The organism is Deferrisoma sp., assembly GCF_054681715.1.
Window position 1 is genome coordinate 1 of sequence record NZ_BAAHFQ010000011.1, and the last position, 54311, is coordinate 54311.

44 protein-coding genes and 1 tRNA gene are annotated in these 54311 nt (G+C 71.9%); 16 read left to right on the plus strand and 29 right to left on the minus strand.

Translation table 11 applies throughout. From position 1 onward, the window contains the following. The 12 genes from ACY0I8_RS03085 to ACY0I8_RS03140 all read right to left on the minus strand — a co-directional run. A partial coding sequence (locus ACY0I8_RS03085; protein ID WP_461393536.1) for a CxxxxCH/CxxCH domain c-type cytochrome occupies window positions 1-3798 on the minus strand: 3798 nt, incomplete at its 3' end. A 110-nt stretch (window positions 3799-3908) separates the two neighbouring features. After that, entirely contained in the window at window positions 3909-5660 is a 1752-nt protein-coding gene (locus ACY0I8_RS03090; RefSeq protein ID WP_461393537.1) for a ligand-binding sensor domain-containing protein, read from the minus strand. Continuing rightward, window positions 5657-8083: a WD40/YVTN/BNR-like repeat-containing protein gene (locus ACY0I8_RS03095; protein WP_461393538.1), complete on the minus strand. Its 2427-nt coding sequence runs from the start codon at window positions 8081-8083 to the stop codon at window positions 5657-5659. Before ACY0I8_RS03095 ends, ACY0I8_RS03090 begins: the two co-directional genes overlap by 4 nt. A gap of 168 nt (window positions 8084-8251) precedes the next feature. Continuing rightward, a complete protein-coding gene (locus ACY0I8_RS03100) occupies window positions 8252-8998 on the minus strand; it encodes a cytochrome c3 family protein (RefSeq protein ID WP_461393539.1) in 747 nt (248 codons plus the stop codon). Between the two features lie 97 nt (window positions 8999-9095). Then, window positions 9096-13019: a hypothetical protein gene (locus ACY0I8_RS03105; protein WP_459942614.1), complete on the minus strand. Its 3924-nt coding sequence runs from the start codon at window positions 13017-13019 to the stop codon at window positions 9096-9098. Between the two features lie 19 nt (window positions 13020-13038). Continuing rightward, complete coding sequence (locus ACY0I8_RS03110; protein WP_461393540.1) at window positions 13039-13920, minus strand: ligand-binding sensor domain-containing protein; 882 nt, start codon at window positions 13918-13920, stop codon at window positions 13039-13041. A 566-nt stretch (window positions 13921-14486) separates the two neighbouring features. Beyond that, window positions 14487-15308 (minus strand): carboxypeptidase regulatory-like domain-containing protein, encoded by an 822-nt coding sequence (locus ACY0I8_RS03115; protein ID WP_459942612.1) that lies wholly within the window; start codon window positions 15306-15308, stop codon window positions 14487-14489. Window positions 15309-15334: 26 nt separating this feature from the next. Beyond that, window positions 15335-15835: a TlpA family protein disulfide reductase gene (locus ACY0I8_RS03120; protein ID WP_459942611.1), complete on the minus strand. Its 501-nt coding sequence runs from the start codon at window positions 15833-15835 to the stop codon at window positions 15335-15337. An 11-nt stretch (window positions 15836-15846) separates the two neighbouring features. After that, entirely contained in the window at window positions 15847-17448 is a 1602-nt protein-coding gene (locus tag ACY0I8_RS03125) for a cytochrome c3 family protein (protein WP_459942610.1), read from the minus strand. Between the two features lie 108 nt (window positions 17449-17556). Continuing rightward, window positions 17557-18219, minus strand: coding sequence for a hypothetical protein (locus tag ACY0I8_RS03130; protein ID WP_461393541.1), 663 nt, complete (start codon window positions 18217-18219; stop codon window positions 17557-17559). Between the two features lie 100 nt (window positions 18220-18319). Continuing rightward, window positions 18320-18868 (minus strand): hypothetical protein, encoded by a 549-nt coding sequence (locus ACY0I8_RS03135; RefSeq protein WP_461393542.1) that lies wholly within the window; start codon window positions 18866-18868, stop codon window positions 18320-18322. Beyond that, window positions 18865-19446, minus strand: coding sequence for an RNA polymerase sigma factor (locus tag ACY0I8_RS03140; RefSeq protein ID WP_461393543.1), 582 nt, complete (start codon window positions 19444-19446; stop codon window positions 18865-18867). The genes ACY0I8_RS03135 and ACY0I8_RS03140 overlap by 4 nt, the downstream gene beginning before the upstream one ends. A 307-nt stretch (window positions 19447-19753) precedes the next feature. On the opposite strand from ACY0I8_RS03140, the gene ACY0I8_RS03145 reads away from it, so the two are divergent. Together ACY0I8_RS03145 and ACY0I8_RS03150 are read left to right on the plus strand one after the other, a co-directional pair. Next, window positions 19754-20281 (plus strand): TlpA disulfide reductase family protein, encoded by a 528-nt coding sequence (locus ACY0I8_RS03145; protein ID WP_461393544.1) that lies wholly within the window; start codon window positions 19754-19756, stop codon window positions 20279-20281. Window positions 20282-20319: 38 nt separating this feature from the next. Beyond that, a complete protein-coding gene (locus tag ACY0I8_RS03150; protein WP_461393545.1) occupies window positions 20320-20883 on the plus strand; it encodes a TlpA family protein disulfide reductase in 564 nt (187 codons plus the stop codon). 66 nt (window positions 20884-20949) lie between these two features. Here ACY0I8_RS03150 and ACY0I8_RS03155 read toward each other — a convergent pair. Further along, window positions 20950-21025 (minus strand) — tRNA-Gly (locus ACY0I8_RS03155). 266 nt (window positions 21026-21291) lie between these two features. Next, on the minus strand, window positions 21292-22245 hold the full coding sequence (locus ACY0I8_RS03160) for a glycosyltransferase family 2 protein (protein ID WP_459942604.1): 954 nt from the start codon (window positions 22243-22245) through the stop codon (window positions 21292-21294). A gap of 85 nt (window positions 22246-22330) precedes the next feature. Between ACY0I8_RS03160 and ACY0I8_RS03165 the strand changes: the two genes are divergently transcribed. After that, window positions 22331-23314, plus strand: a complete 984-nt coding sequence (locus ACY0I8_RS03165; protein WP_459942603.1) for a response regulator — start codon at window positions 22331-22333, stop codon at window positions 23312-23314. Between the two features lie 31 nt (window positions 23315-23345). Here ACY0I8_RS03165 and ACY0I8_RS03170 read toward each other — a convergent pair whose 3' ends face one another. From ACY0I8_RS03170 to ACY0I8_RS03185, 4 genes are read right to left on the minus strand one after another with little or no spacing between them, the layout of a single operon-like run. Continuing rightward, entirely contained in the window at window positions 23346-24680 is a 1335-nt protein-coding gene (locus tag ACY0I8_RS03170) for a metallopeptidase TldD-related protein (RefSeq protein WP_461393546.1), read from the minus strand. Then, the gene (locus ACY0I8_RS03175) at window positions 24677-25141 is read right to left on the minus strand and encodes a GNAT family N-acetyltransferase (protein ID WP_459942601.1); all 465 of its coding nucleotides are present in this window, start codon (window positions 25139-25141) and stop codon (window positions 24677-24679) included. Before ACY0I8_RS03175 ends, ACY0I8_RS03170 begins: the two co-directional genes overlap by 4 nt. After that, window positions 25138-26814 carry a DNA repair protein RecN gene (gene recN, locus ACY0I8_RS03180; protein WP_461393547.1) on the minus strand — a complete coding sequence of 559 codons (1677 nt, stop codon included), beginning with the start codon at window positions 26812-26814 and terminating at the stop codon, window positions 25138-25140. The genes ACY0I8_RS03175 and recN overlap by 4 nt, the downstream gene beginning before the upstream one ends. Continuing rightward, window positions 26811-27656, minus strand: a complete 846-nt coding sequence (locus ACY0I8_RS03185) for an NAD(+)/NADH kinase (protein WP_461393548.1) — start codon at window positions 27654-27656, stop codon at window positions 26811-26813. The genes recN and ACY0I8_RS03185 overlap by 4 nt, the downstream gene beginning before the upstream one ends. A 583-nt stretch (window positions 27657-28239) precedes the next feature. Here ACY0I8_RS03185 and ACY0I8_RS03190 point away from each other — a divergent pair. Then, window positions 28240-29529: a replication-associated recombination protein A gene (locus tag ACY0I8_RS03190; RefSeq protein ID WP_461393549.1), complete on the plus strand. Its 1290-nt coding sequence runs from the start codon at window positions 28240-28242 to the stop codon at window positions 29527-29529. After that, window positions 29526-30020 carry a universal stress protein gene (locus tag ACY0I8_RS03195; RefSeq protein ID WP_461393550.1) on the plus strand — a complete coding sequence of 165 codons (495 nt, stop codon included), beginning with the start codon at window positions 29526-29528 and terminating at the stop codon, window positions 30018-30020. The genes ACY0I8_RS03190 and ACY0I8_RS03195 overlap by 4 nt, the downstream gene beginning before the upstream one ends. 3 nt (window positions 30021-30023) lie before the next feature. On the opposite strand, the gene csrA is transcribed toward ACY0I8_RS03195, so the two are convergent. Further along, window positions 30024-30257: a carbon storage regulator CsrA gene (gene csrA, locus ACY0I8_RS03200; protein ID WP_461393551.1), complete on the minus strand. Its 234-nt coding sequence runs from the start codon at window positions 30255-30257 to the stop codon at window positions 30024-30026. A gap of 136 nt (window positions 30258-30393) precedes the next feature. On the opposite strand from csrA, the gene ACY0I8_RS03205 reads away from it, so the two are divergent. Then, window positions 30394-31071, plus strand: coding sequence for a DUF6901 family protein (locus ACY0I8_RS03205; RefSeq protein ID WP_461393552.1), 678 nt, complete (start codon window positions 30394-30396; stop codon window positions 31069-31071). A gap of 136 nt (window positions 31072-31207) precedes the next feature. Then, window positions 31208-31756, plus strand: coding sequence for a YcbK family protein (locus ACY0I8_RS03210; protein WP_461393553.1), 549 nt, complete (start codon window positions 31208-31210; stop codon window positions 31754-31756). Between the two features lie 111 nt (window positions 31757-31867). Here the strand turns inward: ACY0I8_RS03210 and ACY0I8_RS03215 are convergent, their stop codons facing one another. From ACY0I8_RS03215 to ACY0I8_RS03245, 7 genes are all read right to left on the minus strand, one after another. Further along, window positions 31868-32209: a hypothetical protein gene (locus tag ACY0I8_RS03215; RefSeq protein ID WP_461393554.1), complete on the minus strand. Its 342-nt coding sequence runs from the start codon at window positions 32207-32209 to the stop codon at window positions 31868-31870. Beyond that, the gene (locus ACY0I8_RS03220) at window positions 32176-33636 is read right to left on the minus strand and encodes an Hsp70 family protein (RefSeq protein ID WP_461393555.1); all 1461 of its coding nucleotides are present in this window, start codon (window positions 33634-33636) and stop codon (window positions 32176-32178) included. Before ACY0I8_RS03220 ends, ACY0I8_RS03215 begins: the two co-directional genes overlap by 34 nt. A 425-nt stretch (window positions 33637-34061) precedes the next feature. Further along, a complete protein-coding gene (locus ACY0I8_RS03225) occupies window positions 34062-35813 on the minus strand; it encodes a HEAT repeat domain-containing protein (RefSeq protein ID WP_461393556.1) in 1752 nt (583 codons plus the stop codon). 10 nt (window positions 35814-35823) lie between these two features. Next, window positions 35824-36024, minus strand: a complete 201-nt coding sequence (locus ACY0I8_RS03230; protein ID WP_461393557.1) for a DUF2997 domain-containing protein — start codon at window positions 36022-36024, stop codon at window positions 35824-35826. Between the two features lie 283 nt (window positions 36025-36307). Then, complete coding sequence (locus ACY0I8_RS03235; RefSeq protein ID WP_461393558.1) at window positions 36308-36682, minus strand: DUF1257 domain-containing protein; 375 nt, start codon at window positions 36680-36682, stop codon at window positions 36308-36310. A 42-nt stretch (window positions 36683-36724) separates the two neighbouring features. Further along, a complete protein-coding gene (locus ACY0I8_RS03240; RefSeq protein ID WP_461393559.1) occupies window positions 36725-38212 on the minus strand; it encodes an AAA family ATPase in 1488 nt (495 codons plus the stop codon). A gap of 51 nt (window positions 38213-38263) precedes the next feature. Beyond that, a complete protein-coding gene (locus ACY0I8_RS03245) occupies window positions 38264-38695 on the minus strand; it encodes a PilZ domain-containing protein (protein WP_461393560.1) in 432 nt (143 codons plus the stop codon). A gap of 230 nt (window positions 38696-38925) precedes the next feature. Here ACY0I8_RS03245 and ACY0I8_RS03250 point away from each other — a divergent pair, with 230 nt between their 5' ends. From ACY0I8_RS03250 to ACY0I8_RS03270, 5 genes are all read left to right on the plus strand, one after another. Next, complete coding sequence (locus ACY0I8_RS03250; protein ID WP_461393561.1) at window positions 38926-40335, plus strand: HEAT repeat domain-containing protein; 1410 nt, start codon at window positions 38926-38928, stop codon at window positions 40333-40335. Further along, window positions 40317-40973: a lysostaphin resistance A-like protein gene (locus tag ACY0I8_RS03255; protein ID WP_461393562.1), complete on the plus strand. Its 657-nt coding sequence runs from the start codon at window positions 40317-40319 to the stop codon at window positions 40971-40973. Before ACY0I8_RS03250 ends, ACY0I8_RS03255 begins: the two co-directional genes overlap by 19 nt. Before the next feature lie 148 nt (window positions 40974-41121). Continuing rightward, on the plus strand, window positions 41122-42198 hold the full coding sequence (locus ACY0I8_RS03260) for an AI-2E family transporter (RefSeq protein ID WP_461393563.1): 1077 nt from the start codon (window positions 41122-41124) through the stop codon (window positions 42196-42198). Next, window positions 42198-42881, plus strand: coding sequence for a hypothetical protein (locus ACY0I8_RS03265; RefSeq protein ID WP_461393564.1), 684 nt, complete (start codon window positions 42198-42200; stop codon window positions 42879-42881). Before ACY0I8_RS03260 ends, ACY0I8_RS03265 begins: the two co-directional genes overlap by 1 nt. An 85-nt stretch (window positions 42882-42966) precedes the next feature. Next, the gene (locus tag ACY0I8_RS03270; protein WP_461393565.1) at window positions 42967-46353 is read left to right on the plus strand and encodes a hybrid sensor histidine kinase/response regulator; all 3387 of its coding nucleotides are present in this window, start codon (window positions 42967-42969) and stop codon (window positions 46351-46353) included. A gap of 48 nt (window positions 46354-46401) precedes the next feature. On the opposite strand, the gene ACY0I8_RS03275 is transcribed toward ACY0I8_RS03270, so the two are convergent. Both ACY0I8_RS03275 and ACY0I8_RS03280 read right to left on the minus strand, forming a co-directional pair. After that, window positions 46402-46962, minus strand: a complete 561-nt coding sequence (locus tag ACY0I8_RS03275) for a hypothetical protein (RefSeq protein WP_461393566.1) — start codon at window positions 46960-46962, stop codon at window positions 46402-46404. A 125-nt stretch (window positions 46963-47087) separates the two neighbouring features. Beyond that, complete coding sequence (locus ACY0I8_RS03280) at window positions 47088-47906, minus strand: alpha/beta fold hydrolase (RefSeq protein ID WP_461393567.1); 819 nt, start codon at window positions 47904-47906, stop codon at window positions 47088-47090. On the opposite strand from ACY0I8_RS03280, the gene ACY0I8_RS03285 reads away from it, so the two are divergent. The 3 genes from ACY0I8_RS03285 (at window position 47905) to ACY0I8_RS03295 (ending at window position 51788) form a co-directional block, all read left to right on the plus strand. Then, a complete protein-coding gene (locus ACY0I8_RS03285) occupies window positions 47905-48513 on the plus strand; it encodes a TlpA family protein disulfide reductase (protein WP_461393568.1) in 609 nt (202 codons plus the stop codon). The genes ACY0I8_RS03280 and ACY0I8_RS03285 overlap by 2 nt on opposite strands. Before the next feature lie 408 nt (window positions 48514-48921). Beyond that, window positions 48922-49983, plus strand: coding sequence for a type IV pilus twitching motility protein PilT (locus ACY0I8_RS03290; protein ID WP_461393569.1), 1062 nt, complete (start codon window positions 48922-48924; stop codon window positions 49981-49983). Further along, complete coding sequence (locus ACY0I8_RS03295; RefSeq protein WP_461393570.1) at window positions 49980-51788, plus strand: DUF4388 domain-containing protein; 1809 nt, start codon at window positions 49980-49982, stop codon at window positions 51786-51788. The genes ACY0I8_RS03290 and ACY0I8_RS03295 overlap by 4 nt, the downstream gene beginning before the upstream one ends. Before the next feature lie 287 nt (window positions 51789-52075). On the opposite strand, the gene ACY0I8_RS03300 is transcribed toward ACY0I8_RS03295, so the two are convergent. Then, complete coding sequence (locus ACY0I8_RS03300; protein ID WP_461393571.1) at window positions 52076-53725, minus strand: GspE/PulE family protein; 1650 nt, start codon at window positions 53723-53725, stop codon at window positions 52076-52078. 109 nt (window positions 53726-53834) lie between these two features. Here ACY0I8_RS03300 and ACY0I8_RS03305 point away from each other — a divergent pair, with 109 nt between their 5' ends. After that, complete coding sequence (locus ACY0I8_RS03305) at window positions 53835-54218, plus strand: response regulator (RefSeq protein WP_459942152.1); 384 nt, start codon at window positions 53835-53837, stop codon at window positions 54216-54218. Window positions 54219-54311 lie beyond the last annotated feature (93 nt).

Genomic DNA, 54311 nt, shown 5'->3' on the forward strand with positions numbered 1-54311 from the left:
CTTGCTCACCGTGCGGTGGATCATCGAGATGTTCCCCGTGCCCGAGGCCCGGTCGCCGTGGGGGTCGTGGCAGTCCCAGCAGAACGTGCCGCCCGTGCCCGCCGCGTGCTTCGCCCCGTAGTGGTTCTCGTCCACGTCGAGCGCCGAGTTCCGGAGGGTGTAGAGCCCGCCCCCGCCGTCCGGGTCGTAGCCCGCGTCGCCCGCCGCGTGGCACACGAGGCACACGTTGTTCCACCCGTACCCGAAGTCTGGGTCCGAGGCGGTTGCGCCGTCGCGGTTGGCCAGGCGGAAGTAGTTGGCCCCGCCGTGGGGCACGGTGTAGTCGTGGCAGTAGTTGCACCCTTCGGGATCGTCGCCCGGCCCCGAAAACGCGGCCGCCGGGTTTCCGGTGACGTCGTAGGTGCCCGAGGCCCGGCCGTGGCCCGAATCGGCCCACTCGGCCGTGGACACGGCCGCCGTGTTGGCGTTGCCGTAGGTGTAGTCGTCGTTGTCGCTCCCGGCGGTGTGGCACCCGGCGCAGGAGCGGTTGTTGTCGATGTTGGGGGCGAACTCGGCGTTGTGGGGGTGACACGAGGTGCACCGGAGCCCGCTGTTGTGCCCGTCGCCCGAACTCGAGGTGTAGTGGGCCGCCGCCGTGTGGCACACCTGGCAGACGCCGTTATAGGGCGCGGCGCTTTTTGCGTAGTCCGTGCCCGTGGCGTTGTTGGTGAACACGGGGGTCACCGTGGTGGAGGGGATCCCGTAGGCCCCGTCGGAGGTCTGGGTCACGTCCCGGTGCACCATGTAGATGTTCCCCCCGCCGCTCGTGCGGTCGCCGTGGGGGTCGTGGCAGTCCCAGCAGAACGTGCCCCCGTCCGTGGCCGCGTCGTGCTTGGTGCCGTAGTGGTTCGCGTCCACGTCTTTCCCGTTCTTGGCCGCGTACCCCGCGCCCGCCCCGTCCGGGTCGTACCCGTCCGTATCCAAGGTGGAGTGGCAGGTGAGGCAGACGTCGTTCCAGCCCCCGTCCTCGGTGGCCCCCCGGCCCAAGACGCCCTGGTTCACGAGCCGAAACGGGTTCGTGGCCGTGCCATGGGCCACGGAGAAGTCGTGGCAGTAGGCGCACCCCTCGGGGTCCGAGGCCGGTCCGGCGAACGCGGCCGCGGCGTTGCCGGAGACGTCGTAGGTCCCCGAGGCCTTGCCGTGGCCCGAGTAGTCCCACTCGGCCTGGCTCACCGTGGCCGTGGTGCCGTTCAGGTACGAGAAGTCGTCGGTGTCCGAGGTGGAGAAGTGGCAACTGTCGCAGGAAAGCGTCTGGCCCCAGGTGGCGCTCCCGCCGCCGTGGCACGAGATGCTCGCGCAACTCGTGGCCTGGGTGAGGTCGCCGAGGGTGGTCACCGTGAAGCTCACCCCCGCGCCCGTGTCGGGCGCGAGGTCGAAGCCCACGTCCACGTGCTGGGTGCGGTCGGTGATGGTGTTCCCCGTGGTGGTGGTGGGCTGGTGGCAGGCCTCGCACCCGTAGCTCGCGTGCTTGGCGTGGCTGTTTTTCTTGGTGCCCGCCTCGATCGGGGTGTCGTTGGCGTAGGAGGGCCCGAAGCCGTGGCAGGTGGAGCAGTTGGCCGCCCCGTTCCAGGCCACGGCCGTGAGCGCGGCCGTGTTCTGGCCCGTGAAGGGTTTGGTGCGGTCGAGCCCCTGGCTGTGGCAGTAGGTGGCGCTGCACGCTCCGTAGCCCGAGCCCACCGCGGCGTCGCCGGCGTAGCTGCTCGCCCCGTCGAGCCGGGCGTCGGCCGGGTCGAAGGCCACGTCGGCCTGGCCGTTCACGTGGGCCGGGTAGATCACGCTCGTCCCGTCGGCCGTGGTGGTAGCGTGGCAGGTGTTGCAGGGGAAGGCGTAGCCGCCCGCGCTTCCCGCGTGCACCGGGTGGGCGTTGGAGCCCGGGGGGGCCGCGGCCGTGGCGCCGTGGCAGGTGCCGCAGGCGGCTGTGCCGTTCCACTCGGGCGTGGTGTCGGTGCCCTGGCTCGCCGCCGGGAACAGCGTCGTGTCGTTCCCGTGGCAGTACAGCGCGTTACAGGTGCCGTAGGTCACGGTGTCGTTCGGCCGGCTCCCCTTGGCCAGGCTGTAGGTGCCGCTCGGGTTCGTGCCGTCGTAGGCGAGATCCAGGTCCACGTTGTTGCGGATGAGGCCCGGGTTCGTGGCCCAGGTGTTATCGAACTGGGTCTTGTCGCCGATGCCCGACTCGTTGTGACTCGTGCCCCCGGCACCCCCGAGCTGGCCGTGGCAGGCCTCGCAGGCGAACCCCGCCACGTCCACGTGCTTTTGGTGTGCGTTGGTGGCCGGAGGAAACCCGTGACATCCGTCGCACGAGGCCGCCCCGAAGGTTTTGCCCTGCCGGCCCGCCTGCAGGTGGGTGGTGTGGCACCCCGGCCCGGTGGAGCAGGTGGCGTCCCCCAGGGTGCCGCCCCGGTGGTCGGTCTGGAGGTTCGTGGTGAGCGCCGTGTGGCAGGCCACGTTGTCGCACACCCCGGTGGTCACCGCCGGGCTTCCCGAGCCCGGGTTGAACCAGTCGCCGTCGTAGGTGTCGCCCGCCCCGTCGGGCGGCGGCGGGCCGATGAGCGCCGGGTCCCCCGGGAGCCGCACCTCCTCCCCCTGGATGCTCCGGCGGATCATGGTGTCGTTCTGGAAGGTCGCGTCCGCCGCGGTGGTGCCGTGGGGGTCGTGGCAGTCGAGGCACCCGGCCCGGCGCGGGTCGGTAGGCGCGCTGTGGTTCGCGTGGCCCCGGTGGCAGCTCTTGCAGTTGGAGTTCAGGTACGTGCCCGAAAACGTGGAGGTGGCAGAGGTGTCCTCGGCCAGCTTGAGCCGCGGGGCCGGGTCGAACAGGTTGTCGCCGTTCGCATCGTGCCGCAGTTCGTGGCACGCGGCGCAGCCCCCGCCCACGATCCGGCCGTGGCCGTAGGCGTAGAAATTGTCGGTGAGCCCCCCGTTTTCGTCCTGGGTGTGGCACACGTCGCACTCGTCGAGCGCGACCGCCTTGCCGGTGGCCGGCTGGCCGTTGGAGCCCGAGGTGTTGGGAAGCGCGAGCAGCGCCTCGCCGTCCAAGCTCCCGTGGGAGGCGTGACACTTGGTGCAGTAGATCTGGCCCGTGGCGTCGGCATCGGCGCTCCCCGAGGTCACAGGCGCGTCGTTCAGGGTGAGTTTTGCGTTGGAGGCCGAGTGGCGCGGCGGCGCCGTGTACCCGTTCAACGCCCCCCCGTCCCCGTCGTGGCAGTTGGCGTTCTGGCAGGTCTTCACCGAGATCTCGGCGTCCGAGGTGTCAAGGGGCGAGCCCACCAGCGTCTGCTCCACCGGAAGGATCGCCTGGGAGGCGTCCACCCCGTGGATGTTGGGGTTCGCCGGGTTCGTGAGGTCGAACCCGGCCACGGTGTGGCAGTCGAGGCAGTCGAAGGCCGTGGCGTCCTGGGTGAGCTTGCTCTTCTGGACGTCGACCGGGTGCTTCGACAGGGCGGACGAGGAGAAATGGTCGTCCACCCCCTTCATGCGGTCCCGGGGAAGCCCGTCGGGGTTCTGGGCCGACCGGAACGCCTCGTGGCAGAAGAGGCACCGGATCGAGGGGTCGCCCGAGGTGATCCCCAGGTCGAAGGTCTTCTGGCTCTGCTTGATCAGGTGGGTGCCCGGCACGATCTTCGAGGCGCTCACCGCGTGGCACTCGTAGCACTTCCACCCCGGCGGGTAGTGGGTGGCCCGGGCGGGCGGGGCCCCGACGAGCGCCGCCACGGCGGCGGCCCACACGGCCGCGATCCAGCGCCTACGTGCGCGAACTCCCATGGGTCCGGCTCCCCTTCTCATCGCGATCCCTCACCAATGCCGTGGCGCCCGCCGCGCCGTGACCGGATACCGATCGAACCGGTCGGGGTTACGGGCGCCCCATTCGCGCCTCAGGGCGTCACGACGCCCCGTCCGTCGGTGCCCACCCAAGCCCCGACCCCCTCGGCCCAAAGGGCCGTGACCCGGGCCCCCTCCCACACCCGCTCGCCCCCGCCGGCCCGCCATCGCCACAGGCCCCAGTTGGTTCCCAACCAGATCTGATCGGCACCAAACGCCCAGGCCGTGAACTGCTCCCCCGGGCCGAGCTCGATCCGCGGCGGCTCGTCGGCCCCCGCCCAGGCCCCGAGGCCGAAGGGCTCCAGGCTCCAGAGCCCCCCCGCCGGCCGGGCCGCCAGGGCAACGGCCCCGGAGGGCCCCACCCGCCCCCAGGTCTCCCCCCGGTCGGCCGAGCGGTAGAGGCTTTCGCCGCCGGCGGCCCAGACCGCGCCCCCGGCCGCGGCCACGGCCCACCGGCCGGCCGGCGGGAGCCCCGCGGCCACGTGCTCCCAGGGCCCGTCGGCGCCCCGGCGCACCACCCCGCCCTCGGTGCCGGCGTAGAGGAACGCGCCGTCCGTGGCCAGGGAGAAGATGGTGTTCGCCGTGCCGAGGCCCTGGGACACGTCGTCCCAGCGGCTCTCCCCCGGATTCCACCGGAACACCCCGCGGCCCCCGGTGCCGGCGTAAAGGCCGCCGAAGGCCTCGAGGAACGCCGTGACCGCCGCGCCGGGAAGGCCCGCGTCGGCCGGCCCCCAGGTGGCCCCGCCGTCGGCCGAGCGGAAGGCGCCGTTCCCGTCGCCGGCCCAGAGGGTACCGTCCGCGGAGCGCCAAAGGGCGAGCACGGTCGTCGCGTCCATGCCCCCGGCGAGGGGCTCGGGGCTTAGATCGCCGCCGAGGCGCCACACGCCGTCGTGGGCGAGGCCCGCGAGCCACCCCTCCCCGTCCCGCAGCAGGACCCGGACCTCGGCCTCCTTCCACAGCCCCGTGGCCCGGGGACGGGGGGCGCCCGAGACGACGAGCCCCTCTCCGGCGAACGCGGCCGCCCATCCGCCGTCCGGGGCGACGGCCGCCGCGGTTACGAGGCCGAAGACCCCCTTGCGGGCGCGGCTCCAGGTGGCGCCCCCGTCCCGGCTCTCCCACAGACCCTCCCCCCGGGTGGCCAGGAGCACGGGGCCCGGGTTCCCCGGCTCCGCGGCGAGGCCCGACACCCGAAGCCGCGGGGGAAGCCCCCCCACCTCGGTCCAGCCCCCTTCGCCCCAGGCGAAGAGCCCCCCGCCGTCGGTACCGGCGAGAAGCGGCCGGTCCCCCTCGGGCGGCAGCAGCGCGGTCACGTGGTAGGCCGGCGGGGGGCGGCCCTCCAGCCCCCGGTCCAGGCGGACCCAGGTGCGGCCCGCGTCGTCGCTCCGGAACGCCCCCTGGCCGGCCGAGCCCAGGTACACCCGGCCGTCCGGGCCTGCCGCCAGGCACAGCACCTCGCGCACCGGGGTGCCGGTGGCCGAGGCGAGCCCCGAGCGCACCGGCTCCCACGACGCCCCGCTGTCGGCGCTGCGCCACAGGCCGTTTCGGTGCTCGGCCGCAAGCAGCGCCTCGCCAACCGCGGCAAGGGCCGTGACCTGGCGCACACCCCAGGCGTCGACGCGGCGCCACCGGTTGCCCTCGAACCGGAAGAGGCCCCGCTCGGTGCCGGCCCAGGCCGGGCCGCCGCCGGGCCCGGCCACGAGCGCCGTGACCGACCCGCCGAAGGGCCCCTCGGCCAGGGCACCCACCGGCGCCACGGCGGCCGCCGCCAGACACCAAAGCAGCACGACCGCGCCAAACCGCCTCATTCGGCCCCTCCGAGGACCGTAAGGAAGCACCCGCCGCCTCCCCCTCCGCCCCCACCGGACGAGGCGCCCCCGCCCGACGAGGGAGGCGGTTCGGTCCCGCCCCCCGGCGGCTCGGTGGATTGCGCCTCCACCGTGAAACGGACCTCGACCCTCGCCCGGTTCCCGGCCTCGTCCCGGGCCTCCACCTCCAGGATGTGGGACCCCGCGGCCGGACTTCCCAGTTCCAGGGGAACCGTCCGGAGCGTCCAGGCGTCGGGGAACGCCCCGCCGTCCAGCCGGTACCGGTACTCCACCACGTCGTCGCCCGAAACCGTGACCGTCACCGGCTGCCCCGCGGCCACGGTGTCCGTCAGGCCCGAAAGCTCGGGGGACGGCGGCGTCACGTCGGGCCGCTCGGCCAGCACCCGGTAGGTGGGCGACTCCTCGCCCGCCGAGCGGAACCGGACGAACACCAGAAGCCCGCCGTCCCCCGGGGGCAGCGAAACCGTCAACGCCCCCGACGCGTCGTCCCAGGTGAACGTCTCGCCGTCGAGGCTCCACCCCGCCTCCCCGGCGTCGGTGAGAAATTCGATCGTCGCCGCGTCCCCCGCCACGGCCACCCCGGTGATCCGGCCCGTGACGACCGCATCTTCCCCCAGGTCCAGATACACGAGCCCCCGGGTTCCGGCCCCGGCCACCAGGCGCCCTGTGCCGGGCTCGAAGGCCAGGGCCGACACGAAGGGCAGCCGCCCGGATTCGGCTACCAGCCCCTCCTCGGGAAGACGTTGCCAGGCGTTTCCCCTGTCTTCGGGGATCCACACGCCCTCGCCCTGGAACGCCACCGCCACCCGGGCCGGGCCCGGCCGGTCGTCCACGGCCAAGGCCGACACGGCCGCCTCGGGCAGGCTTCCCGGTTTGAAGCGGTTGCCCCCCGCGTTCCGGAGGATCCAGAGCCCCCCGTCCGTCCCCACGAACACCGGCGCGTCCGGATCCCGGGGGGCCGCGGCGATCGCCGTGGCCGGGGCATTCAACCGGGCCGCCTCGACCCAGCTGCCGCCCCCGTCGTCGCTGCGATGGACCAGGCCCTCGCCGGCCTGTTGGCCAGGGGCGGCCGCGTACACCGTGGCGGGCGGCGCCAGGGTGAGCTGCCAGGGCCTCTGGGCGGCGCCCGGGGGCGCGGCCGCGGGCCGTTCCCAGAGGGCCCCGGCCGTGTCGCTCGCCCGCACGGTCTCGAGGAATCCGGCCAGGAGCCGGTCCGGCCGGCCCGGGACCGGGAGGACGGGTCCCGGGTTCTGGGCCACCGAGGGCCCCAGCCCGCCGTTTCGAACCTCCCAGGTCCCGCCCCCGTCCCGCGAGCGGTACAGGCCGAACCCGGGAAGCGAGGCCCAGAGTTCGGCTCCGCGGTACCCCACCCACGCCACCGAGGGAGCTGGAAGGCCCGGGGCCCTGGACCACGCCCCGTCCTCCGGGTTCCAAACCAGCACCCCGCCCCATCCCTCGCCGGTCTCGCCGCCACCCGCCGCAAGCCGGCCCGAACCGTCGGGCGCGAAGGCCAAGGTGCCGGCCGCGAACGCCGCCATGCCGTCCGAGGCCCAAGCGGGCGCCCCGCCGAACTCCCGCCGGTACGCCCCTGCCTTGGCCGCCCCGATCCAGTCCCCGTCGGCGGTCGCCGCGAGGCTCAGGGGAACCCAGCCCTCCTCGGGTTTCGCCACCGAGGTGAAACCCGTTTCGTTCGTTTCCAGGAGCACGCCGGCCGGGGCCCCGTTCACCCAGTAGAGGACCCGCCCGTTCCCGTCGGCGGCCACGAGTTCCACGCTTTCAAAGTCGAGCCCCGCCCCCCCCGAGGCGGCGTGGCGTTCCTCCCAGGCTCCGCCGCCGTCGAGGCTAACCCAGAGCTCGGCCCCCGAGGCCACGGCCACCACGTCTCCGGCCGCAGACACGTCGGACGCGGAAGCCACATCGGGCCCGGGCACCGAAACCGGTGCGTTCCCCCCCTCATCCCACCGGTAGAGCCCCGTGGCCGCGGCGATCCAGGCCGTGGCGCCGGAAGGGGCGATGCGGTTTACCGTGGCAATCGGGACCCCGTCGCTCCACGTGGCGCCCCCGTCCAGACTGCGCCGGAGCAGGTCCGTGCCCCCGCTCTCCCCGGCGGCCCAGACGGTGGCGCAGTCGGCCGAAGCGGCGACCCGCTTGACCGAACCGGCGAGCACCCGGTCCCAAGAGGCGCCTTCGTCCGGGCTCGCCCAAAGCCCCTGGCCCCCCAGGGCCGCCAGGATCATCTCCGGCGAATCGCCCCCGCACACGGCCAGGTCGTAGACGAGATCCCCCCGGAACCCCGCCGCCTCCCACCGGGCGTCCGCCGGGTCCCACCGGAACACCCCGCCCCCGGTGGCGGCCCAGGCCGTATCGGTGTCGGACGGATCCGCCAGGACCACCCGGTACACCGACCCTCCCCACGGCCCGCCGACGCCGGGCGGGTAGGGCTCCCAGCGGTCCGTCGCGGACCACGCCGGCCGCGCCGGGATCAGCGCCAGGCTGCATGCGGCCGCGAGCACCGCGGCCGGCCGGCGGACGAATCGGGAAACAGGGTGCGGCAAGACGGTCCTTTGCCCCTAGTGGCAGGCCTCGCACAGGGCGTTGTCGAAATCCCGAAGCCGGAGCAGGGCGTCACCCGACTCCCGGGCCACGAGGTCGGTGTTGAGGTCCTCCTCGGACCCCACGCCGGCCAGGTACCCGTAGTGGGGGTTGTGGCAGGTGGTGCAGGTGACCACGCCCGGCTCCACGACCTCCGCCCCGTCCACGGTCTCGGTCACGGTTTCGAGGGGCAGGCGCACCACGAGTTCCCTCGTCCCGTCGGGGAGCGTCCGGAACTCCAGCGTATCCACGGGGCCCTCGGGGCTGGGGGCATACGGGCCGTACACCTCCTGCCCCCCCGCCGGCCGTACGATCTTGTCGGGCACGCCGTCGGCGTCGGTGTCCTTCTTGTACGTGGGGTGGTGCTTGCCCGGCTCCCGCTGCTCCGCGTGGCAAGCGCCGCACAGTTCGTCCACGGGCCGGCCTTGGCCGCCGGCCACCAGAAACGCCTCCCCGCCCCCTTCCGGCCGGTGGCAACCCGTCACCGTGCCGTCCTCGCGCACCACGCCGGCGCAGGAGACCGAGGGGTGGCCCTCGATGGGCTTCGCCCCGAACAGCCGGGCCCAGAATCCCGGCGGCTCCGGAACTACCTTCGGCGCCTCGGCCGTGCCCCGACCGGCCGTGTGACACCGGCGGCAGTCGGCGCCGCTGCCGGGGTGCTCCCCGGCCCAGGCCGGGCCGGCGGCCAAGGCGACGGCGAGCAGCAAACCGAGAAGTTCCCGCATGCCTCTCCCTCTGTTGTCGGGCCACAAAAACGGGGCGGACCTCCCCGCCCCGAACCACGGTTTCCCGTCACGCGTCACTTGTCACTCGTCACCGCCCCTAATGGCACGCGTTGCACAACGTGTTGTCGGTGTCGCGCAGCCGCAGCATGTTGTTGTCGGGGATCTCGGTGTACGTGCCGCCCCCGCCCTGCCCCACGTCCACGGCCAGGTCGGTGCCGTGGGGCTGGTGGCAGGTGGTGCAGGCCAGGTTCTGCGGCTGCCCCGGGAAGATATCGTCGAGCCGTGGCAGGTCCACCTGGGTGGGGTTCCCGATGGCGGTGTACGACGTGTCGCTCCAGTACATGACGAACTCGTCCACGTCCCCCTCGCCCCCGGCCGGCACGTCGTAGTTCACCCCGGTGGGCTCGTTGTACGCCCGAGTGAACGAGACCCCCGAGGGGTGGTGCAGCGGGTTTCCGTTGGGAGCCGTATCGTTGTAGGCCGTGTGGCAGCGGGTGCACAGGCCGCTCACATCGTCGGCCGCCTGCAAGGTCTGGGTCCGCAGTCGGTGCAGGTTCGCGGCCTGCGCCGGGAAATGGGGCTGGGCGGCATCGTGGCACGCCGTGCAGTCGATGGGCGTGGTCACCCCCGGAGCCGAGTCGATGAACGGATCCTCGGTCTGAATGCCCGCGTCGCCGTGGCCGCCGCGGGAGTAGCCCGAAGGGGTGGCGTAGTAGGCCCGGGTCGCGTCCGGGGCGAGTTTGGACGTGTAGGTGGCGGCGTCATTTCGGTCCCAAAGCCGGATCTCGGCCTGACTGTCGAGCCCGTCGTGGCATCCCGCGCAGGCCTGGCTGCGGCCCAGGCCGTCGGAATCGCCGGCGCCGTCCCCGGCGGAGGCAAGGTTCCAGTGCAGGCTCTCCGAGGCCGTGGGATTGCCGTGGCAGTCCACCCCGGTGCAGGTGCTGTCCGCCGGATCCACCGCGTCGCCCGGCGGCGTGGTGGGAAGCGCCGTTCCCCCGTAGGCCCCGGCCGCGGGATCCCCCGCCATGCCGTCCCAGGACGAGTTGGTGCGCTCCTTCAGGTTCACGTGGGCCCGGCTCGCGATGTTCCAACTGCCGGAGAGCTCCCCCGAGGTGGCGTGGTCGGGCCCGCTCCCCGCGTCGTCGCCGTGGCAGGGACCGCAGAGTTCTTTGGCGTTGTCGGAGGACGGGAACTTCACGAGCAAGAGGTTGTTCACGTGCTCGATGTGAGCCCCCCCGCCACCGGGGTAGTTCTCGGCCACGAGGTTCGGGTCGCCCCCTTCCAGGGCGCGGGCTGCCGGCGCCGGCGGAAACCCGTGGCAGCCGTTGCAGGCCGCCTGGGGAAACCCGATCAGCCCTTGGTTGGTCGTGCCCTGGCCCTTCTTGCCGCCGTGGGGATGGCACTGGGTACAGTTGTTGCCCACCTGGTGATCGCTCGCCAGAGTCTGGGACCGGTAATTGTGATTGACGTTGTCGTTGGCGTTCTCGGAGCTCGATTGGTGGCACACGGTGCACAGGTCGTCCGTGTTGTCCGTGTCGGGCTCGTCGAAGCTATCGGTGCCGGTGGTGCTGGTGAACACCACGGCGCTCCACCAGTTCGTGTTCTTGACGTCCGCCTCGCTGTCGGTGGGCGCGTGCTTGATCTTCTTACGGATCATGTAGATGTTGGCCGGGCTCGCGGCGCTGTCCTGCCCCTCGCCCGACCCGTGGGGGTCGTGGCACTCGGCGCAGTCCTTGAAAAAGTTCATTTGGGATTTCAGATCGTTCCCGGAGCAGTCCGTGAGCCCCACGCTGCCCTCGTGGGTGTACACCCAACCGTACGTGTCCTGGGTGCCGTCGGTCGTCTGGGAGTAGAAGTGGCAGGCGTTGCAGAACCCGACCTTGGTGGTAGTGGTCTGGGCGTCCTTGCCGCACCCCAGTTCGTCGGTCACGTCGGAATTGTCATGCACCTCCCCGGAGGTCCCAAAGTGGGTGGTGATGCCGTCGGGGGTGTCGATCGACCCCGTGTAGTGGTACGTGGACCACGGTTTGGCGTTCACGTACTCCGAGACGTACCAGGAGCGGAAATAGTTGCGCTGGGGGGTGATGTTCCCCAGGCGGGGGTTCTTCGCCGGGTCGGTGTAGTCGGTGTAATCGATCTCGGTGGAGTCGGCCACCCCGCCGATCGTGAACTTCGTGCCAATGGTCTCCACGGCGTAGGCGTACCCCTTGACCACGTGGCCCATTCCGTCGGCGGTCTGCTTCGGCCCCGGCAGCAGCTTGAACGCCGTGGACCCATGGTACAGGTGGCACTCGAGGCAGGGGATCTTGGGCGCCGGGTTCCCGGACCAGGGGAACGCCGTGGTGGCCTGGCCGTTCCCGCGGCCGTGACCCACCGTGAAAAAGTACCCCTGGTCCCAGGACGCCCCCGTGCGGTTGTTCACCTGGGGGGGAAGCCGGGTCGCCGCCGGCACGGTCTGGCTCCCGCCGTTGAGCCAGTCGCTCAGCGTGTAGGACGCCGACGTGGTGAACTCGACGTCGTTCCCCGCCCCGTCGTGGCACGAAAGGCAGAAGGGGTCGTAGTGTTTCAGATCCTCCCGCTGGGAGAAGCTGTTTCCCAACGAGCCGGTGTAAAAGTTGCCGTCGTCATCTTTGAGGATCGCGTTGGCCGGACCGCCACGGGTGTCGTGGCATTTGAGGCACCCGTTGTTGTCGGGGACGCTCATGTCGGCGGAGGTGTCGTAGTTGATGGTGTGGAAACTCAGAAGATCGTTCCCCCGCACGGCGCCGACGTGGCCGAACTCGCTGTCGACGTGCCGATTCTGAACGAACCCGGGCCCGTCCTTCGTGTGGCACGACAGACAGTACAGGGTGCCTCCCGTGTTGTGGGGGCTCGGATGACACCCTAAAGCTCCCCAGCACCCGCCGGAAGATTGCACCGCATCGTGGACCCCTGCGTGGAACGGGAACTCCGGGGTGAATCCGGAAAGCGCCGGAGGCGCGGAAACCCACGTGTCGCTGGACTCGTCCTTGACCCGGGCGCCACCGGACGAATGGCAGGCCAGACACACCGCCCGCTGGCTCGCACCCGTTGCGTCCGCCGCGTCGTACCCGGTGACCACGAACTCGGTGGTGCCGTAGGGGCTCGCAGGCGTGTCCGCGCCGTTGATCAGCAGGGCGTCGTTCCCCGAGGCGCCGGAGGCCGCGTGGGGGTCGTGGCAGTCGTAGCACGGGAGTTCGTGGGTGAGGTTCCCCTTGCCCCGGTTGTTGTGTCCGCCGGCGTTGAACTCGGCCAGTATGTTGGCGGCGCCGGTGCCGTCGCCCGTGTCCTCATCCATCCCCGTCGCGTACGGCGGCGATGTCCCCGCGTCACCGTCGTGGCACAGGAAGCACAACACGTCCGCCGTGGCGAAGGTCGTTTTGGACCAGTCCACCCCGCCGTTGCTGGACGTCGCACCGCCCAACGGGCCGTATTTGCCGCCGAGCCGTGGCGGATTGTCAGCCAGGTTGTTCGCGCCGGGGTCCGTGGCCCCAATCACCAGGCTGTGGTGGTTCGGGTACCCGTCGCCCGGGCCCTTGGTGCACAGGGTTTCCGGCAGGAGGTCCGGACCGGGGTTGGTGGCGTTGTCGGTGTCGCCGTTGTGGCAGTCGTTGCAGAAGATGCGCTTCGCGCTCGTGTAGCTCGCGTTGTCGCCCCCCACGTCCACGGGGTGGGCCGACCCGTTCGCGCCGCCAGCCGCCGCCGCGATCTCGTTGGCGATGTCGCCCGTGGACCCGTGGCAATAGGAGCAGTCCAAGGGTTCCCCCCCCGTCCAGGACGACCCGCAGTAAAAATCGGTCTGGTACAGGGCGTCCTGGACGTTGTCGCTCAGGATGTTCCGGGACCCCGGCACCACCTTCGTGGACCGCAGGGCGTGGCACGAAAGGCACGGCCGGCCGAGGGAGTGGTCGGCCCGGGACGGCAGTGCCGAAAAGAGGACCACGCCGAGCGCCGCCACCGCCAGCGCCAGGGGCTTTGCCGTCCGCTCCGAGGTTCTGTGCATGGCCCTGTCGCTCCCTCGCTCAGTAGCTCTTTTCGAGACGGTTCAGGCCGTTGGCCGTTCCCACCCACACCTCGGTACCGCGCACGAAGAGCGCGGTGATCCGGTCGTCGGTGAGGCCGTCTTCGGTATAGAAGTTCGTGAACTGGAACCCGTCGAACAGCCCGAGGCCCTTCTTCGACCCGAACCACACGAGGTCCCCGTCCACCGCGATGGCGTTTACCGTGGAGTGGGGTAACCCCTCGGCGATGTCGTAAATCCGCCACGAACCGTTCTCGTACACGCTCACCCCGCAGCACCCGCCCAGGTAGCAGGTCGCCCCCTTTACGGCCAGGGTGTACACAAAGTTGCTGGCGATCCCGTCGGCCACGGTGAACGTGGTCCAGCCCTTACCGTCGAACCGGTATACCCCCCGGTTCGTGGTGCCGATCCACAGGGTATCGCCGGCGAAGTCGAAGTCCGACACGTTATTGAGAACCGTGCCGGGCTTCATGGTGCCCCGATCCTTCCACCGCTCCCCGTCGAAGGTGAGAAGCCCCCCGTGCATGGTACGGGCAGCGACCCACAGGAGCCCGTCGTGCACCCGGAACCGGGCGTTCACCAGTTTCACCCGGCCCTCGGTGTCTTTGATCTGCCACGAAGCCCCGTCCCAGACGCTGATCCCGGCGTCCGTGCCCACATAGACCACTCCCTTGTACTTGGCGATGTCGGTGACCCGGTTCGAGGCCAGCCCGTCCTCCACTTTGGTCACGATCCAGTTGCCCTCCTCGAAGTTGAGCCGGGCCACCCCCGCGTCGGCCGTGCCGACCCAAGCGTCCGTCTCGTCCACGTAGAGGGCCGTGATCCGGTTCGAGGGTAGGCCGTTCTCCGTGGTGTAGCGCTGGGTGACCCGCACGTCCGGCACCGAGGCGCGCCCCACCTCTTGGGGGGCCGGAACCGGTTCGGCGGAGGCCGGTTTCTCCTCAGGCGCTTTCGCCGCCGGCGAGGGGGCCGGCGCCTTTGCCGCAGGCTTTTGCTTCGGCACGGGCGGAGACAGGACCTCCTCGGGAACGGGAGGCGGGCTCACCCGAGCGATGTCTTCGCGGATCCGGGGCTCGAGGCGCTTTGCCCGCCGCCGCGCTTCCTCCCAGCGCTCCTCGGCCGAACGCGCAGGAAGCTCGGGCGGGGGCTCCAGAACCGGCCGCGCCGGGGCCGTCCGGACCTCGCCCGCCTCAGTCGCCAAGGTCCTGGCCGCGGTCCCTGCAGGCCGGGGTGTCCCCCCCGGTGTTGCGCAGGCGACCAACCCAACCACCCCCAACAAACAGAAGGAACGAAGAAAACGCATCGGAACCTCGAATCGGCTGGGAGGCTGGAAGGCTAGGAGGCTGGGAAGCTGGAAGGCCCAACCCCCTGTGGTTCCAGCTCGGCGGATTGTCCTACCCTGAAACAGGGCGCGGCGGTGAAGGCCCACTCCCCGGGCGACAACGGCGCTTACAGGTGACACTCGTAACAGAGGGCGTTGTCCGTTTCGTAACTCTTCACGACGAACTGTTTCTGGTCCGTCGGCATGTGGCGGGTGTGGCACGTGTCGCAAGTCACGTACTTGCCGTCCACCAAGGGCAGCGACTGGGGCTTCTGGTACCGCCCTTTGTACTGCTCCAGCTCGAGCTGCGGAATCAGATCCATGTTCATGCCGTCGGGGTGGGTGTCCTGGTACCGGATCTTCCGGTAGGTGTCCTTGCGCACCCCCGCCAGTTGGAGCCTCTTTTTGAACTCCTCCACCTGGTCCTCGGGCACGATGATGCCCCGCAGATCCTTTCCGCTCTTGATCACGTCGTCGTAAGACGCCGTTTCCACGCACGGGTTGTTCTCGTGGCACGAACTGCAAAAGCGGTCGACCTCCGACGGCGCCAGAGGCAGGGGCTGGAGCACCACCTCCACGTCCTCGGAGGGATCGACGATCACGATGTCGAACCGGTCGTCCACCGCGACGGCCACGGGGTAGTAGCGCACCGGCACATCCACCGTGATACACCCGATGATCAGTCCGCTCTTGCTCTGAACCCGAAGGCTCACCTCGGCCGTGTGGGTGAGCGGCACCTTTTCGAACACGAAGCGTCCGCTCGCGTCGGTCGTGGTCATCTCGTAAAGGAGGCTCACCGGGACCCCGGCCAGGGGCTCCTTCGTTTCCGGGTCCACCACCCGGCCCCGCACGTCCCGGTACAACTCGCGGCCCTCGGGCGGCTCGGCGCCCCAGGCCCCCGTGGCCACCGCCGCCCACAGCGCCACCCCCAGCCCCATCCATCGCCGCATGGCTTTGCCTCCGTGGAATCGAGCCGCTACTTCAACAACTCCTGGAGCTTCGCCTCCAGTTCGTTCTCGTCGCCCGGCCGGTAGCCTCCCTTGAGGAGCGCGATCTTGCCGTCGGAGCCCACCAGCACCAACGCGGGGGTGAACGAGAACCCGAAGAGTTCCGGCGTCTTGAACTCAGGATCGTGGAGGAACGGGAAATCGAACCCGAAGTGCTCCTTGTACCGCTTGACCCGGGCCGGGCTTCCGGAGTCCACGCTGATGGCCACCACCCGGAGTTTGGGGTACCTGGCCGCAAGGTCCTTGAGGGCCAGAAGCTCCTTTCGGCACGCGGCGCAGGAGGTCTGCATGTAGGTGACCGCCAAAACCCCCGAACCCGCCATGGCTCCGACGTCCACCACCTGCCCGTTCTCCACGTCGGCCAACTGGAACGGGGGCAACGGGTCTCCCACCGAGGCCGCCCACCCCACCGCCGCCAGAACCATCCCCACCAGAAGCGCTCCGCCTCCGCAGGCCCATTTCTTACGCATACCGTTCCCCTTTATTGCGAGTGGCACTCCCCACACAAAGGATCCTCGTAATCCCAGGTCACTGGGAATTTTCTTAGCATCGCCTCCGTCGTCGCAGGCCCCGTGTCGTCCGGCGAACCCGTATGGATGTCATGGGTGGTCGCCGTGCCGTGGGGGTCGTGGCAGGTGAGGCACGCAATCCAGTGGGTCCCCAGGGTTGGCGCGTACACCCTCGCCTCGATCGCCCCACCCGCCCCCGCGTAGAACGGCAGAATCCCGGTTTCCGCGTAGGCATCGGGAAACACCCCCGCCCCATTTGGGTCTTGGAACGGGTCCGTGATCTGCATGGACCAACCGCCGGTTATCGCCCTCCATTGGGCCATCCCAACTCCCTCGGGGATGTGCAGGCCCTTTCGGTCCTCGCTCCATCCGTGGAAATCGTTCTTGGCCAGGATCGCCTTCGAGGGATCCACCAGGTCCGCCTCCACGTGACACCCGTAGCACACGTTCGTCACAAACTCCCCGATGGTGTCGTTCCCGGAACCGAACAGGCCGTCCACCAGGAACCGGTTCGTCGTGCCGTGGGGGTTGTGGCACCCCTGACCCGACCCTCCCGCCAGGCAGGTCACATCCATGGGGTTACCCTCGAGGCTCGTGGCCAGGCCGTGGCCGTTGGTCTCGTAGTAGTCGAAAAAGGGCGGCGAGTTGGTGTACGGGGACGCGGCGTTCACGTCTTTCGGCGGGACGGCGGGCACGACCCAGGGGGGCGAGGTCTGCTGCGTCGCGGGGTTCGAACGGTTGGACGGCCCCACCTGTCCTGCAGGGAGGGCTCCGTTAAACTGCTGGAACGCCGCGTTGGCGGCCCCTTCGTCGACCCCGTCGTGGCACGAGAGGCAGAAATCCTGGTACGCGGAGTAGTCCGTTGAGCGGGCCACAGGGTCCCCGGCCGCCTTGCCCGTGGCAGATCGGTCGTCGGGATACACCAGAAACGCCGCGTCGCTCGGGTGCTTCGTGCCGTTTCCGTGGCACTTTTTGCACTCGTTCAGGTTGGCGTCCTCGGGGGTGTTGAAATCGCCGTCCACCTGGTACCGGATGTTGTGCTGGCTCAGGATGTTGGCGTCGTTCACCAGGCCGATCCCATTGAAGTAACGGTCGATCTGGAAGTTCGCCTCGGTCGCGTCGTCGAACAACCCCCCGTTCGCGGTCGTGGTGTGGCAGACGAGGCAGTCGTCGTTGGGGATGGAAAACGACTTCTTGTGGTCGTGGCAGGTGCCGCAGTTGTCGTATTTGGGATCGGTGCTGTGGGGGAAGACGGGCGGGGTCACGCCGGTCACCGTGTCCCAACCATCGCCCGTGGGCAGACTGCCGTCGTGGCAGTCCATGCACAAGCGTTCGGGGTAGGTGGAGTACGACGTGTTTCCGGTGCGGGACCAGAGTCTCTGGTCCTGGGCTCCGTGGGGCACGTGACACTCTGCGCAAACCCCTCCCCCGGTGAACCCGTTGTCCACAAAGTCGTGGGGGCTCCCCACCATCGCCGCCATTGCGCGCGGCGCGGTGAACGCCATCCCGATCGAGACGAGGGCGAGGGCCAGGTAGCGTAGAGCGCCTCCGAAAACGGGTTGACCTTTCCCCATCTTCACTCCATCCCCTTCCGTAGCCCCACGTCCGCCCGCCCCCCCACGCATCAACGGCCCTCACCGCGTCGACCACGGCCGCGGCGGGCGAACGCCCGCACACCGTGCCTACAGCCGCGTGCCCGTCGGCCCCTCCGAACCACCCACGTAGAGCACCGAGTTCTTCCCCCCGAAGCCGTCGGGGATGATACCGGCGGCGTTGGGGTCGGGCAACCATTTCGTTCCGTCCACCACAAAGGCGTACTGATACCGGCCCGGCTCGAGCCGCAGCCGGAACACCCACCGGCCGTCGCGGCGCTCGGCCCGGACCGGGGCCTCGGCCCGACCCCAGGCGTTGAAATCGCCCACGAGCCGCACGTCCCGGGCGTCGGGGGCGGCGAACTCGATCACCACCGTGCGGCCGCGGTCGGCGAGCGTGGCGTTGAGCTTATGCACCTCGCGGGCCAAAAGCCCCACGAAGAACGCGAGCGCCACGGCCGCAAACGTGGCCGCCGGCCGGAGCACCGGCAGCCGGGCCCAGAGCCTTCGCCACCGGCCCGGCCGGGGCAGTTCGGCGATCCGGGCCTTCACGCGGGCCGCGAGGTACGGCGGTACGTCGGGACGTTGCTCCCCGACGCCCTCCAAGGCGTGCTCGAGCCCCTCCAGGGCCCGGGCAAGCCGGTCGCACCGGGGGCACCCGGCGCGATGACGCGCCGCGTCCTCGGCCTCGGCCGGCGTGGCCTCGCCCTCGCTCACCTTGAACCAGAGCGCCTCGAACCGCTCGCAACCCATGGATCTCTCACCCTCCTTACCCGTTCGAACCCCTGGATCCGGAACACCCCCCCGCCGAACCCGTGCGGGACGAACTCCCTACCGCCCCAACCCCGCGGGGTTACGGCCCCGCGAACGCGGTGCGCGGATCGGGGAGCCCGTCAGGGAGGGCGCTGTCCTCCCGGACGGCCCGGAGCACCTCGCTCGGGCTCGCCCCGGCCCACAGGGCGTCGGCCACGGCGCACACGGCGAGTTTCGGGTCTACGGGGCGGTGGCCCTCCAGGGTCAGCCGCTCCACGAGGTCGCTCGCCTGCCGCAGGGTCAGCGTGCGGCGTTCCAGCACCCGCAGGATCGCCTCGGCCGGCGCCCCCTTGGCCACCCCCTCCCGCAGCTTCGACAGGAGGTCCTCGTGGGGCAGTCCCGCCACCCGGGCCCGCGCGATGAGAAGGAGAACGCGGGCGGTCTCGGCCGACGTCAACCCGGCCTCCCGGCAGGCGTCCTCCGCTTCCTTCACCTCCCCATCCCCGAGGCCGGCCGCCCGGGCCTGGGCCCGCACCTCGGCAAGCGGGCCAGCCGGGTCCCCCGGCCCGAGACGTCCGAGCGACTCCCCGGCCAGGGCCGGGGCCGCCAGGGCCAGAAGCACACAGGTCAAGAGGCGCAGCACCCTCACGGCTCGTCTCCGTTCAGGAGCCCCAGGCGCTTCAAGATCATCTTCTTCGCCCGGAAGATCCGGATCTTCACGTTGTTGAGCGAGATGCCCACGATGTCGGCGATCTCCTGGTAGGGCATCCCCTCGAGGTAACAGAGCACCAGGGGGGTCTTGTACTTTTCCGGGAGCTCCCGCACCGCCCCGAGGAGCCGGCTCCAGTTCTCCTGCCGCAAGAGCTGCTCCAGGGGGTCCTCCTGGGGCCGGTGGGCCAGGAGGGCGAGGGGGTTCACGCTCTCGGAGTCCACCTCGTCCCTTCGTACGCGGTCGCGGTGGCGATCGATACACTGGTTTCGCGCGATGGTGAACAACCAGGTCGCGAACCGCCGCGAGGGGTCGTAGGTGTGAAGAAACCGATAGGCTCGAAGAAACGTATCCTGGGCCACGTCCTCCGCCCGGGCCGGATCTTGGAAGAAGTGCAGGGCGAACCGGTAGATGGGGCCCTGGTATTTTTCCACGAGGGCGCCGAAGGCCTCCCGGTCGCCGTCGAGGGCTCGGACGGCCAGTTCGGAGTCGGCGTCGAAGAACCTGGACGTGTCCATGATGCGCGGAAACACCCTCCGGCCGCGTGAAAGCGCGCACGTGACAGCCAGCGGCGGCCCATTCTACCCCAAGCCGAATCGGGATGCCCCCGGGACCGAGCAACCTCCGTGCCCGAATATTTTCGGTAAAGCCCGGGCGGCGTGGGGCCGATCAGTGGGGAGGCCGCCGGTTTGACTTTGGAAACCGCCTTGGTCAAGCTATGGCGACCCCCGGCACGGGGATTGCTGGCGGATTTCCGACTTGGTTTCCGGTGGGGCCGGCGACCCGGTCTTTCGAACCTCTCACCATCGTTTCCGGAGGAGAACCTTGCGGCTTCTCTGCCTGATCGCGACGTTCCTTTTCGTGTCCGTCCAGCCCTCCCTGGCCCTTTTCGGCGCGGGGAAAAAGCCAGAACCGGGGGACGACGCCCCCGTCTTCACGGCCCCCTTGCTGAACGGCGGCGACCTCGATATCGCTCCCCATATCGGCCAAAACGCGATCCTTCTCGACTTCTGGTCCATCTACTGCGTGGCGTGCGTGCAGGAGATGCCCCACCTGGTGGACATCTATAACCGGTACAAGGATAAGGGCCTCGTGGCTGTTGGGGTGGACCTCGACAGCTTCGGGACGAAGCGGGTCAAGAAGTTTGTCGCGGGCCTCGATTTCCAGATCACCTACCCCATCGTGGTGGACAAGCGCCGGGAGGTGGCGGCGAAATACGGCGTGAGCGTGCTGCCCACTACCGTGGTGATCGGACGGGATGGCAAGATCTTGTATTACCACGTCGGGTACTCGCCGGGAGACGAGGCCGAGATCGAGGAAAAGATTAAGGAAGCTCTGGGGTTGGGCCATTAGGGCCCAACGGGGTTACCACCACGAGAGGAGAACGCGTGATGAAGCGTTGGATTGTACCGCTTCTGGGCCTCACCCTGTTGGCGGCCCAGGCGCCGGCGGCCTTGGCGAGCGAGGCCACGGCACTCAAGGGAAAGCAGGGCGCGTCGAACGGGCTGCTGCCGGTGGGATCCGAGGCCTTGCCCTTCGTCCTTAAGGATCTCGACGGGAACGAGGTGAAGCTCGAGGATTTCAGGGGGAAGAAGGCGGTCCTGATCACCTTCTGGTCGTTTTTCTGCGGGCCCTGCCGCGAGGAGATCCCGCTCCTCGACCAGATCCTCAAGAAATACGAGGACAAGGGCTTCGAGATCCTGGCCATCAACCTGGACGGCCCCAAGCTGGAAAAGGCCGTGCGGCGCTACATGGAGTCGAACGGGTTCTCGTTCAAGGTGCTCTGGGAGGAGATCGAGGGGGTGAGTTACAAGACGGCCGACGCCTACGGCGTGGCCGGCACCCCGAGCCTCGTGTTCGTGGGGAAGGACGGGAAGGTCCTGTGGACCCACGTGGGCCGGGAGGAACCCGAGAAGATCGAGGAGATCGTCCGCAAGGCGATCGGGGCGGGCTGACCGGCTACACCGCCGCGGGCATCAAAAAAGCGCCACCCTCTGAGGGTGGCGCTTTTTCACACGCGCTGGAGCGGGCGACGGGATTCGAACCCGCGACTCTCAGCTTGGGAAGCTGATACTCTACCAGCTGAGTTACGCCCGCTTCCGCTGGAAGATCCCTGATTATAGGCAACCGGAGGCCCGTGTCAACGGGAAAGTGGCCCAGAGCGTTCCGGAGGCTCCCCCCATGGAGAACGAGCAGCGTTTCCGGCCCGCCGGGGTGCTACCGGGCCGGCTGTACATCCCCGGCGGGGGCGGACCCAAGAAACACCCCTGCCGCGAGTGCTTCGCCTGCCAGTGGTGCGCCGACTCCCGGTGCGAGGCGTGCCGGCGCTGCCGCGACCGCGGGGCCGGTTCGCCCGAAGGGGATCAAGCCACGAAAAGGTAGTCCCGCTCCTCGGCCCGTCCGGCGAGGAGGGCCCGGACCCGGTCGCGCACCCGGGCGTCGCCGAAGCAAAAAAGGGCCAACCCGTCCCACCGGGGCAGCCCCTGGCCGGGCTTCCATTCCACCGGTTCCGCCGCCACCCCGCGCCGGGCGAGCGCCCGGGCCCAGGCGGCGAGGCTCGTTCGCCGGCCGAAGATCGCGACCCGCCCGACGCCCCGCGCCGCGAGTTCGGCGACCAGATGGCGCGCCTTGACCTCCCGGAACGCCGAGGCCGCCATCCGGTCCGACCGCCGGGTTTCCCGCCGGCCGTGCTCCCGCCAGAAATAGAGGACCCGGGGCACCTTGCCCAATCGGCAGCCCAGCCGGTGCCAGCGAAGCAGGAGGTCGAGGTCTTCGGGCCCCTCCCCCTCCCACCACCCCCCGACCCCCACGAGGACCTCGGTGCGAACCGCCAGGGTGGCGTGGGTCACCGTGCACTCCACGTACCGCTCCCGCCGGATCGCCTCGGGGGTCACGAGCCGGTTCTGCCAAGCCGCGTAGGCCGCCATGCGGCCCGGCACGTTTGGGGCCGGGAACAGCCGGACCCGGCTCCCCACGGCCTGCCAGCCCGGGTTTCGCCAGAGGGCCTCCACGAGGGCCCCGAGCCGGGCCGGGTGGGAGAGGTCGTCGGCGTCCATGCGCGCCACGATCGGGGCCGAGACCTCCCGCAGCCCCCGGTTCAGGGCCGCGGCCACCCCCCGGGCCGGGGCCCGGACCAGGTGGAGCCGCCGGTCCCCGTTGGCCGCGGCTTCCAGGACCGCGGCCGAACCGTCGCGGCTCCCGTCGTCCACGGCCACGAGCCGCCAGTCCCCAAACCCCTGGCGCGCGAGGCTCCGCCAGGCCGCGGCGATCCAGGGGGCGGCGTCGCGGAACGGCAGCAGCACGTCAACCCGGGCCACGCTTGCCTCCTCGGCCCCGGGTGGTAGGCTGGGGCCGGGTTGGGGCACAGACCTGCCGGGGGCGCGGCCCCCAAAGGGGCGTGGCATGGACCGATGGATCCTGTACGTCGAGGACGAACCGGGGCTCCTGCGCCTCGCCGAGGCGGTGTTCCGAAAGCTCGGCTTCCCGGGGCGCGTCGAGGGGGCGGCGACCCTGGGGGAGGCCCGGGCGGCGCTCGCCCGGGTACGGGGCGGAGGGGATCCGCCCTCGCTCGTGGTCACGGACGTGGGCCTGCCCGACGGTTCGGGGCTCGACCTCGTCCGTGAGGTGAAGGAGGACCCCGTTTTTCGGCCCGTTCCGGTGGTGGTGCTTTCGGGCTCGGCCACCCCGGAAACCGTGACCGAGGCCTACGCCCTCGGGGCCAACGCGTTTTTCTCGAAGATGCCCTCGGGCGGCGATCTTCTCACCACCATGGAGAGCCTGGTCCGCTGCTGGCTCCAACACGCGGAACTTCCCCGGGCCGGGGCCGGCGACCGCGCCCGCTGGGCCCTGACCCGGGCCGTGGCCTACGAGACCCGGGTGGCCCAGGTCTACCTGAACCTCGCCCGCGCGCTCCGGGGCGACCCGGAGGCCCTGCGGTTCTGGCTGGACCTCTCGCTTGCCGAGGGAAATCACGCCAACCTGCTTCGGTTTTTCGAAACCCTGATCTCCGAGGCCGACGTGGCCCGGGACGTCCTCGACCGGGTCGAGGCCCAACTGGCCCAGGTGGAGGCCTGCATCGCCGGGGTGGAACTGGACCTGGCGGCCCGGCCCGCGCCGCCCCGCGACCGAGCCCTCGACCTGACCCTTCGGATCGAGGAGTGCCCGAGCGAGGAACTGATCCTCACGGGCCTCGCGGTCCTCCTGCCCCGGGGCCCAGGGGCCGTGGCCGCCCTGGCCGAAAGCCTCGCGGAACACACGGCCCGGATCGTCACCGGCGTGGAGAAACTCACGGAAGACGGGGACCTGCGGCGCAGGGCCCGGGGGCTCCTGGCCCGGTCTGACGCCCTTCGGGACCGGTTCGGCGCGGCCCCCGCGCCGCAGCACTGAACCTCCCCCCGCATCGGCCCCCCGTCACGGATCACCCGGCCAGGTCCATGCCCTCCACCAGCACGGCGGGCGCCACCAGGTGGCCGTGGGCCTCGAGGACGGACCCGACGGCCGCAACCCGCCGCAGGAGTTCGGGGAGCGTGCCCGACAGGGCCCCCCCCGTCACGGGGTAGGCCGGCTCGCCCCCCTCGAACCAGACGCCGGCGCACCCCACCGAAAACTCCCCGGTCACGGGATCTGCCGTGTGGAGCCCCAGGAGCTCCCGCACCAGGAGTCCCCGGCCCGCTCGACCGAGGAGGGTGGCCAGATCTCCCCCGCTCCCGGTCCGCCAGACCAGATTGGTGACATCGGGCCCCGGCGGCCCCCCGGGGCCGCCCACGGCGTTTCCCGTGGACCCGACCCCGGCCCGCCGGCCGCTCGCCCGGTCGTGGAGAAACGCGGCCAGCTCCCCCTGATCCACCACCACGGTGGTGCGCCGGGGCTCCCCCTCGTCGTCCACCGGCTGGGTGTGGAGCCCCCCGGGTCGGAGCCCCTCGTCGGCGAGGGTGACCTCGGCCGGGGCCACGGCCTCCCCGAGTTCGCGGAACACCGAAAAGCCCTTCTCCACATTCTCGCCGACGAACGAGGGGGCAAGGACGTCCAGGAGGTCGGCCGCGACCCGGGCGTCCAGCACCAGAGGGAACCGCCCGGTGGGGCATGGCCGGCCGCCCAGGAGCTCCGCCGCCCGTAGGGCGGCCTCCCGGCCCACGGCCTCCGGGTCGAGGCCGGCCCAGCACCTCGCCTCGGCCGAGGCCCACCCGCTCCGGGCCCCGCCGTCCGCCTCGGCGGCCGCCTCGGCCGAGGCCGAAACCTCCGTCTCCTCCCAGGCCACGGCCTCGCCGGCGCCGGTGCGGATCTCCCGCCGCACCCGGGCCACCTCGACCGCCGGCTTTCGCACCGAGGCCACCCGGGGGTCGGCCGACCGTACGGAGGCCTCGATCCCTCGCACGGCTTCGGCGAGGTCGCCCGGGGAGAGCCCGGCCACCGCGGGGTCGTAGATGCCGAGGTCGTCCCGGGGCGCCGGGCCCACCGGGCCCTCGAGCCCGGCGCCCGGCACCGGGTCCTGGGCCCGGGCGGCCTGCCGGGCGGCGTCCACCAGGTCCTCGGGGGCCCACCGGGCGCCCGGGCCCCAGGGAGCCGAGGCGAACCCCACCCGCCCCCGGCCGAGGTCCAGCCGGAACGTCACGTAGCCCTGGGTCCACCGCTCGGCCACCCGGTTCCCGCCCGTTCCCTCGACCCGGATCCCCTCCTCCCACCACACCCCGGCCTGCCACGGGGCGCCCCGGGCAGCCCGGTGTACCCGGTCCCAGAACCCGGACGGGATCACGGGCCCACCTCGCGCATCACCGCCACCTCGTCGCAGTCGGGGAACTTCACGCAGTTCAGGCAGTCCTGCCAGACCTTGTGGGGGAGCTGGGATTTCTCCACCTCGCCGAACCCGAGTTTCGCGAAGAATCCCGGCCGGTAGGTCAGGGCGAACACCCGCCGCAGGCCCAGCCGCCGGGCCTCCCCAAGGCACGCCTCCACCAGGGCCCGGCCGATCCCCTGGCCCTGGAGATCCCGGCGCACCGCGAGCGACCGGACCTCCCCGAGGTCGATCCAGCAGATGTGGAGCGCCGAGAGCCCCACGATCTCGCCGTCGCGCCACGCCACCACGAAGTCGCGGATGTTCTCGTACAGATCGAGCCGGGACCGGGCCAGCACCACCCCCTCCCGGGCGTAGTCGTCGAGGATGACCTTCATGGCCTCCACGTCCTGGAGGCGGGCCGGTGCGATCTCGAGGTTCACGGCGCAACCCTTTCCACGAGCTCCCGCGCGTGGCGCAGGGAAGTTTCGGTGACACGTCGGCCCCCCAACATCCGGGCGATCTCCCGGAGCCGTTCCTCCCCCTCCAAGGCCGTGACCCGGGTCACCGTGCGGCCGTCGGCCTCGGCCTTCTCCACCCGCAGGTGCCGGGTGGCCCGGGCCGCGATCTGGGGAAGATGGGTGATGCACAGGACCTGGCAGGCCTCGGCGAGGCGCTCGAGGCGCTCGGCCACGGCGTCGGCCGTGGCCCCGCCGATGCCGGCGTCCACCTCGTCGAACACGAGGGCCCCCACGCCGGGCGCCCGAAGCGCGTTCTTGAGGGCAAGGAGAAGCCGCGAGAGCTCCCCGCCCGAGGCCACCCGGGCCAGGGGCCGGGCCGGCTCGCCCGGGTTGGCGGCCAGAAGGAACCGCGCCCGGTCGGCCCCCCGGGGACCCGGGTCGGTGGGCTCCATCTCCACCTCGAACCGCGCCTTCCCCATCGCCAGGGCGGCAAGCTCCTCGGCCACCCGCCGCTCCAGCGCCCGGGCCGCCCGCTCCCGGGCCGCCCGGAGCTCCCCGGCCGCCCCGGCGAGGCCCTGTTCGGCCTCCTTGAGCCGCGACCGGGCCCGCTCGAGGCCCCACTCCACGTCCTCGATCTCGGCCAGCTCCGCCTCGAGCTGCGCGAGCCTTTGCAGGATGGCCTCCACGCCCGCCCCGTGCTTTCGCTCGAGCCGGCGGATCGCCTCGAGGCGGGTCTCCACCGCCTCGAGGCGGGCCGGGTCGGCCTCCACCTCGCCCAGCCGGCGGCGCACCGCGGCCGCCGCCTCGTCCACGAGGGCCATGGCCTCGGCCACCAGATCGACGGCTGCCGCGGCTTCCGGATCCCAGCGCGTGGCCGCCTCCAGAGCCCGCTGGGCCCGGCCCAGCCGCGAAAGGGCGGCCGTATCCGCCGTGTAGAGCTCGGCCTCGGCCGCCTCGTAGGCCTCCCGGAGTTTGGTGGCGTGGGCCAGGAGGTCCCGCTCCGCCCGGAGCCGCTCGTCTTCCCCCGGCTCGAGCCCTGCGGCCCGGATCTCCCCGATCTGGAACCGCAGGAACTCGGCCCGGTCCCGGCCCTCGCGGTCCAACCGCTCCAGCCGGTCCACCTCGGCCCGGGCCCCGTGCCAGGCGCCGTACGCCTCCTGCCAGGCGGCCAGGGCCCGCCGGCCCTCCTCGTCGAGCCCCGCGTCGAGGAGCGCCAGGTGCTCCTCCTCCCGCAGGAGCGATTGGTGCTGGTGTTGGCTCGAGACCTCGACGAGGTGGCTCCCCACCCGGGCGAGCACGTGCAGGGGCACCAGGGCGCCGTTCACGTGGGCGCGGCTTCGCCCGTCGGCCGCCACGACCCGGGTCACCACCAGGGGTTCCGCGGGGTCCCAGGGAACGCCTGCCTCCTCGAGCACCGCCCCCACCGCGCCGGCCGCCGGCGCCGGCGGAGCGAACGCCCCCTCCACCCGGGCCTCCGGGGCGCCGGCCCGCACCCAGTCCCGGCTCGCCCGATCGCCCAGAAGGAGCCCCAGGGCCTGGAGCAGGATGGATTTGCCCGCGCCGGTCTCGCCCGTGAGCACGGTGAACCCGGGCCCCAGCTCCAGGTCGAGCCGGTCCACGATGGCGAAGTCGCGCACGCGGAGGAACTCGATCACGACGGGTCCTCCTGCCGTCCGCCTCCCCCCCACATGAGCTTGGTCCGCACCACCTCGAAGTAGTCCCGCTGGGCCGAGCGAACGAGAAGCACCCGGTTTTCCGAGCGCCAGACCCGCACCCGGTCGCCCTCGTCGAGCTCCAGCCCCTCCTGGCCGTCGAGGGTCAGGAACACCTCGCCGTTCTTGGACGCCAGCCGCACCTCGATCGTGCAGGCGTCGGGCAGGAGGATCGGCCGCTGGGTCAGGGTGTGGGGGCAGATCGGGGTCACGATGAGGCTCGGCACCTGGGGCTGGACGATGGGCCCCCCGGCGGAGAGGCTGTAGGCCGTGGAGCCCGTCGGGGTGGACAGGATCAGCCCGTCGCCCCGGTAGTTGGTGAGATAGGCGCCGTCGACCCGGACCTCGAGATCGCTGATCCGGGCCAGGGCGCCCTTGTTGAACACCACGTCGTTCAAGACCCGAAACGCCTGGAGCCGGCGGCCGCCGCGGACGACCTCCCCTTCGAGCATGGTGCGCGGGTCCACGTCCCACCCGGATTCCCGGATCCGCTCCAGGGTCGGAAACAGCTCGGCCAGGGGGATCTCGGTCAGGAACCCCAGGAACCCGATGTTCACCCCCAGCACCGGGATCTCCCGTCCCGCAAGGGCCCGCACCGCGGCGAGCAGGGTGCCGTCGCCCCCGAGCACGATCACCATGTCGGCCGGCGCAGCCGTTTCGCCGAACCGGCCGTCGTCGAGAACCTGGATGCCCCGGTCCCGGGCCCACCGGCGCAACTGCTCGGCGGCCCGCTCGGCCTCGGGGGAGTTTCGTTTGCAAAAGACGGAAACGATGCGAAGGGGCACCCGGTCGGCTCCTGAAACGTTGGGACGCTATTACTCCGGCGGCCAAATAGACACGGTCGGGGGCATGGGGCCTGCTGGAGCGCCGGGCGTGGCTCCTACAGTGGCCGGATGCCGCACTCACGCCCGGCCGGAAGCAGGCCCCATGCCCTCGCGATCTCCTTGCGCGCCTGTATTGACGCCGGGTTGATTAGGACGTTGGGACGTGCGGACGGCCCGCCCGTCCAACCCTGTTCACCGGCACTGCGCGCGGTCCGGCCTCCCAGTGTTCCGTCTCACAAAGAAGCACGCAAATTACGCTGGTGGGGCTGGGGGTCCCGACGAAGCGCGACGGCCGAGCAGCTCGGGTCGCCCGGCGCCAGGGGAGCGGCCGCGGCGCGTGCCCTCACGCGCCGCAGCGGACCGCGCCGAGGCGGCCCCTGCGAGGCCGTTCAGCGAAGGAGGGGCCCCCAGCTCCACCCCTCGGGAAGACCACGAGATCTGAGGAGGGCCTCTCTGGCCGCCTAGCCTCCCCGCCGCGAAGCCGCTATTCTAACAAACCATGAAACCCCGGGAAACGAAGCCGCGCGCGCCCCTGGCCGATCGGATGCGGCCCCGCAGCCTCGACGAGGTGGTGGGCCAGGACCACCTCCTGGCCCCCGGGCGGCCGCTCCGGGCGACCCTGGAGGCCGGGATCCTGCCGTCGCTCCTCCTGTGGGGCCCCCCGGGGAGCGGCAAGACCACCCTTGCCCATCTCTTCGCCGAGATCACCGGGTACCGGTTCGAGAAGCTCTCGGCCGTGGAGAGCGGGGTCAAGGAGGTGCGCCAGGTGGTGACCCGGGCCGCCGAGGCCCGGGAGGGCGGCCGGGCGACGCTGCTTTTCCTCGACGAGATCCACCGGTTCAACAAAGCCCAGCAGGACGCGCTCCTGCCCCACGTGGAGGCCGGCACCGTCACCCTGGTGGGCGCCACCACCGAGAACCCCTCGTTCCAGGTGGTCTCGCCCCTCCTCTCGCGGCTCCTGGTCGTCCGGCTCGAACCCCTCGGGGAAGAGGAGCTCCGGACCATCGCGCATCGGGCCCTGAACGATGCCGACCGGGGGCTGCCCGGCGTGGAGCTCGACCCGGAGGCCGAGGAACTCCTCCTGCGGGCGGCACAGGGGGACGCCCGGCGGGCCCTGAACCTCCTGGAGGCCGCCGCCCTGGCGGCGCCTGGCCCTTGCGAGGGCGCCGCCAGGGTGACCCGGGAAGGGCTGGCCCAGCTCCTCCAGAGCCCCACCCTCTACCACGACACCCGGGGCGACTGGCACTACGACGTGGTGAGCGCACTGATCAAGAGCCTGCGGGGCTCGGACCCCGATGCGGCCCTGTACTGGCTCGCCCGCATGGTGGAGGCCGGGGAGGACCCCCTCTTCATCGCCCGGCGGCTCGTGATCTTCGCCAGCGAGGACGTGGGGAACGCCGACCCCGAGGCCCTGCGGATCGCCCTGGCCGCCAAGGACGCCGTCCACTTCGTGGGGATGCCCGAGGGATGGATCCCGCTCGCCCAGGCCGCCGTGTACCTCGCCACCGCCCCCAAGTCGAACGCCTCGTACGCGGCCTACCTGCGGGCCCGGAAGGACGTGCGCGAACACGGGAACCTTCCCGTGCCCCTGCACCTCCGGAACGCCCCCACCCGGCTCGCCCGGGAGATGGGCCACGGCAAGGACTACCTCTACCCCCACGACCATCCCGACGCCGTGGTCGCCCAGACCTACCTTCCCGACGCCCTGGCGGGCCGCCGGTACTTCCGGCCGGGCCGGTTCGGGTTCGAGCGGGAGATCGCCAAGCGCCTCGCCTGGTGGGAGAAGAAGCGGGCCGAGCAGCGGGGGCAGGCCCCCGAGGAGGCACCGTCATGACCGCCGACCCCCTGGACCTGCGGGCGCCCGGCCGCGAGCCGGCGTTCCGTCGCATCGTGGCCACAACCGACTTCAGCCCGGGCTCGAAGCGGGCCCTGCGCAGGGCGATCGCCCTCGCACGGGACCTGGGGGCCGAGCTCCACCTGGTGCACGTGGCCTGCCAGCCGGATCTACGGTCGGTCTTTTTCGTGAAGGTGGACGAGGCCTCCAGGGTGCGCCTGTGCGAACGGGCCACCCGCAAGGCCCGGCGGCGGCTCGACGATTTCCTGCGGGGAGAGGAACTCTGGGGGGTGCGGCTGGTGCGGGTGGTCCTCACCGGCCGGCCGGCCGAGGAGATCGTGGGGTACGCGGCCTCTTGCGGGGCGGACCTGATCGTGGTGGGGGAGAGGCCCGAAACCCGGGGCCAGCACCTCCTCCAGCACCTCGCCTTCGAGAGCGTGGGGGAGCGGGTGCGCCGCACCGCCCCCTGCTCGGTGCTCACGGTGCGGTGAGGGCTAGCCCTTTTTCCGAAGGAGGCCCTTGAGCCGGTCGGGATCCACCGCCCCTCCCTGGGAGGCGGCCAGGTTCTCGCGCCGGATCTCCTCGTAGATCTCCTTGCGGTGGACGGGGATCTCCCGGGGGGCCTGGATGCCCAACTTGACGGCGCCGCCGTCGATGCCGAGCACCTTCACCTCGACCGTGTCCCCGATCATGATGGATTCGTCAACCTTCCGTGTCAGAACGAGCATCCCGACCCCCATCGAACCCCGTAATGGGAAAATGAAAGAGAATCGTCGCGACTATACCCCGGGTTCCCAGCCCCTTTCAAGAAAGTGCTACCGTTTGGGGACAACCCGGGGTGGGAAACGATTTCCGTAGGCCTGCATGGGCGCCACCATCCGCTACGCGTTTCGGTTCGAGGACGGCCGCGAGGTTTCCGTGGAGGTTGGCCGAGGCGGGCCCGGGCCGGAGCCCGGGAGCGCACCGGCCTGGACCGCCCTGGGCCGCCTGCGCTGTCCGGGATGCCCCCTGGACCCCGGGGCAACACCCCAGTGCCCGGCGGCCGTGAGCCTCACGCCCCTCCTGGGCCTCGCCGACGGCAGGACCTCCCACGAGCCCGTGGATCTCACGGTGGAGACCCCCGAACGGACGGTCCGGGCCCGGACGACGCTCCAGCGGGCCCTCGGGTCGCTGATCGGCCTCGTGCTCCCCTCGAGCGGGTGTCCCCACCTCGCGCCGTTTCGCCCCATGGCCCGGTTCCACCTGCCGCTTTCCACCGAGGAGGAGACCGTGTTCCGGGCCGTGGGCTCGTACCTTCTGGCCCGGCACCTGGCCGGGCTCCCCCCCGATCCGGGCCTGGCCGGGCTCGAACGGATCTACCGGCGGGTGCAGGAGGTGAACCGCTGCCTGGCCGAGCGCCTCCGCGAGGCCACCCGGGGCGACGCCGCCGTGAACGCCGTGGTCCTGCTCGACCTGCTGGCAAAGGCCGTCCCCTGGTCGATCGAAGACGCGCTCGAGGATCTGCGACCGTGGTTCGAGGGGTGGGCAATCGAAGAAAGCTGACGAAACCGGTTGTACCCAAAATTTAGAACCGTTATCATCCCTGTCCGCCCGGGCCGGGCCGCGCCGCGCCCAGCGGCGCATGGCCGTCGTAACCGGCGACCGAAGACCGCGGACCAACGACCGTAAGGATGGGTCCATGAACCGAAGGGAAGCCCTGGGCCGGATCGCCCTGGCCTGCGCGGCGCTCGCCGTGCCGGGGTGGGGAAACGGGACCGCGCAGGCGGCCGCGGGGCCGGAGCCCACCGGCGTTCTGGCCGTGTGCAGCGTGCACACGGGCGAGCGCTGCCGGGTACGCTACCGGGACGGCGGGGGTTGGATCCCCGAGGGGCTGGAAGAACTCTCCCGCCTCTTTCGCTGCCACTACACCGGCGAGGTCCACCCCATCGCCCCCGAACTGTTCGACCTGCTCGACCGCGTCCAGGTGGCCCTCGGCCGGCCGGGCGAACCCTACGAGCTCGTGTCGGGCTACCGCTCGCCCCGGTACAACGAGCTCCTGCGCCGCAACGGCCACGGGGTGGCCCGCCGGAGCTTTCACCTGCGGGGCATGGCGGCGGACGTCCGGCTCCCGGGGGTGCGCCTGCGCGACCTACGGCGCGCCGCCCAGCGCCTTCGGGTCGGGGGGGTGGGCTCCTACCGGGAGTTCGTCCACGTGGACGTGGGGCCGGTGCGGTACTGGAAGGGCTAACGCTGCGTATAACTTCCGCCGGGCGGCGGGGCAGCTTGGCGGCTCGGCGGCCCAAAGCATTCGGGATCCCTGCGTCGTCGCCGATCCCGCTCTGAAGGAGCGGCTTCCGTATCAGGGATCAGAGTTCAGACGTCGGATGTCAGAACTCCCCCTGTCCTCTGCCTCCCGTCCACCGGCTCCTGGCACGGGCGGCGCACCCCCTTCCCCGGACTCCCCGCCGCGGCGCAACCGGCGCCAGGCGAGCCAGAAGTAGGCCCCGAACACCGCCACCACCGGCGCGAGGAACCCGGCGGCCACGGCGGCCGCGATCCCCCCTTTCATCTGCCACACCAGGAACAGCCCGGCCACGACCACCAGGAGCGCGGGCACGCCCACCGCGATCTGGGCCTTGGCCAGGCGCCGGGCGGCCCCGGGGTCGGCTACCGGAGTTCGATCAAGGGCCGGTCCTCCCAAATCACCTTCTCCTCGCGCAGGTCCTTCACGGTGACCGTGAGGCGCTTCCGGGCGTCCACCTTGAACTCCAGCAGAAACCGCCGCTCCCCCACCCGGCCCGGCGGGTGCACGGGAATCACCAGGGGCGCGTCCATGGCGGGCTCGTGGGTTTCGTCCTCCTGGGAGGCCACGAAGCTGATCCGGCCGTCGTCGCCGTAGAGGATCTCCCGGGCCTCGGCCCGGGGGCCGCCGCCGGCCGAGCGATACACCCGGAGGTGGAGCTCGTACTGGCCGTCGTAAAACGTGTTCACGATGTACCGGGCCGTGGGGTTGCGGGTGGGATAGCGGGTGAACCGCTCCACCACCACCGGGTAATGGTACTGGCCGGTGATGGGATCCCGGACCTGGAGCGAGTACGTCTCCCGCACCATGTCGTCCACCGGGCTGTCCGAGAGGAACAAAAGCGCCCCCCGGCCCGGGGCGAGCTCGGGCTCGTGGCCCAGCACCCGGTCGCCGAAGTTCTCGTCGAGCACCCGGCGCACCACCGGGATCCGGGTTCCTCCGCCCAGGAGAAGCACCTTGCGGATCTGCCCCGGGTCCACGCCGCCCAACCGGGCTTCCTCCAGGGCCCGGTCGAGGGCCCGCTGCACCTCGGCCGCCAGGTTCTCCCGCTCGAGGATCCGCCGGAACTCCTCGCGGCGCCAGGCGTGGTCGTCGTGCTCGTGGAGCACGAACTTCTTCCAATAGAACGAGGGGAGGGGTTTTCCCACGTCGTCGGCGTGGAGCTCCCGGAGGATCTTCTGCTTGAGGTCCGCCGTGCCCACGGGCACGCTGACCGCGGCCTTGACCACCGGGGGCGTGTAGGCCTCGCGGCCCATCCAGTGGAACTGTACCACCCGCACCCGCACGGCCGAGAACCCGAAATCGAACACGAGCACCAGGTCGTCGGTGAAGAGATTGAGACCGTACCCCAGGGCCAGGGCCGTGTCCTCGTCCACCAGGGTGACCGACCGCACGGGCCCCAGGTCGGCCCCCCGCAGCCACTCCCGAAACGACTCCCCGTCCACCGAAGGGAACAGGAGCACGGCGTGGATCCCCTCGTCGAGCTCCCCGGAGAGCCGATCGAGCACCCCCCGCAGGAACGCGGCCGCGGCCTCCTTGTGGGTGATGCGCCGGTCCCCCACCTTCCGGGCCACGGGCGTGGGGTGGAGGATGTGGTCCTTGAGGTCGCGAAATGTCGCCTCGTCGCCGTATACCCCGGCGCGCAAGACCTCCTCGCCCAGGAGCACCTGGCGGCCGAAATGGACGAGCGACGGCACGAACAGGGTGCCGGGCACCTCCCGGACCTGACGGGCCACGCCCCGCAGGAGACCCCGGTACCGGATGTCGCCCTCCCGGAAGGTGATCAGCGTGTTGTAGTTCCCGAGATCAACGGCGATATCGGCCACGGCTCAGATCCTTATTGGTCCGGCGGCTAAATAGGCACGGTCCGGGGCATGGGGCCTGCTGGAGCGCCGGGCGTGGCTCCTACAGTGGCCGGATGCTGCACTCACGCACGGCCGGAAGCAGGCCCCATGCCCTGGCGACTTCCTTGCGCGCCTCTATTGGCGCCGGGTTGATAGAAATCGGCCTGTACGTTGCGGCAAGCCCCTCGCCCCGGGCGGGGGGTGTCGGCCTCGTTCCAGAGGGGGACGTACGGCAACGTCCGCTAGGCGGCCGGCCGCTCGGCGGCTGGGCGGCGCCCCCCGTACTTCCACGCGCTCCCCTTGGCCCAGCCCCTGGCGGCGTTGTCGGCAGACCCGGCACGAGCGGCACCGTCGGGACACGCGAGCCGTGGCCCGCCCAGCCGCCTGGCCGCCCAGCCGCCCGGCCATCACAGCGCCTCGATGAGCACCATGTCGCCCCGGACCTGCCCCTCCACCAGCAGCACCATGTCCCTGCACTCCGCCTTGAGCGCCGAGCGGGCCCGCTCGAGCATGTGGCGCACGGGCCCGACGAGGGGGCCTTCGGCGGGCAGGCGCGCCTCAATCCCGTCCACCTCGGGGAGGTTCCGATCGGTTTTCCCCTGGATCCACCGGCCGAGGGCCGTGGGGAGGCCGTGGAAGATCGCCCGGTGGAGCCCACCCCGGTGGCGGCCCTCCCAGCACAAAAAAAGCTCCAGGAGCGGATCCCCCCGGTCCTCGAGCTGGAGGAGCAGGTTCCACAGGCGGTGGAGCCCCTCGCGCCGGCCCGGGTGGGCGGCGGCCAGGGCCGAAAGGTACCGGCCGAGCCCCCCGTCCACCGGCCCCCCGAGCCGGGACGCCGGCGACTCGGCCGGCGGATAGGCCCCGGCGGCGAACCGGTGCCGCAGTTCGGTCTCCAGGGCGTCGAGGTCCACGAACCCCTCGTCCAGAAACGAGGCCACGTTCACCACCGGGTTTGCCTCGGCCGCCGTGCGCTCCAGGAGCCGTTCGGGGTCGGCGCCCGGGGGCAGCCCGTCGGCCTCCACGAGCCCGGTCCGGGAGAGCTCCCCCACCGCCTCGGCCAAGAACTCGGTCGTCGGCACCTGCAGGAGACACCGGGCCGCCAGGTAGGCGGGCAGAAGCTCCCCCCGGCGCCACACGGCCTCGAGTTCGGCCGCGTACCGGGGATCCTCCCGGAACGCCCGCACCAGGAGAAGCTCCCGCAACCCCGGTCCGGTCTCCGCGGCGATCCGCAGCGCGAGCCGCTCCAGGGCGCCGGGCGCCGTGGCCGCCCGGAGCGCCCGGTAGACGGGCACGGGGTCTGCCGGCCGGGCTTTCCGCCGAAACAGCCGGCGCAGCCAGCCCCCGGACTCCTCGGGATCCAGGATCCGGGCCACGAACTCCTGGGCCTCGGCGTGAGGAAGCCGGCCCAGGGCCTCGAGGGCCCAGGGCTCCGGCCGGGGCCCGGCCGCCTCGAGCAGGGGCCCGAGGCCCTCCGGTGCGCCCAGGGCGGCGTAGGCCTCGAACGCGGCCCGGGCCTTCTCGGGATCGCCGCACCCGATCCAGGGCAGGAGCTCGCGGGCCAGGTCCGGATCCCCCAGCCGGCCGATGCCGGCCGCGGCCCACGCGCCCACCGGGGAATCCTCGGCCAGCCGGGTGAGAAACAGATCCCGGGCGCCGGCCGCCCCCAGTTCGGCCAGGGCCCGGAAGGCCGCCGGATCCTCGGCCAGGGGCAGGAGGGCCGCCACGGCCTCGTCTCCCCCGTAGAGCACGAGAGCCTCGCAGGCGGCTGCCCTCAGGAACGGGTGCTCCAGGGCCCCCACCACCAGGGGGAACGCCTTGGGGCCCCGGATCCGGCCCAGGGCCCGCACCGCGGCAGCGGCGGCGTCGAGCGCCCCCCGTTCCCGGCACAGCCGGGCGAGATACCCCTCGGCCAGGGGATGGCCGAGGAACCCCAGGCCCAGCATGAGGGCCCGCTTGTCCGCCGAGTCGGGTCGGGCCACCCACTCGTGGAGCGCCTCGCCCAGTTCGGGCCCGAGGCACAGCCCCCCCAAGAGCACGGCCAGCCGGTATCGAAGGGGCGCGGTGCCCACCGGGCCGGCGTAGCGGTGGAACGCGCCGGGCCCCCGGTCGAGGATCTCCTCCAGGAGATCCCCCAGCGGGCGGTGGATCAGGTCGTCCATGGGCGAACGGTCAGGCCTTGTCCTTCACCCGGACCCCTTCGCGCTCCTCCACCTCTTCCTCGTAGTACTCCGAGGTGAACTCCCGCTCCACCTCCCCCCCCAGGAGGGCCTCGATCTTCTCGGTGATGTCGAGGCATTTTTTCCCCTTGGCCCCGAACACGGTGACCTTGACGTTCCCGTCCTCGTCGATGGTGACCTTGACCTCTTCCATGTGACGTCCCCGCTGGGATGCTGGGAGGCTGGGACGCGAGGACGCGCCCCCCGTGGGTTTTGCGCGTCCTCGCGTCCCACCCCGTGGGAGCGGTTCGCTTGCCGTTTCACGTCAGGCGGCCGGGCGGCTTGGCCGCTTGGCGGCCGAACGTTCTCCGATTCGAACGATGGCGCCCGAACCCGGTGGAGGGATTCGTTTCCCTGCCGGGAAAAAGCAAAGGCCACATCGGCCGGCCTCCGGCCATCGTCCCCGGGCCGACGCGGCCGGAAGACCGCCGCCCCCCTCACATGCGCCGCAGCGTGAGGCTCACGGTCTCGCCCTGGCGCTGCTCCTCCACCACCTGGAACTCCTGGCCCTCCAGCTGGTCCTTGACCACGTGGTAGGCGTACCGGCGGGTGACCTCCTTGACGAACGCCTCCTGGGAGAACGCCCGCACCATGTCCCAGTCGGCCACCACCTCGTAGGTGTCGCCGTTCTTGATGAACCCGATGTCGTAGCCGTCGGGGGTGCGCACCTTGAGGTCCACCGTCATCTTCCGCCCCAGGTACCCCCGGATCTTGGCGCGGCCCTCCACCACCTCGAGCTCCATGTCGGCCAGAGCGCGCTTCAGGAACAGAAGGTCCACGATGCGGGTTTTGAGCCGGGAAAAGTGGGACATGGGAATCCACCTCGCGTTGGACGGGGAGCTGGCCGGAGCCGGTCAGTGCATCTCTTTGTTCGCCTTGCGGGTGCGGTCGGCGGCCCACTCCCGGAGCCGCTCGATCCGCTCGCTCATGAGCTTCGAGATCGGCACCACCTCCCGGATTCCCTGGAGGATGTCCTCGGTGGTGAAATCCCGCTCGCCGTCGTCAAAGGCGTTGTACATGGCATTGATGATGGCCTGCTCGATCTCGGCGCCGCTGAACCCCTCGGTCTCCCCCGCGAGGAGCGGGATGTCGTAGTGGCGGATCACGGGGCGCACCTTCGACAGGTGCACCCGGAAGATCTCCATGCGCTCCTCGTAGTTGGGCAGATCGACGAAGAAGATCTCGTCGAACCGGCCCTTGCGCATGAGCTCCGGGGGAAGGTTGGTAATGTCGTTGCCCGTGGCGATCACGAACACCGGCTTTTCCTTCTCCTGCATCCAGGTCAGGAACGTGCCAAACACCCGGGCCGAGGTGCCGGAGTCCCCGGCCCCGGTCACGGAGGAAAAGGCCTTCTCGATCTCGTCGATCCACAGGATGCAGGGGCTGATGGTCTCGGCCAGAAGAAGGGCCTTTCGCATGCGCTCCTCCGACTCGCCCACCAGGCTCCCGAACACCTTGCCCATATCGAGCCGCAGCAGCGGCAGGCGCCACAGGGCCGAGGTGGCCTTGGCCGTGAGGCTTTTTCCCGTGCCCTGGATGCCGATGATGAGGATGCCCTTGGGATTCGGGAGCCCGTACTCCTTGGCACGGCTCGAAAAGGCCTTGTCGCGCTTTTTGAGCCAGTCCTTGAGGTTGTCGAGCCCGCCGATGTCCGAGATCTTCTCCCGGGCCGGGAAGAACTCGAGCACCTCCTCCTTGCGGATCACCTTCTGCTTTTCGGACAAGACGAGCTGGATCGCCGACTGGTCGAGCACCTGGTTTTTGAGGATGGCCTTGACGAACACGCCCCGGGCCTGGTTCTCGGTGAGCCCCAGGGCCGACTTCACGAGCTTCTCCTCGGCCTCCTTCGAGAGGTCCACCTTCACGTCCCGCGATTCGCAGATCTCGTGGAGGATCTCCCGCAGGGCCTCGTAGTCGGGAAGGGGGAGGAACACCTGGGGCACGTCGTCGCGGATCTCGGGGGGGAGCTTGAAGAACGGCGACACGAGCACCACGGTCTTCCGGGTGGCCCGCAGGGAGTACAGCAGGTTCCGGAGCATCCGCACGATGACCGGCTGCTCGAAGAAGGGGTGGAAATCCTCGAGCACGAAGATGCCGTCGCCCCGGTAGCCCTCGATCCGCTGGAGCGCCGTCAGGGGGTCCATGCGGCCCTCGTCCAGGGGGTTCGAGCCCCCCTCCCGCCGAAACCCCATCACGGTGTTCCAGAAAAAGAGGTCCCGGCCGTTGAGCCCCTGGGCCACCTCCTTCAGGAGGTCGCGGGCCCGCTCCTCCTCCCCCGTGACCACCGAGATCACGGGTTGGCGGGACCGAATCAGGATGTCGAGCTCTTCGCGGATGTGCATGGATCGCCTGGCCTCCCGGCGTCGAGCGGCGCCGAACCGGTGTTTTGTCGGCTACTCTAGGCCAGCCCCGGCGGGCGGGTCAACGCGGGCCAGTCGTTCCTTCTCCCGCTCGAGGTACCGGCGCATGGCCTGCCAGTGATCGTCCCAGATGTCCACGAACTCGATGCCCACCTCGTGGCGCCCCCCGTCCAAAGGGCGGTGCCGGGCCACCCGGCCGATGGCCGTGAGCGGCCGGGTGACCGAGTCCTGGTCGTGCTTGAGGAACTCCGAGGAGTGCTTGCTCCAGCCCACCAGCCGCAGGGCCACCTGCACGGGCCGCTCGGGGTCGAGGGGCCGGCCGAGGACCAGGCGCACCCCCCCTTCGCTCACGTCGAGCATCTCGGCCTCCAGTTCGGGGGCCTGCCCCAGCGGATAGGTGATCTCCTGGCACGTGATGGTGGCCCGCTTGGGAATCCGTTCGTGGCGGCGACGCTCCTCGGGCATGAGATTTCCTCCTTGGGTCTGGGGAAACGGGAACGCCCCGCCAATGTACCGGAACCGCCCCCCGGGGGGCCAGCGTTCGTGGACGTTGGAGGCCCAGGCCCGGAACCGGTAGACTGCCTGGCCGGGCGGCTCGGCGGCCGAACCCACCGGGGACTCGGGGGTGCCCACACGGCGTCGCTTGGATTTGAACCTCCCAGCCCCATACCTCCCGGGGAAACGGATAGACCTTCATGACGAACGAAAGCTTCGACGCCTCGCCCCGAACGGGCGGAGCCCTCCTGGCCTGCCTCGGCCTGGGCGTCGTCGCCGGAGGCGCGCTGGGGGCGGTGCGCACCCGGGAGGCGGCGCTCCATCTTCTGGCCAAGAACCGGGCCCTCCTGGAGGCCGGGATCCCGGCCCTCCCGGGCGCCGGCCACCTGGAGACCCTGGGGTCCTGGGCCCCGGCCGGGGCGGGGGCCGTGTTTTTCGGCCTGAGCCTCGGCCTCGGCGGGGCGGCGCTTCTGGCCGCCGCGGCCGGCCTTCTGGGCGCCCTCCCGAACTCCTGGGGCCGGCGGCTCCCCTGGGCCGCGGCCCTCGCCCCGGCCCTCCTCTACGCCTGGGGCCGCGATGCGGGCCTCGCGGCGGCCGCCCTGGCGCCGGCGCTCGCCGCCGGCCGGTGGGGCGCCGGGCTTCGGCCCTCGCGGCAGGGGCTCCTCCCGTTGGTCTGCGCCCTCGTGGCGCTTCTTGGCCTCGTGCCCTGGGCCCGGGCGCCGGAAGGGGCGTTCACCCGGTTCCGGGACCGGGTGCTCCTGGCGCGGCCGACGGGGCCGGCGCTCGCCCTCGACACCTTCTACTACCGCTGGACCCTCTACCCGGCCGAGGCGATCAAGCCCCTCCGGGCCCGAAGCCAGCCCACGGCGTGGGTGGATCCCGGGGTGGACGACCGGGAGGCGGCCTGCCGGGACCTGGCCCGGCTCGGCGCGTGGTGCGTGGACCGGGCCGAGGCGGCCGACGCGCGGCTCCTCCCGGGCCCCGGCGGGTCCCGGCTCCAAGCCGGGGGCGCCGAACTGGCCTGGCCCCGCGATCCGGCCGGCCAGCGGGAGGCCTGGGCCCGGCTCTCCGACCGCCACGACCCGGCCAGGCCCCTTCGCCGGACCACCGCGGCGGCCCTCTTCTCCGGGTGCCCCCTGGTCCTGGCCGGCCTACTCGGCGCCCTCGCGGTGTGGCTCGGTTCGTGGATGCCGACCGAGCCCCAACGGAGGCTCGGGGCTCTCGTGTGCGCCCTCCTCCTCGCCGGGCTCGTGGCGGCGGTGTCCCGGCCGCCCCCGTGGCTCGCCCGCGTCCGGGCCGAGCTCGCCGCACCCCAGCGGCCCGACCCCGTGCGGGTGCGGGAGGGGCTCGCGGCCGCCCGGCCCGCCGAGCGGTTCTACGCCGCCCGCGCCGCCGGCCGGCTGGGCCCCGGCTGGGAAGGGGATCTCGTGCGGGCCCTCGGGGACCCCGTGATCAACGTGCGCTACGGGGCGGCCGAGGCCCTGGGCCGGATCGGGACCCCCGAGGCCCGCCGCGCCCTCCGGCGGATCCTGGACGGCGAGGCCGACTGGTACGTGAAGGAACGGGCCTGGGAGGGGCTCCGGAGGCTGGGATGGCGGCCCGGGCCCTGACCCCGGCCGAGGCCGTGGCGGCCGTGGCGGCCTGGGCCCTCCTTGAAGCGGGCCTTGCCCGGGCCCTGCCGCGGCCGCCCTCCCCGGTAGCGGCCCTGGGGTGGACCGGGGCGATCCGCCTCGGGGAACTCGCCCTCGCCGCCGCCTGGTGGAGGGCGCGGGGGTTCGGCGCGGGGCGGCTCGGGCTCGGCGGCGCCCCGGCCCGGGCCGGGGCGCGAACCGGCATCGCCTGGGCGCTGGCCTTCGGGGCCGCCGCGTTCGGCTCCGAGGCGATCGTTCGGCTAGCCACCGGGCACGGGTGGCTCGGGGTCCTGGCGGGACCCCGCCTGGCGCCGGACCACCTGGCCTGGCTCCTCCTCGTGGGGGCGCTCGTTGCGCCGGCGTTCGAGGAACTCCTTTTCCGGGGGGTCCTCTACGGGTCGTTTCGGGACCGCTGGGGGCCCTGGCCGGCCGTGGCGGGATCCACGGCCGTGTTCGCCCTGGCCCACCTGGGCACCGCCGCGGTTCCCTGGACCCAGGTGGTGGGCGGGGTGGTGTTCTGCCTCGCCTACGAGCGCTCCGGGAGCCTGTGGGCGCCCTACCTCGTCCACGCCGCGGGAAACGCCTGCCTCTTTCTTCTACCGTGGATCGTGGGGTAGTCTCGCCGGGGCCGCTGGGCGGCGGGCGGCACCCCGCCCCAGAGCGCAAGGCGGAGCAGCGCGCGGGGACCGATGTTCCGCGGGCCCAAAGCAGGGCCCATGCCCCGGCCGGAGACCGACGACCGTTGACCGAGGACCGATCCTTCCCATGGCACGGGACCGACTGAGCACGACCCTGTGGGCGCTGGCCGGCGTGGCCGCCGGGCTCTGGCTTCTGGCGCGGCTCGAGACCGTGGTGGTGCCGCTTCTGGTGGGCTGGTTCATCGCCTACGCCCTCGACCCCCTCCTCGACCGCCTGGAGGCGCGCCGCATTCCCCGGGCCGCGGGCATCCTGATTCTGCTGACCTTTGCCTCCCTCCTGGCCGTGCTCGCCGTGATCGTCGTGATCCCGACCCTGGTGGAGCAGGTGCGCGACGCCACCCGGGCGCTGCCGGGCTACCTCGAGGCGGCCCGCACCAGCTGGATCCCCCGGCTGGAGGCCTGGATCGGGCGGCCCCTGCCGGCCGACCCGGCGGCCGGGCTCTCGGAACTCCTGGGGGCCGTCGGCACGAGCCTTCCCGACCTGGGGGGCAAGGCCGCGGCCGTGGCCGGCCGGGTGGTGGCGAACCTCTGGGGGCTCGTGGGCACCCTGCTGGGACTGGCCCTGATCCCGGTGTTCGCCTTCTACCTGCTCTTGGATTTCAACGGCCTGGGCTCCCGGATCGTGGACCTCGTGCCCCTTCGGCACCAGCCGTTCGCCAGCCGGGTGCTGGAGCGGGCCGACGAGGCCCTGGGGGCCTTCGTGCGGGGCCAGATCGCGGTGTGCGCCGCGCTGGCGCTGGTGTACGCGGTGGGCCTCACCCTTACCGGGATCGACATGCCCTGGGTCGTGGGCGGCCTCGCCGGCGCGCTCTTCATCGTGCCCTACCTGGGCACCCTGGTCGGCGTGGTTCTGGCAAGCCTCCTGGCGCTCCTCAAGTACCACAACCTCGCCCACCTGCTGGCCGTGTGGGGCGTCTTTGCCGCGGGCCAGGCCCTCGAGGGGTTTGTGCTCACCCCCCGGCTCGTGGGCGACCGGGTGGGGCTGCACCCGGTCGCCGTGATCGTGGCGGTGCTGGCCGGGGGCGAACTCTTCGGGGTGGTGGGGGTGCTCCTGGCGGTGCCGGCGGCCGCCGTGCTCCGGGTGGGGCTTTCGGAGGGCCTCGCCCTCTACCGGGCCTCGGCCTGGTACCGGGAGGGCGGCTGATGCTCCCGGTGGCGGCCCTCGTCTCCCACCTGCGGCTCCACGCCCCCGACCTGGCCCGCCGGCTCGACGGCATCACCGGCCTCGAGCGCACGCAGGCCGGGCTCCGGGTCAAGGTTCCCGGGGCAGGCTGGGCCCACCGGGAACTCCTGGCGGCCCGGGATCGGCTCGCGGCCGAAGCCGCCCGGGTGTTCGGGCACGGACTCGAGATCGAGATCGCCCCCGGGCCGGCCGACCCCGAGCGGCTCCCGTTCCCGGTGCTTTCGTCCAAATACTGGAACCTCGTGGCGTTCTGGGTCTGGGACAGGCTCCGGTGGACCGCCCTGGCCGTGCCCAAACCCGAGTACCACACCCGGTGGGTGGACGCGCCGGAGCCCCCGGCCGCACCCCTGGCGCTCCGGGGCGAGGTGCCCCGCGGGGGCCCGGCCCACGCCCTGCCGGAACTCCTCGACGCCCTGGCGGCCGAGGCCCAGCACCGGCGCTCCTACGTCCACCTCGTCACCCCGTTCCCCGGGGACGAGGAGGCTGACCGGCTGGAACGCGTCTTGTACGCCGCCAAGGACTGGGGCACCCCCCATACCCCGGGGCCGGTGCTCCAGCGCTACGTGGGCCGCATCCACTACGTGGACCCCGACACTTTCCCTGCGGGGATCCGGATCGCGAGGGGGCTTGTAAAAAAAGACTAATCCTGGGATCATGCGGACTTAAAGATCTGGGGCGGGCCGGCCGAAACGGGAACGATCCCTGTCGGTACCCCGGAGGCGCCCCCGGATGACCCGCTGGTTCCTGTCCGTCGCCCTCGCCTGGCTCCTCGCGGCCGCTCCGCCGGTCGCGGCCCGGTCCCACCGCCTCGTGGTGGTGGTGCACTCCTACCACCAGGGCCTCTCCTGGGTGGACCGGGTCAACGAGGGGCTGTGGGAGGAGCTGGGCCCGGCCGAGCCGGCCGTGGACCTACGGTTCGAGTACCTCGACACGAAGTCCCACCGCGACCCCGCCTACCTCGACCTCCAGGAGCGGCTCCTCGCCGCCAAGTACGCTTCCCCGCCACCCGCCGTGGTGATCGCCTGCGACAACAACGCCCTCGCGTTCCTGAGGGAACGGCGGGACCGGGTGTTCGGCGCCGTGCCCGTGGTGTTCTGCGGGATCAACGGGTTTTCCGACGACCTCCTGGCGGGGCTGGCCCCCGTGACCGGGGTGGCCGAGGAGGTGGAGTTCCGGGAGAACCTGGACCTGATCCGGCGGCTTCACCCGGACCTCTCGGCGCTGGTGGTGTACGGGGCCGACACCCCCACCTTCCGGGCGAACCGGAGGGGCCTTGTGGAGGCGGCCCGGAACCTCGGTCTCGAGGGCCTCCTCCGGTTCCGGCCCGGGCTCACCGCCGAAGAGGCCGCTCACGATGCGGCCCGACTCCGGGCCGGCACCGTGGCCGTCCTGCTCGAGACCCTGAGGGACCGAGAGGGCACGGCCCTCGAGTTCGGCACGGCGGCCCGCCGGCTCCGTCAGGCCGCCTCGGTGCCCCTGTACTCCTTCTGGGACATGTTCCTGGGCCACGGGATCGTGGGCGGAAAGCTCGTGAGCGGCGCGGCCCAGGGCCGCACGGCCGGGCGGCTCGCGCTGCGGGTCCTCCAGGGCGCGAAGCCCCTGGACCTCCCCGTGGTCCGGACCGGCGCCAACCCCTGGCTGTTCGACCACCGGGAACTCCGGCGCTTCGGGATCGGCGAGGGCCTCCTGCCGGCCGGCAGCCGGGTGCTCTTCCGGCCCCCCGGATTCTGGGAGCGCTACGGCCCGGTCGCCGGACCCGTGGGGCTCGTGCTGTTTCTGCTGGGCGGCATCGCCGTGGTCCAGGCGGCCGATGCCCGGCGCCAGCGGAGGGCCAAGCGGGCCGTGCAGAAGACCCGCGACTTCCTCCAGGCGATCCTGGACGGCGTGGCCGAACCGATCCTGGTGATCGACCGACACTACCGGGTCACCCTGCGAAACCGGGCCGCCCGCGAAAACTCGGCCGTCCCCGACGCGCCCACCTGTCACGCCCTCTCCCACGGCCGTGACGGCCCCTGTGGGGGGGAACACCACCCCTGCCCCTTGGAGGAGGTGGTCCGAACCGGGGAACCGGTCACCGTGACCCATATCCATCGCGGGCCCCAGGGGCAGGACCGGCACGTGGAGCTCTTGGCCTCGCCCCTCCGGAACGAGCGCGGCGAGGTGACGGGCATCGTGGAGACGGCGCGCGACGTCACGGAACGGCTCCAGGCCTTCGAGCAGGTCCGGCGGGGGAAGGAGGAGTGGGAGCGAACCTTCGACGCCGTTCCGGACCTCATCGCCCTGATCGGCCCCGACCACCGGATCCGCCGGGTCAACCGCGCCCTGGCGGAGCGCCTGGGCACCTCGCCCCAGGCCCTCGTGGGCCGGCCCTGCTACGAGGTGATCCACGGCGGCGACGCTCCCCATCCGTCGTGCCCCCACCGGCGGATGCTCCAAGACGGGAAACCGCACGTCGCCGAGGTCCACGAGCCCCACCTGGGCGGGTATTTCTTCGTCTCCACCTCGCCCCTCCCAGCTGGCGAGGGCGGGCCGGGCTGCGTGCACGTGGCCCGGGACATCTCCGACCTGAAGCGGACCCAGGCCGCTCTGGAGGCCGAGCGAAACCGGCTCCGGGTGACCCTGGAGAGCATCGGCGACGGGGTGATCGCCGTGGATGCCCAGGGTCGGGTGGCGCTCCTGAACCCGACGGCCGAGGCGCTCACGGGATGGAGCGCCCGGGAGGCCCAGGGCCGGCCTCTCGGCGAGGTGTTCCGGATCGTCAACGAGACCACCCGGGAACCCGCCCAGGACCCCGTACAGACCGTCCTGTCCACCGGCCGGATCGCGGGGCTCGCCCATCACACCCTGCTCCTTTCCCGGGACGGCCGGGAAACCGCGATCGCCGACAGCGCCGCCCCGATCCGGGACGAACGGGGAAACGTGGTGGGAGCGGTCCTGGTGTTCCGGGACGTGACCGAGGAACGTCGCCGCGAACGCGAGCGCGCCCGGGCCCAGCACCTGGAGTCCCTCGGGGTGCTAGCCGGCGGCATCGCCCACGACTTCAACAACCTGCTCATGGGCATCTCGGCGAACCTCGAGGCCGCCCGGCGTAAGGTGGCGCCCTCGGACCCCGCCTACCCGCGGCTCGCCCAGGCCGAGGCCGCCTGCTTCCGGGCCACCCAACTCACCCGGCAACTTCTCACCTTCGCCCGGGGCGGGGAACCGGTGCGCCAGAGGGTCCACCTGGCCGAGCACCTCGAGGAGTGGGCCCGGTTTCCCCTGCGGGGCTCCAACGTCGCCCTTGATCTTCGCCTGTCCGCCAATCTCCCGCCGGTGGAAGCCGACCCGGGGCAACTGGAGCAGGTGATCACGAACCTGGTCCTCAACGCCCGGCAGGCCATGCCCAGGGGCGGCACGGTCCGGGTCGTGGCCGGCTCCTGCACGGTCGGGGAAAACGAACACCCCGGGCTTGCGACGGGGGAGTACGTGGTCGTCGAGGTCGAGGACACCGGCATCGGCATCCCCCCGGAGCACCTGCCCAAGATCTTCGACCCCTACTTCACCACAAAGCAGACCGGGAGCGGCCTCGGGCTCGCCACCGTGCACTCCATCGTGCGGCGCCACGGCGGCACGGTGACCGTGACCTCGAAGCTCGGCGAGGGCACGCGGTTCCGGGTGTACCTTCCGGCGGCGGCAGGCTCGGCCCCGGTCAGCCCCGGGACGCCGGAGCCGGCCGGCCACGGGGCCCGCCCTTCCGGAACCGCGCGCATCCTGGTCATGGACGACGAGGAGATGCTCCGGGACGTGCTGTGCGAGGTGCTGGAGGACATGGGGTATCAGGTGGAGGCCACGGCCGACGGCGAGGAGGCCGTGGAGCGGTACCGGGAGGAACGGGAGGCCGGGCGCCCCTTCGATCTCGTGATCCTGGACCTCACCGTGCCGGCCGGCGTGGGTGGGCAGGAAGCGCTCCGCCGGATCCGGGAGTTCGACCCCGGGGTGCGGGCCGTGGCCTCGAGCGGATATGCCTCGGACCCGGTGCTCGCGACCCCCGGCGAGCACGGGTTCGCCGGCTCGGTGGCCAAACCCTACCGCCTCGACGAGCTCGACCGCGTGATCCGCTCGATCCTGGAACGGTAAGGCGGGCGCAGGCTGGGCGCGCGGACACCCCGCTGGCCTTCTAGCCTTCTAGCCTTCTAGCTTTCGCGCCTGTACCCCCTCCCCCGGGAACAGTCGCTCCACCAACGCATCGAGGGCGTGGGCCTCCTGGAACGCCGCCTTGGCCGCCTCGAAATCCGCGGCCTCGCACCGCTCCAGGAGCTCCTCGAGCCGGTCGAGCACCTGTTCGGCCTCGAGCCGCCGCGCCTCGTCCCACCGCAGCCCGGTGAGCCACACGGGTTCCAGGTCCTCGTCCAGGAACCCGACCCGCACCTCGGCCTGGCCCGCCAGGCGGCGCAGGTAGTCCCGGTCGGCCGGGTCCTCGGGGTCGAAGTACACCTCGCCCAGAAGCTCCCCCGCCCCCGGGGCCTCGCACCGGACCAGCCAGCAGGCCACCGGCCCGTGCTCCGTGGCCTCCACGGCCCAGCCGGCCTCCACCGGCGCCCCCGCCTTTTTCAGGGCCTCGGCCACGTCCCGGCGGGTCTTCACGAGGAGCACGGCCTCCTCCCCCTGGCCCAGGTCGAGCCCCACGGCCACCACGGCGAAGGGCTCCTCCGCCAAGAACTCCCGGATCTCCTCGGCCATACGCATGAGAGGTCCCTCTTTGGTCTGCGGTCTACAGTCTACAGTCGACGGTCTGCGGTCTTCCGGCTTCTCCCCGGGGCGTGAGGGCCCGAACCCCGGCCGTCTGGCGCACCTCGGGGGGAACACGGAACTCACGCGCCGGACACCGACCCGTCCCCTTGGGGCGCGGGCCGCGCCGCCCGGGCGTGCGGCCCAGGCCCCGAAGCCCGCAGAGATCGCACGAACTCCGCCAGGATCGCGGCGAACTCTTGGGCCCGGCCCAGGCACAGGATGTGGTCGGCGCCGGGCAGGATCCTGAGCGCGGCCCGGGGCAGGCGCCGGGCCATCCGGCGGGCGTGGGAGGGGGGGGCGAGCCAGTCGCGCCCGCCGGCCACCACGAGGGCCGGCATCCCTAACTCGGGCAACCGGGGCTCAAGATTGGTGCGCGCGAGGTCGATGTACAACCGGCGCATCGTGGGCCGGTGGGCCCGGCGCACCATGTCCTCCACCACGGGCCGGGCCCAATCGGGCCCCTGGTGGCGACTGAACGCCCACCGCACCGAGGCCTGGAACACCTCCATGGCCAGTCGGCCCCCGAGCCCGGCAAAGGCCAGGGCGGCCCATCGGCGAAGCCCCCGGCCCCACCGGGCCGAGGTGCAGCAGAGCCCCAGGCCGGCCACCCGTTCCGGCCGCTCCAGGGCGGCCACGAGGGCCACGGTGCCTCCCATGGAGTACCCGAGGATCGCCACCGGCCCGGGGCCCCAGTGGGCGTCGATCCGGTCCCACAACCACCGGGCGTAGGCGGCCACGCCCCGTTGGGCCGGGGGCAGCGGCGGTTCGGCGCCGAACCCGGGGAGGTCCGGTGCGAACACAGGGCCCAGTTCTTGCAAAACCGGCAGTTGCAAGTTCCACATGCGGTGGTCCACGCCCAGGCCGTGGACCAACACGACCCGGAGGTCACCGTCGGCCATGGACCGCGCTCCCCGTGAAACAGCGCGAAACGCTGCGCAACAACTTCTGGCCCTCCTGGCCGTGGTCGCGGTGGTCCTGTGGGGATCCCCCGCCCACCCGGGTGCGCCAAGACCCACGGACGGCACGGTGCGGGTGGGCGATATGGCGCCGGACTTCCGGCTCACCACCTTCGACGGCGCCCCCCTGTGCCTCACCGATTGCCTGAACGGGGGCAAGCCGGTGCTCATCGTGTTCTGGAGCTATTTCTGTTTCCCGTGTCAAAAAGAACTTCCCGCCCTCGCGGAACTGGCCCGGAGCCTCGAGGACCGCGTGCGGGTGGTGGGCATCTGCCTCGACGGGCCCCAGTACGACAACAAGATCCTCCCCTTCATCGAGGCAAACCGTATCACATTCCCCAACGGGTACGACAGGCAGACCCAGCAGTTCTTCGAGGTGGCCGAGCGCTACGGGGTGGTGGGCACCCCCACCCTCTACCTCGTGGACGCCACCGGCCGAATCCGGTTCATCCACCTGGGCCGGATCCCCACCGACGTCCTGGAGAAGGTGATCGAATCCGCCCAGGACCCCAGCTTCTGCGCCGAGATCCTGCCGCCCAAGGCCGAGTGAGCCCGTCCCCCCGGGGGCAGGGGTGGAACCACGGAGGGCACGGAGGACACGGAGGGAAAACCGGCGACAGCCCATGGTTTCCTCCGAGGCCCTGCGAGTGTCCGCCCAGGTCGCGGCCCGAGGTGGAAGCGGGGTCCACCCCGCGATCCGGGCCGAAGGCCCGAAGGAACAGGCATCGGGGCCTGGAGGCTGCTCCCACAGGTTGGGCAGGGCACTGACGCTGGAATCCAGAATGCTTCAACTGCCTGGCCGCCAAGCCGCCTCGCCGCCTCGCCGCCTCGGTCCCCGGTTGCCCCGCAAGGCCCACACATCTCCGTGTCCTCCGTGCCCTCAGTGGTGAAACCCCTTCGGCTCCCGCCCTCGCGCCCCCATTGACAACCCGGCCGGCTTTGCCCTACGGTCCGCGCCATGCCGCGCATCGACGCCCTCCTCCGACATCTGGTGGACCTCGGCGGGTCCGACCTGCACCTGAGCGCCGGGGCGCCCCCGGTGTTCCGGGTGAACGGGCGGCTCCAGAAAACCCGGCACCCCCCGCTTGACCCGGGGGAGGTGGAGGATCTGCTGGCGGAGATCCTCTCCGACGAGGAGATCGCCCGGCTGGAGGACGAGGGCGACCTCGACTTCTCCTACGGGGCGGAGGGGCTGGGCCGGTTCCGGGGCAACGCCTACACCCACCGCAAGGGCTGGGCCGCCGCGTTCCGGTGGATCCCCGGAGCGCCCCCGACCCTGGAGCAACTGGGCCACCCCCCCGTGGTGGCCGAACTCGCCCTGGCCCAGCGGGGGCTCGTGGTGGTCACCGGGCCCACGGGCTCCGGCAAGTCCACGACCCTGGCGGCCATGATCCAGCACCGGAACCGGGAACGGGCCGACCACGTGATCACCCTGGAGGATCCGCTGGAGTTCCTCCACGAGGACGACCGGTGCCTGATCCACCAGCGGGAGGTCCGCCGCCACGCCCGGTCGTTCGCCGCCGGGCTCCGGGCGGCCCTGCGGGAAGACCCCGACGTGCTCCTCGTCGGGGAGATGCGCGACACCGAGACCATCGCGATGGCGCTCACGGCGGCCGAGACGGGCATGCTGGTCCTCGGCACCCTCCACACCCAGAGCGCGGCGAAAACCGTGGACCGCATCATCGACGCCTTCCCCGCGGGGCAACAGGACCAGGTGCGGGCCATGCTGGCCGAGAGCCTCCGGGGGGTGGTGGCCCAGGTGCTCCTGCGCCGGGCCGACGGCCGGGGCCGGGTGGCCGGGCTGGAGATCCTGGTGAACGTGCCGGCCGTGGCCCACCTGATCCGCGAGGGGAAGACGTTCCAGATCCCCTCGGTGATCCAGACCGGCCGCAAACAGGGCATGCAACTCCTCGACCAGCACCTCCTGGAACTCGTGAACACGAAGACGATCACGCCCGAGGAGGCCCTGCGCCACGCCCAGAACCGGGCCCTGTTCGAGCGGATGGTCTCGGCGCCATGAGTTCGGCCCGCCCCCGGTTGGGCGACATCCTCCTTCGGGCCGGTCTGGTGGACGACGCGGGCCTCCAGCGGGCCTTGGAGCGCCAGCGGGTGCAGCCGGGCCGGATCGGCACCCATCTTCTGGAACTCGGGGCCGTGAAGGGGGAGGACCTGGCCAAGGCCCTCTCGATCCAGCACCGGGTGCCCCCCTTCCTGCCCGACCTCTATCCCCCGGACCCCGGGGCCATCGGCCGCGTGCCCGAGGCCCTGGCCCGAAGGCGCAGGGCGCTTCCCGTGGCCTGGGACGAAGACCGCGGGACCCTCCAGGTGGCCCTGGCCGATCCCCAGGACCTCGCGGCCGTGGACGAGATCCGGTTCGCGGCCGGCGCCCGGCGGGTGGCCGTGCTGGTGGCGCCCGAGCAGGTGATCGAACGCGAGATCGCCCGGCGGTACCGGGGGGAGGAGCCGGAACCGGCGGACCCCCTGGTTTCCCCAGCGATCCGGCGGGCCGAACCCGCTCCGTCGCGGCCGGGACCCCGGGCCCTCGTGGCCGACCCCTCGGGCCGCCGCGGCCGGGCCGTGGCCGCGCTCTTGGAGGCCGAAGGGTTCCGCGTGACCCGGCCCCGGACCCGGGACGAGGCCGCCCGGGCGTGGGACGCGAGACCCTGGGACCGGGTGTGGGTGCACGCCGACTGGGCCGAGGGGGCCCCGGCCGGGGCGCTGGTGTACCGGTCGCCGGCCGACGAGTGGGCCCAGGCCCTCGGTCCCGTCGAGGCGTTCGCCCGGGAGGCCGAGGCCCTGGCGCGGGAGGCCGTGCCGGCGGCGCGGCGGGCCCTGGCCGACGAGGTGGCGGCCCTCCTTCGGCTGGCGGCGGGCCGGCGCCGTATCGGGGGGTGGGGACTCCGGTGGCTCCTTCTGCGGTTCTGGCGGGCGGCGGCCCGGGGCTGGGACCTCCCGGACGGTCCGACCGAAGCGGAAGGGGCCGACCTCCTGGCCGTGGCGGCGGCGTTCGGCCGGGTGCGGGAGCGCACGGGGTCGGCCCGGGAGGCGGTTCGGGAACTCGGCCGGGACGAGACCCTCGCCCCGGCCGCGGTCACCGAGTTCGCGCGGCTCGCCTCGGGCACCGATCTCCTCGAGCGCCTGGGCGACCGGCCCCGGGCGCTGGCCGTGTTCCCCTCGGCAGAGGCCCCGGAGGGGATCCTGGCGGCCCTCGAGGCGGCCGGCTGGGAGGTGACCCGGGCCGAGGAGCCGGTCGAGGGCGGGGGCGCCGCGGCGGTGCTCGTGCCGGCCGGCCGGGGGGTGGAGTGGATCGAGGGGGGGGCGTTCGGCCGGGACGCCTCGGTGTTCGTGGTGGGCTCGTTCGCCCACCCGGCCGAGGCCCTCTACGCCCTGCGGGCCGGGGCCGAGGATGTGATCGATCCGGCAACCCACCCCGAGCTCGTGGTGGCCAAGCTCGAACGGGCCGCGAGCCGGGCCCGGCCGGCCGCCGCGGGGGTCGAGGGAAGCCTTGCGGACCTCTCGGTGGCCGAGGTGGTGCAGGTGCTCGCCCACGGGCTCCGGACGGCCGTGGTCACCATCGAGGGCCCCCGGGGAAGCGGGGAGATCGCCCTCGAGCGCGGACGGGTCGTCGACGCCCGGGCCGGAGCCCTCCGGGGCGAGGAGGCCGTCTACGAACTCGTCACCTGGGAGGAGGGCCGGTTCCGGATCGCGCCGGGCCTTCCCCCCGACCACCCCCGCACCGTGGAGAACGCCGATACCGAGGGGCTCTTGATGGAAGGGTTCCGAAGGCTCGACGAGGCCCGGCGGGGCGCGGACGGGGCCGACTAACGCCTAACCTACCGGAGCTTCCAAGTAACTTCAGCTAGGCGGCTGGGCTGCTCGGCAGCTAGGCGGCTAAGAACCTTGGGGATTCCGGCGTCATCGCGCCGGCCAGCCCGTGGGAGCGGCTGCAGTATCGGGGGCCAGAAGTCAGAAATCGGAGGTCAGAGAGCCCCCTGTCCTCTGCCTTCTGTCTTCTGGCACGTGGCACCAGCGCCGCTCCCACACCGAAACCCTGACTCGGACGTTAGTGTCCTGCGCAGCGGGGCCCCGAAGGGCCCTGGGGACCTTCCCCCCTACGCCACGTCCCAGAGCTCGGCCAGGCTGACCTCGCCGGCGGCCACGGCCGCCGTCACCTGCTCCGACACCGAGGGCCGGGCCCGGGCCGCGAGGTCGTCCACCCGGCCCTCACCCCACGCCACCCGCATCAGGGCGTCCCGCACCCCCACGTCCACGGGCAGCACCTCGAAAAACGCCCGCCGGCCCACGACGCCACGGCCGCCACAGCGCTTGCACCCCTCGCCCTCTTGAAACGGCGTCGCTCCCTCGGGGAGCCAGCGGGTGAGCGCCTCGCGCTCGGCCGTGCCCAGGGTGCAGGCCACCCGGCAGTCCGGGCACAGGAGCGGCACGAGCCGCTGGTGCACCACGGCCCGGAGTCCGAACAGGGGCAGATCCCGGGCCCGGGCGGCGAGGTCGGCCAGCGCCTCCGCCAGGCTCGCCTCGGCCGAGGCGGCCAGCACCCACCGCCCCCGCACCGCCAGGGAAAGGAGCGGCCCCAGGGCCCCCGGGCCCACCCGGTCCACCACGATCCGGTCGAACTCCAGGTGGCGAAGTTCCGCGAGTACCTGCCGGCGGCCGGCCGGGGTGAGGTTCAGGGTTTCGACCTGCAGGGTCTCCGGGGCCCGGTAAAACACCTCGTCCTCGATGGTCACGGTGCGGCCCCGGCCCGGCACCTCGGCCAGGAGCCCGAAGAGCGTGCTCGCCGTCCCCTCCTCGGACGGGCTTGTCACCCACACGAGGCCGGGCCGGGCCAGGGCGGCCCGGAGGTCCCGCTGGTGGGACGACCGGAATCCCAACTCCTCCAGCGTGCGCGGCGCTCCTTCGGGCTGCACGAGCCGCACCTGGGCCTCCTCGCCCCCGACGCCTCGCAGGATCGACAGGCGAAAGATCCGGGTCTCGGCCGGATCGGCGCCCAAGGCGAACCGGCCCCGCTGCAAGACGCCCCGGGACCGGGCGTCGAGCCCGGCAAGCTGCCGCAGCCGGTCCAGAAGGATGGTGTGCCAGGTGGCTCCGCCCCGAAACAGCACCCGTCCGTCCAGGGTCTCGGCCCGGAGCTCCCCGTCCACAAGGCGCAGGTGGAGGCCCCCCTGCCCCCTCTCGACCACGTCCCCCAGGAGCTTTCGCAAGAGCTCGGTGCCGGTGGGGTCCGACAGGATCTCCTCCTCGCACCCCTGGCACACCCCCGGTTCCCGGACCCCGGTGTCGGGAGGCAACGCGGCCCCGCAGAGCCGGTCGAGGCAGGCCTCGATCTCCTCCCGAAGCGCCGCCACCACCTTGAGGGGCATGCCCGCGCGGGCCGCAAGGTCGTCCAGAGCCGTCCGGCTCGACGGGTCGGCCGCGGCCACCACGAGCCGCCCCGGCTCCCCCTCGGCCCCGGGCTCCTCGTAGAGGGGAAGCACCCCGTAGCGCCGGCACAGCTCGGCCGGCACCCTCCGGAGCGCCTCGGGGTCGATGGCCCCCGGATCGGGGTGCACGAGCGGCAGATCCATCTGCTCGGCCAGGGCCCACCGCACGGCCTGCTCGGTCAGAACGCCCTGGTCGGCCAACACCTCCCCCAGGGGCCGGCCGGTCTCCCGCTGGGCCGACAGGGCCCGCTCCAGATCCTCGGGCCGGATGAGACCCCGTTCCACCAAGAGTTCCCCGAGGCGTTTCGAGTGGTTCGACATTTCTCTCCTCCTGGGCGCCAATTTCATCCTTTGGGGTGATGTGCGCCCGTTCGCCCGGTGCTATTCTCGGCTCCGCGGTTGGGGCACGAGATTCGAGAGAGGGGGAACCATGGGGGCGCGACCGACGGTCTTACTGATCGACACCGACCGGGACATCCTGAACCTGCTCGACTACGCGTTCCGGTCGGAGGGCTTTGACACGGTGATCTGCACCGAACCGGAGGATGCGGTGGGCCACGTGGCCCGGGGAGAGGTGGACTGCGCAGTGGTGGACCTCCACCATGCGCGCACCCCCGAATGCCTGGGGTTTCTGAACGCGGTCCGCGAGCTACCCCGGGGAAGGAGCCTGCCGGTTCTCGTGACCTCGGCGGGGTATCACGCCGAAACGGTCCGGCAGGCGCTCCGGCTGGGCGCCCGGAAGTTCATCCCGAAGCCCTTCTATCCGTCGGAACTCCTGAGCGAAGTCCGGGCCGCCGTCGCCCCGGCGGCCTAAGCTCCCGGAAGCTCTTCCGGGGGGAAGAGCGGCCCTTCCCACCGGGGAAAGGTTTCCCCCACCTTTCCCCGGTGGAGCAGGGTTTCCACCGCA

Bases quoted from the DNA above. Each gene is read 5' to 3' on its own strand.
- ACY0I8_RS03090 (WP_461393537.1), bottom strand. From the start codon at position 5,660: ATGAGGCGGTTTGGCGCGGTCGTGCTGCTTTGGTGTCTGGCGGCGGCC.
- ACY0I8_RS03100 (WP_461393539.1), bottom strand. From the start codon at position 8,998: ATGCGGGAACTTCTCGGTTTGCTGCTCGCCGTCGCCTTGGCCGCCGGC.
- ACY0I8_RS03105 (WP_459942614.1), bottom strand. From the start codon at position 13,019: ATGCACAGAACCTCGGAGCGGACGGCAAAGCCCCTGGCGCTGGCGGTG.
- ACY0I8_RS03115 (WP_459942612.1), bottom strand. From the start codon at position 15,308: ATGCGGCGATGGATGGGGCTGGGGGTGGCGCTGTGGGCGGCGGTGGCC.
- ACY0I8_RS03120 (WP_459942611.1), bottom strand. From the start codon at position 15,835: ATGCGTAAGAAATGGGCCTGCGGAGGCGGAGCGCTTCTGGTGGGGATG.
- ACY0I8_RS03125 (WP_459942610.1), bottom strand. From the start codon at position 17,448: ATGGGGAAAGGTCAACCCGTTTTCGGAGGCGCTCTACGCTACCTGGCC.
- ACY0I8_RS03130 (WP_461393541.1), bottom strand. From the start codon at position 18,219: ATGGGTTGCGAGCGGTTCGAGGCGCTCTGGTTCAAGGTGAGCGAGGGC.
- ACY0I8_RS03140 (WP_461393543.1), bottom strand. From the start codon at position 19,446: ATGGACACGTCCAGGTTCTTCGACGCCGACTCCGAACTGGCCGTCCGA.
- ACY0I8_RS03150 (WP_461393545.1), top strand. From the start codon at position 20,320: ATGAAGCGTTGGATTGTACCGCTTCTGGGCCTCACCCTGTTGGCGGCC.
- ACY0I8_RS03165 (WP_459942603.1), top strand. From the start codon at position 22,331: ATGGACCGATGGATCCTGTACGTCGAGGACGAACCGGGGCTCCTGCGC.
- ACY0I8_RS03190 (WP_461393549.1), top strand. From the start codon at position 28,240: ATGCGGCCCCGCAGCCTCGACGAGGTGGTGGGCCAGGACCACCTCCTG.
- ACY0I8_RS03195 (WP_461393550.1), top strand. From the start codon at position 29,526: ATGACCGCCGACCCCCTGGACCTGCGGGCGCCCGGCCGCGAGCCGGCG.
- csrA (WP_461393551.1), bottom strand. From the start codon at position 30,257: ATGCTCGTTCTGACACGGAAGGTTGACGAATCCATCATGATCGGGGAC.
- ACY0I8_RS03205 (WP_461393552.1), top strand. From the start codon at position 30,394: ATGGGCGCCACCATCCGCTACGCGTTTCGGTTCGAGGACGGCCGCGAG.
- ACY0I8_RS03210 (WP_461393553.1), top strand. From the start codon at position 31,208: ATGAACCGAAGGGAAGCCCTGGGCCGGATCGCCCTGGCCTGCGCGGCG.
- ACY0I8_RS03225 (WP_461393556.1), bottom strand. From the start codon at position 35,813: ATGGACGACCTGATCCACCGCCCGCTGGGGGATCTCCTGGAGGAGATC.
- ACY0I8_RS03230 (WP_461393557.1), bottom strand. From the start codon at position 36,024: ATGGAAGAGGTCAAGGTCACCATCGACGAGGACGGGAACGTCAAGGTC.
- ACY0I8_RS03235 (WP_461393558.1), bottom strand. From the start codon at position 36,682: ATGTCCCACTTTTCCCGGCTCAAAACCCGCATCGTGGACCTTCTGTTC.
- ACY0I8_RS03240 (WP_461393559.1), bottom strand. From the start codon at position 38,212: ATGCACATCCGCGAAGAGCTCGACATCCTGATTCGGTCCCGCCAACCC.
- ACY0I8_RS03245 (WP_461393560.1), bottom strand. From the start codon at position 38,695: ATGCCCGAGGAGCGTCGCCGCCACGAACGGATTCCCAAGCGGGCCACC.
- ACY0I8_RS03250 (WP_461393561.1), top strand. From the start codon at position 38,926: ATGACGAACGAAAGCTTCGACGCCTCGCCCCGAACGGGCGGAGCCCTC.
- ACY0I8_RS03255 (WP_461393562.1), top strand. From the start codon at position 40,317: ATGGCGGCCCGGGCCCTGACCCCGGCCGAGGCCGTGGCGGCCGTGGCG.
- ACY0I8_RS03260 (WP_461393563.1), top strand. From the start codon at position 41,122: ATGGCACGGGACCGACTGAGCACGACCCTGTGGGCGCTGGCCGGCGTG.
- ACY0I8_RS03265 (WP_461393564.1), top strand. From the start codon at position 42,198: ATGCTCCCGGTGGCGGCCCTCGTCTCCCACCTGCGGCTCCACGCCCCC.
- ACY0I8_RS03270 (WP_461393565.1), top strand. From the start codon at position 42,967: ATGACCCGCTGGTTCCTGTCCGTCGCCCTCGCCTGGCTCCTCGCGGCC.
- ACY0I8_RS03275 (WP_461393566.1), bottom strand. From the start codon at position 46,962: ATGCGTATGGCCGAGGAGATCCGGGAGTTCTTGGCGGAGGAGCCCTTC.
- ACY0I8_RS03285 (WP_461393568.1), top strand. From the start codon at position 47,905: ATGGACCGCGCTCCCCGTGAAACAGCGCGAAACGCTGCGCAACAACTT.
- ACY0I8_RS03280 (WP_461393567.1), bottom strand. From the start codon at position 47,906: ATGGCCGACGGTGACCTCCGGGTCGTGTTGGTCCACGGCCTGGGCGTG.
- ACY0I8_RS03290 (WP_461393569.1), top strand. From the start codon at position 48,922: ATGCCGCGCATCGACGCCCTCCTCCGACATCTGGTGGACCTCGGCGGG.
- ACY0I8_RS03295 (WP_461393570.1), top strand. From the start codon at position 49,980: ATGAGTTCGGCCCGCCCCCGGTTGGGCGACATCCTCCTTCGGGCCGGT.
- ACY0I8_RS03300 (WP_461393571.1), bottom strand. From the start codon at position 53,725: ATGTCGAACCACTCGAAACGCCTCGGGGAACTCTTGGTGGAACGGGGT.
- ACY0I8_RS03305 (WP_459942152.1), top strand. From the start codon at position 53,835: ATGGGGGCGCGACCGACGGTCTTACTGATCGACACCGACCGGGACATC.